Source organism: Ralstonia sp. SA306, assembly GCF_054792405.1.
Genome location: NZ_CP096452.1, coordinates 1,148,630 through 1,206,300, shown reverse-complemented (window position 1 = coordinate 1,206,300; position 57,671 = coordinate 1,148,630). Strand labels below are relative to the sequence as shown.

Here is a 57,671-nt window from a genome sequence, read left to right as displayed (position 1 = left end):
GCACCACGCCGGAAAACTGCGTCGACAACTGTGTGAGTTCGGCGCGTAACTCGCGCTCCAGCCGGGCGAGCGCGTCGGCGTCGGTGTTCAGGCGGACGAAGCCGCCGTCTGCATAGCGGCGTTCGGCGCCGTGCACACCGGCGATGACGAGCCCTGGCAGAGACAGGCGCGACTCCACGTCGTGCACCGTGCGCCCACTGATGATCGCCAATGCGCCCCCGCTTGCGGCGTGCAGCGCAGCCAGCGTTTCACGCAGCGGCGCAGAGACATGCACAGCATCGGGCTGCGGCGCGATGTCGACGAGCGTGCCGTCAAAGTCGAGCAGGAAGGCGGTTCGCCCCAAGTCGAGCGAGGGCAGGGGCGCCGCGTTGGCAGAAGACTGAGGAGAGACGTTTTTGGACAAACCGGTTCTTGGAAATGTGCGTGATGCGCCTTTTCACGCAAGAACCGGGCCGACCGGAGGGCGGCGGCACCACACGTTGTCATTTCGCCATTCTTCGCGCGCGTGGCGGGGGCGGTGTGTGTAAAAACGGAAGCGGGATGCAAATCCTTCACGGGCCTTCCGCCGTAGCGGCCTCAACTGTGGAACCACCCGTTGACCGTGAAGCGGCCATCCTCCATGCGCCCCGATGGCACGCTCACGGGCCGCAGTTCGTGCATGAGGAAGCTGGGGAACACGATCAGCCGATTCTGCACGGGCGCGATGTCGACGAAATCTGCGGTTTCGCGCCAGCGCCGGCCATCGGTGCGCGATGCATAGAGCCGCAGGTCGCCGCCTTCAAACGTCTTCGGCTCGCGGTGGAAGTAGTAGATGAACGTGACGCGGCGCGTGCGCAACTGCGCATGAGTGTTGTCGTTGTGAACCTTGAAGAATTCGCCATGGCCAGTCACGGTGAGCTGCACTTCCAGGCGCTGAACCGGAAACGGCGCGATGCGCAAGCGCTCGAAGATGTTGTCGGCACAGGCGAGCAGGCGCTCCTCGAACAACGCCACGATGGTCGGCTCGTCGTAGCGCACGCGCGATCTGCGGATGTCGAGTTCGACGCCGCCGCCGGCCGTGTTGAGCACGGCTGAAGGTCGGTATGCGGCCGGGTCCGCCAGCGCCGCTTCGCGCACGAGTTCGAGTTCGTTGGGCGGCAGGAATTCGTCGCATGACGCCCACCAAGGCGGGTGGACGAGCTCCACCGGTAAGAGGTCGGGCCAGGATGCCGTCGGCAAGTGCTGTGGTTCGAATTTCAATTGAGCGACCCACGAAAGTTGAGGTTGACGTAGTGCAGCAGCAGCGAGGTCGAGATGTGTCCTTCGGGCAAGGCCTCACGAAAATGGACCACGCGCGGGCCGGCATAGACGAGCGCATCGCCCAGGCTTTGATAGACCAGCACTTCGGCATCGGGCAGGCCCAGACGGATGGGCCACGAGGCTTCGAGCGTCGGTTCGGGCGTGTAGTCCACGGCGATCGTCAGGCTGTATTCACACTGCGGCCGGTCGACATGCCGGTGCAGGACCGCGCCCTGCGTATAGGCCGCAAGGTAGGCGTACGACGGTTTGACCGGAACGCCCACCACGTGCGAGATCAATGGCGTGAGGCGCGCCTGCAGCGTTCGCAGCATCGGATCATTGTGGGCTCGGTATCGGCGCGGCACCTGCGGGTCGCCAAACCGGATGGCGCCCGTGCGTACGCCATGACGGAGGTAGCGCCGCACGACTGCCACCTCGTAAGGGTGCAGGGCGTCGGTCACCACGCCATAGCTTTCCCGGGCGAACGACGCCCGCGCGGCTTCGAGCGCCGGCACCTGCGCGGTATCGATTTGGGCGGCCGATACCAGCACGCCAGCGTCAACGAGCACGTTATGCATGAACGGGTCCATTGACGGGGCGACGTCTCCGGGCCGCATCCGGCGCAGGCTGCTCCAGACATTCGGGCTGACGGCGAAGGTGCGCCCGATGCGACGGTCAGGGTCTTCAACATGCAGCAGCCAGCCTTGCTCCGATTGCCCAAAGCGCAGCCGCGGATTGATACGCAGCGGCTGATCCGACATCGCGCGGGCGCGGATGCGCTGCACCGCTGCACGCGGTGCGAGAACGTCCGGCTGATAGTCGAGCATGGGGGCAATCACGCAGGCCTCCGTTTTACTTGACCGAAAGCTCGGCCAGCACGACAGCGACCAGCAGCGGCTTGGCGTTGGGTCCGACAGGGGCGACGATCTCCGCAGGCCGCAAAGCGGGCACGACCACGGCGCGCCCCGTAGAGAGCGGTACCACGATCTGTCCACGGCGAGGGTCGACACCCGCCAAGCGCAGCGGTCCGCGCAGCATGCGCAGCGATGCATTGGCCGTGCCCGTGCCGCCGAGCGTTGCCACCAGCACCACGTCGTTGGCGTGCGCAGGCTGGTTGGCCAGATCGACGCGCGTGCTGGTACCGGGCTGCAGCGCGAGCACGGACACACGAATCCGGCCCACTTGCCGGGCACGCGGCGCAAGCCGGCGGGCGGCGCCCGGCAAGGCCTGCTCCACGGGGCCGACGAGCAGCTTGTCGATCTGCGGAGCGTCGCGCAGCACCTGGATGCGCACCGGCGCAGGAGCCAGGGTTTCGCTGGCTTCGATCGACCGCGTGTAGACGACCTGGGTTTCAAAGCGCGCGCCCGCCGCAGCCACTGCACCGGCCACCTGCTGCAACACCGCCATGCTGGCGAACTGGTCGACGATGGATTCGAGCGCGCCAGGATCCAGCACGCCGTTCCACCGGCCCTCCGGGTCGGATGGCCCAGGTTCTGGCGAACCGGGGTCTGACGGGCCTGGATCGACGGGGCCCGGGTCTCCAGGGCTCCCAGGGTCCACAGGTCCGGGGCCACCCGGATCTACCGGCCCAGGATTGATGGGGCCAGTCGGTTCGCCCGGCCCAACAGGGCCTGGGCCGCCGGGGTCCCCAGGGTCGCCGGGGCCGACAGGACCGACCGGGCCGGGCTCGCCAGGATCGACGGGTTCCGGATTTCCCGGCTCGCCAGGTTGGGGGTCGCCCGGCCAGCCTGGGTCGATCGGTTGCGGATCGCCCGGATCAATCGGTTCCGGAGGCGGCGGAACACCCGGATCGCCGAGCGGGATCGGTGGAAAGATGGGTTGGGGACCGTGCGGGAAGAACGGGTCGTCCGGCGGCAGCGAAGGCGGCACGGGAATTGGGAACCACGGCGGTACGCCGGGAACCGGTACGGGTTGTGGATCGACGGGAATGGGGATGGGAACGGGCACCGGGCCCGGCCCCGGGTTCGGCGGGACAGGCGGAATGGATGGCGGAAAAAGCGGCGGCGGGTTCAACGGCGGCCACACCCATGGCCCGCCGCTCGGGTCATTCGCGACGGGGCCGATGGGCGATGGGGCAATTGGGCCAAAGATGCCTGGCTCAGACACCACGGGCGCCACCGGATGCGCCACCACCGGCCCTACCGCCGGATTGACCTGTACCGGCACGCGGCTGCCGGCGCCCAGAAGATGCGAGGCAATGGCCGCACCGAGGACATCGCTGGCGCGCTTGCCGAGCGTGTTGGACAGCGCGGTATGAATCGCGTTGCCTACGTTCGGATCGGTGGTCTGCGTCTTGAGCTGTGCGACGAGACTGGCGAGCAATTCGCGCTCGCGCTCGGAGAGCACGCTCGGATGGGTCGACAGGTCTGCGCCAAGAGCACGCAGCAGATCGGATGATCCGGGATTGGAAGGCTGGTCGGGCATGGCGCGATCCTCCGGCGATGGCCGTGGTCGTGCCCATGCACCATCCCACCCCACCGCAAGGCGTGCCGCTTCCTCTTGCGTGCTACTGCGGCCCGATGGCCGGTTGAGCGGCTTGCGCAATGGCATCTAAGGTCACGGCGCGCACTTCAGCAAGCGCAGGAAAGCCCTTTCATGCGTCTATTTTTTTAACTCTCATTGAAAGCGCGAAACATGAAGCGAACGCTGAGTTCTTCATGCGATGCGCTATCCAGTCGGCCCCGCGCTACAGCGATGCAGCCAGCCGCGTGCCTTGGTCGATCGCACGTTTGGCATCGAGCTCACGCGCTTCATCTGCGCCGCCGATGATGTGCACCTTGGCGCCGCCCGCCTGCAGCGGCTCGACCAATTCACGCAGCGGCTCCTGCCCCGCGCACAGCACGATGGAATCGACCGGCAGCCATTCGGCGGCTTCGCGTTTTTCACCGTAGCTCACGAGCAGCCCTTCGTCGCCGATGCGCTCGTAGTTGACGCCACCCACCATGCGCACGCCCAGGTTCTTCAGGCTTGTGCGATGAATCCAACCGGTGGTCTTGCCCAGCCCGCCGCCGAGTTTGCCGGCACGCCGCTGCAGCAGGACGATCTCGCGCGCGGGTGTTTGGGGTTCAGGGCGTATGCCATCCACACCGCCACGCACTTCGGTCGGATCACCGACGCCCCATTCGGCGCGCCACGTTTGCAGATCCAGCGTGGGAGAGTGGCCGTCAAGCGCGAGGAATTCCGCCACGTCGAAGCCGATGCCACCGGCACCGACAATCGCCACGCGCTTGCCCACCGGCTTGCGATGGCGCAGCACATCGATGTACGACAGAACGCTCGGATGGTCCTGCCCCGGAATCTTCGGATTGCGCGGCGACACGCCTGTCGCGATGATGATCTCGTCGTACTTGCCTGCCAGTAGTTGCTGCGCATCCACGCGCGCACCCAGGCGGGGCGTCACGCCGGTGGCCTCAACCCGGCGCTTGAAGTAACGCAGCATCTCGTGAAACTCTTCCTTGCCGGGGATCGTCTTGGCCATGTTCAACTGACCGCCGAGTTCCGGCGCCGCGTCAAACAGGTCTACGGCGTGCCCGCGCTCGGCCAGCGTGATGGCTGCCGACAAGCCCGCAGGCCCCGCGCCCACCACCGCAAATCGGCGCTTGGCGGGCGTCGGGCGGATGATGAGTTCGGTCTCATGGCAAGCGCGCGGGTTGACGAGGCAGCTCGCAATCTTGGCCTTGAACGCGTGGTCCAGGCATGCCTGATTGCAGGCGATGCAGGTGTTGATGTCCTGCGCGCGGTTCGTTGCGGCCTTGCGTACGAAGTCGGCATCGGCCAGCAGGGGGCGCGCCATCGACACCATGTCGGCGCAGCCATCGGCCAGCACGGTTTCGGCCACCTCCGGCGTGTTGATGCGGTTGGACGTCACCAGCGGGATGCCGACTTCGCCCTTCATCTTCTTCGTCACCCATGCAAACGCGGCGCGCGGCACGCTCGTCGCAATGGTGGGGATGCGTGCCTCGTGCCAGCCGATGCCCGTGTTGATGATGGTGGCGCCCGCGCGCTCCACGGCCTTGGCCAGTTGCACGACTTCTTCCCACGAGCTGCCGTCCGGGATCAGGTCGATCATCGACAAGCGATAGATGATGATGAAATCCTTGCCGACAGCCTCGCGCGTGCGCTGGACGATTTCCACGGGCAGGCGCATGCGGTTCGCATAGCTGCCGCCCCAGTCGTCCGTGCGCTTGTTGGTGTGCGTGACGAGAAACTGGTTGATGAAGTAACCCTCGGAACCCATGATCTCGACGCCGTCGTAGCCGGCTTCGCGGGCCAGTTGGGCGCAGCGCACGAAGGCGCGGATCTGCCGTTCGATACCGCGCGCCGACAGCTCGCGTGGCGTGAACGGGCTGATGGGCGAGCGCAACGCGGTGGGAGCCACCGCAAACGGGTGATAGCCGTAGCGGCCGGTATGCAGGATCTGCAGGGCGATCTTGCCGCCTTCGTCGTGCACGGCGTTGGTGACCGTGCGGTGGCGGCGTGCGGCGCCATGCGTGGCCAGGCGCCCGGCAAAGGGCTTTGTCCACCCGGCAATGTTGGGTGCGAATCCGCCCGTGACCATCAGGCCGACATCGCCGCGTGCGCGCTCGGCAAAGTAGGCGGCCAGCCGGTCGAAGTGGTTGCCATCTTCCAGGCCGGTGTGCATCGAGCCCATCAGCACGCGGTTCTTGAGCGTGGTGAAGCCGAGGTCGAGGGGCTGGAGCAGGTGGGGGTAAGGCGAGGCGGGCGTGGAGGAGGGCATGTCCGGCGCAGGGCACAGGCGCTGCGATGATGTGGAAACGCGCCGGACGGTAGCACCCAAGCGCCCGTTGGAACAACAGGGCGGGGCTCTAGATGTGTGGAAGGCGCGTCAGGATTTTCCCGACTTCTTCGCGTCGTCTTCAGCGGGCTTGCCGAGCAGCGCTTTCAGCAGTTTGTTCTGGGGAATCGCCTTGCCGGTGCCCTGGTCGGGCTTGCCGGTGCGCTGGCTGCCGCGCTTGATGTTGTTGGCAATCTTGAGGCCCTTGAGTTTTTCGAGGTCTGTTTTCTTCACGATGGGGTCCGCAATGGGATACATGGGCTGCGTGTTACGCTCGGCAGGATACGCGAATTGCCAAACCCCCGGTCCGCCCGCGCCCGTTTTTCTGCATTTCCGCTACCGCATTGACCTCGTTCACGCCGCCCGCCACGCCCGTTCCGGATCTGTTTCAGCCCAGCCTGCAAGACTGGGCTGAGCGGCCCGCGCAAGCCTTCGAACACTGGCTGGCCGCACGCGGCTATCGCGAATCGTCGGCGACGGTGTACCGCGCGATGTGGCGCAAATGGCTGCGCTGGGCGGAGTCGCACCAGCGCGCATTGGCCGATTGGAGCGCCGGCGACATTGCCGCCTTTCTCGACGAGTCGGGCCTGACCAAGCTGCATCGCTACCGCTACGCGCGCCTGATCGAGCGCGTCTTCCATCAGATCGAGCAACAACGGACCGGCACGCACAACCCTGCAAGCTCTGCGGTGCAGCAGAAGTTGGCCGAAGGTGAGAACGATCCGACCACGTTCCTTTCATCGGCTGAACGTGCGGCAATCGAGGCGTCGCTGGAGGTGGGCGCGCAGGCCAGCGAAGCCGCCGCCAACGCCAGCGCGTTCAAACTGGCGCGCGACCGCGCACTCGTAGCCGTGTGCCATGGCGCGGGGCTGAAGGTCGCGCAGGTGCAATCGCTGCTGCTCCGCCAAGTAGACGAGGCGCTGGAGGCGATCACCGTCGAGCGGCCGCGCGGTCCGTCGTACAAGGCGCCCATGCTCGAAGCTGCGCGCCCCGCGCTGGCCGCCTGGCTGGCGGTGCGCGCACACGCAGAGGTGCCGGGCGAGCGCGTGTTCGTTGCCGATTCCGGCGGGCGCGTCATGCACGCGGCGTCGGTATACCGGCGCGTGGAGGCATGGCTGGCCGCGCTGCCGGCGTTGTTGCGCCGCAGCGAGCGGCTGTCACCGCAGACGCTGCGTAACGGCTACACCGCCGCGCTGTTCGACGCAGGCGCAGACCCTGCTGAGGTGGGGTACGCACTGGGCTTGCGCGATGCGACTTCGGCGTGGCGTCTGCGCGCGGCCTATGCTGAGTGGCAGGCGGCTGCCCATCCAGACGGCCGGCCGTAGTGCCGTTTTGGGCAACCAGAGCTTCAAACTGCCCGCGAGCCGTTGGCGGGCTTTGCTATGATCGCGCTGTTTTGCGCGCTGCGGAGCAGGTCGACGCAGCGTAGAACGACGATGCCGGGTTCAAACCGGCACGCTAGCTCTCTCCTTCCTCGATACCTCGCACCCCATGACAGAAACCATTCTGCTGACCGGCGCTACCGGCTACATCGCCTCGCACACCTGGGTTGAACTGCTGGATGCGGGCTACCAGGTGATCGGCCTCGACAACCTCTGCAACAGCAGTTCGACTGTGCTGTCCCGCATCGAGCAGATCACTGCCAAGACGCCCAAGTTCGTGCAGGGCGACGTGCGTGACCGCCGCCTGCTCGACGACCTGTTTGCCAGTTCGCGTATCTCAGCTGTCATCCACTTTGCGGCGCTCAAGTCGGTGGGCGAATCGGTGCAGAAGCCGCTGGCTTACTACGACAACAATATGGGCGGGCTGGTCACGCTGTGCGCAGCCATGGCGCATGCGAACGTGCGGCAGCTCGTGTTCAGTTCGTCGGCAACGGTGTATGGCAATCCGCATACCGTGCCGATTACCGAATCGTTTCCGCTGTCCGCCACCAACCCGTATGGGCAGACCAAGGTGATGGGCGAGCAGGTGCTGCGGGATCTGGAGATTTCCAATACCGCCTGGAAAATCGCCTATCTGCGCTATTTCAACCCGGTGGGGGCGCACCACAGCGGCCTGATCGGTGAAGACCCGCGCGGCATCCCCAACAACTTGATGCCGTATGTGGCACAGGTGGCGGTCGGCAAGCGCGAGAAGCTCTCGATTTACGGCGGCGACTGGCCCACGCCCGACGGTACCGGCGTGCGCGATTACATCCACGTGGTGGATCTGGCGCGCGGTCACTTGTCGGCGCTCGACACGCTGCGCCGCGATGGCCGCGGCTTTACCGTCAACCTCGGCACGGGCCGTGGGTATTCGGTTCTGGAAGTCGTTGAGGCTTACAAGCGCGCCAGCGGCAAGCCTGTGCCGTATGAGATTGTGGATCGTCGCCCCGGCGATATTGCAGCGTGCTATGCCGATCCGGCACTCGCGGCTTCGCTCTTGGGGTGGCGCGCGCAATACGGCATCGAGCGCATGTGTGAAGACTCGTGGCGTTGGCAGAGCATGAATCCGGACGGCTTTCAGACCCGTGGCTGATTCATTGAACGGCTCGAACCAACAGGAGACGTCACCTCGTGGATGAGGCGTTCATCGCTCACCTGATCAGTACGCTGGCGCGTGCATTGTCGCCGGCGCTGCTGCCCTTTGTCGTGGCCTGCGGCGCGGGCAGCTTGCTGTTGCGGTTGCTCGATGACTTGCGCAGTGCGATGGCCCCGCGCACGCGCGTGCCACTGGTCATGACAGCGTTGTTCTCGGCGGTTGGGCTATGGGCGGTGCCGCTGCTACCGCTGCTTGCGCATTGGCCGCTGCACAAAGACACCGCGGTGCTTGTAATGACGCTGGCTTCGTTCTGCTGGAGTCTGGCCGTTGCGGCGCTGTGGTGCGTGCTGGGCGGCCGCGCAGGCGTGGTGCGTGCCATGTTGCTCGGCGTGTTGCTGAGCGTGAGTGGCCCGGTGGCGGTGCTACTGTTGGCGGGCGTGACGAGCTTCAGCACCACCGCCTGGGAAGACGCTGGGCTGCTCGGCATCGTCATGGTGCTGTCGGCAGTGGCGTGTGCGGCGGCGCTGCAGGTTGCGCTCTCTGCACGATCGGGCGCGACGGGGGTGGCGGTACGCCGCCCCGGCGTGAGTCTGTTTGTGAGCGTGCTGTTTGGCGCCGCCTTGACGGTGGATGCGATGTACACGGCGTCGCTCGCAGGCTCGTTTTCGACGCTTTCCGCCATGCCGGGCGATGCGCCGGCAGGGTTGCGGTTGCTGCTTGTGATGGGCGCAGTTGCAACGGTGCTCGCTGCTTTGCTGCTGGGCTATCGGGACCGCGCTACGGGTGACACTGCCGCCGCCATCGCAGCGCGCGAAATTCGTCTGCGCAAGGAAACCGTGCAGGCGCTCAACGACCTGGAGCAGAGTTACCGCCGCCGCGAAGCAGAACTCGTTGCACGCCACCAACTGTTGCTCGACGGCGCAGATTTCGGCCTTTGGGAGTTCGATCTGGTCACGCGCGCCGCGCAGTTTTCCACGCGCTTTGCCGCCATGCTCGGCTACACGCTCAAGGAGATCGGCCCAAGCACGAGCGAATATCTCCGCCTGGTGTATCCGGATGATTTGCCCATGGTGCTTAACCGCATCCAGGCGCACGTTGACGGCAACACGCCCGCATACGTGGCGGAATTCCGCATGCGGCACAAGGATGGCAGCTATCGCCAGATTGCCGCGCACGGCGTGGCAGTGCGTGACGCCGGTGGCCATGCCGTGCGCATGGCTGGGTCGCATATCGAGGTAGCAGCAAAGGTGGCCTCGGCAGAAGTTGCCGTGGCGTCTTCTTCAGCCTCCGTCGACGCACCCGAAACGCTGCGTCGCCATGGCTTGTGGGAGTCGTGGACGCCTGTCGATCATCCCGCCGCAGAAGCTGTCGCACCGCAAAAAGAATCGACATCAACGCCCGTGCCCGCCACGACGTCCACGGGCGGCACGCTTCCGAGCATCAATCCTGACGCCTTGCGCTGAGGCGTTTGCTTTCTTTCCCTTTCTCGCTGGCGAACGGGCACTTGAGTGCATGTCCTACTCAAGTTTTTCGTGTTTGTGTTCGATAGCTCAAGCAGAGCGCGTGTAATCGCGCCAGGGGAGCGCCGCGAACGGCATTCGTGCCATGCGCGGGCAAAAGAAACGCTTGGAGGGAAGGAAGATGAATCGACTCACGCTTCGTCAGAAGCTGTGGCTGCCGCTCGTCCTGAGTTGGCTTTGTCTGTTGTTGATCACATTGTGGAGCGCCTGGGAAACCCGCACCCTGCGTCTGGAAGAACGCGAGCGCGACTTGCAGAACATCAGTGAATCCGTATTCAGCATCATCAAGGACTACGGGCAGATGGCGCAAGACGGCAAGCTCACCGCCGACGACGCACGCGCCCAGGCCCTCGCGCGCATCAAGGTGATCCGCTACGGTAAGGACGGCTACTTCAGCATCAACCAGACCAACTCGGTGATGGTGATGCACCCGATCAAAGCCGAAATGAACGGCAAGGACATGTCGGGTTTTACCGATCCGGCGGGGAATCATCTGTTCCAGGAAATCTCTCGCGCGGGCAAGAGCGGCGGCGGTTTTGTCGACTATCTATGGCCGAAGCCCGGCGCGGAGGCGCCGCAGCCGAAGAAGAGCTACGTGCTGTATTACCAGCCGTGGGATTGGTGCCTCGTCACGGGCACCTACATGGACGACATCGCGACCGCATTCCACGCCTCGCTCCTCAAGGCACTGGGGCTGCTGTTTGGCGTCGGCTTGCTGATGACGGTGGTGGTCGTGGCCGTTACGCGCAGCCTACAGCGCCAGTTGGGGGGCGAGCCGGCCTATGCCGCACACATTGCCGGCCGCATTGCCGCGGGTGATCTGGCTGTGCAAGTTGAAACCCGCCCGGGCGATCGTGACAGCATGCTTTTCGCCATGTCGCAGATGCAGCAGCAACTGACCGGCACGATTGGCGACATCAAGAACTCGGCGGATTCCATTGCCAGCGCCACCAAGCAGATCGCCGCCGGCAATGCCGACCTGTCGCAGCGCACGGAGCAGCAGGCGTCGTCGCTGGAGGAAACCGCGTCGAGCATGGAAGAGCTGACGAGCATCGTGAAGCAGAATGCCGACAACGCGCGGCAGGCGAGCACGCTGGCCGTCAACGCGTCGGATATTGCGGTCAAGGGCGGCGAGGTGGTCGGGCGTGTGGTCGAGACCATGTCCGGCATCAACGAAAGCAGCAAGAAGATTGCCGACATCATCGGCGTGATCGAAGGCATCGCCTTCCAGACCAACATCCTGGCGCTGAACGCTGCTGTGGAGGCCGCACGCGCCGGCGAGCAAGGCCGTGGCTTTGCCGTGGTGGCGGGCGAGGTGCGCAGCCTGGCGCAACGCTCAGCAAGCGCTGCCAAGGAGATCAAGGAACTGATCGGCGATTCGGTGGGCCGCGTGCGGAACGGCTCGGCGCTGGTGGAAGAGGCCGGTGTGGTGATCCAGGATGTGGTAACTGCCGTGAAGCGCGTGACCGACATCATGGGCGAGATTTCTGCGGCGTCTGACGAGCAGAGTTCCGGCATCGAGCAGGTCAATCAGGCCGTGAATCAGATGGACGAAGTGACGCAGCAGAACGCCGCGCTCGTGGAGCAGGCGGCGGCCGCCGCGCTGTCGCTGGAAGAGCAGGCGCAATTGCTGCGCACGGCAGTGGGGCGCTTCCAGGTATAACGGCGCCTGACCTCTGTCGAGCAGAAATGCAAAAGGCCGGCATATTCGCCGGCCTTTCTCTTTTGTGGTTTCCGGCGCGCCTCTTCGTGCGGGCTCGGAATGCTGCGCTGAAAGCGCTGCTCAGGCGACCAGAAAATCCTCCATCTTCCGGCCCGACGACAGCTCCTTTACCAGCCAGCCCGGGCGCTTGCCACGGCCGGTCCAGGTGTTGCCGTTGTTGTCGCGGTAACGCACCGGCACCTTGCGGCCAGCCTTCTTCGAGGCCACGGCCCCCTTGGCGCCAAAACCGAGGTCTTCGGCGGTCAGGCCGTATTCCACGATCTTGTGCTTGATTTCAGCGATCACCGTCGCTTGCTCATTTGCCCGGAGTTCATCGGCTTGGCGCTGCAGTTCAGAGATCTTCTGAACGATTTCCTTGTAAGTCGGCATTATGGATTCCTCAACTTTGCAATTGAAACATGGGCACGCTCCCCGTAGCCCAGCGCATTATAACGACTTTGCACGTGAGAATTGAATTTCGTTAAGACCTCATGTCAACGGCGTGGATTTTCTGCTGCACTGCGCTTGCAGAAACCTGCATGGGGCCGGCATTTGCGCGATATGTCGAATTCGTAAACATATGAACCATTGCAAAAACCATTGGGCAGTATTGCAATCGATGCAGTGCACTATCTACGCAATCCCGACACAATTCCTTTCTTATGTGACTGCTTCATTGCTTCGGCAATCGCATCTCTTCTTCGTCCAATATTTCCGAATATGAAGATGAAAGGTTGCTGAAAGGCTGTATCGCCTGCATCAGAACGGCGCATTTTCAGTGCCGCCTATTCGAGGTCGTCTGTTCAGGCGTACTCGATTCCAAGTAACCCCTGAAAATCCTTGGCAGGCATCGGGCGGGCCAGCAGATAGCCCTGCACCTGATCGCATTGCAGATTCACCAGAGCCAGCATTTGCGCTTCGGTTTCCACGCCTTCCGCCACCACGGTCATGTCCAGCGAGTGGGCCATCGCGCAAATGGCGCGAATGATGGCAGCTGCCTCGGGCGGATTGTCGTCGAGCGCAGAGACGAACGCGCGATCGATCTTGATTTGCTGGGCCCGAAAGCGTTGGAGATAACTGAGGCTGGAATAACCGGTGCCGAAATCGTCGATGGCTACCTCAAAGCCCAGCGACTGGATTTGACGGATGACCGCGATGCTCTGGCCGGCATCGCGCATGGCCGCCGTCTCGGTAATCTCGAACATCAACCGATGCGCGGCCACCTGATAGCGATGCAGGATCTGCGACAGACGCTGCACGAGATCGGGCTGCTGGAATTGCCGTGGCGAGAGGTTGACGGCAATGCGTTGCGGCGACATGCCGATGGCATCCCAATGCATGATCTGGCGGCAGACTTCTTCGACCACCCAATCGCCCAGTTCGACGATCGTGCCGGTGCGTTCGGCCAGCGGGATGAACTCCGCAGGCGACACCGGGCCCAGCTCCGGATGATTCCAGCGCAGCAGCGCTTCAGCGCCGGTCATGGCCTGCGTGCGTGCATCGTACTTCGGCTGGTAGTACACCGAGAGTTGCCCGTTGAGCGCTGCATGCGAGAGCGCACGTTGAATCTGCAACACGCGGTGCGCGGTGGTGTTCAGGCGTGGCTCGAAGAAGCGGTAGGCGTTGCCGGTGGACTGCTTGCAATCGAACATGGCGGTGTCGGCATGTTCAAGAAGCGTGTCCGCCGTCGCGCCGTTGTGCGGATGGACGACCACGCCAATGCTGGCGGTCGCGCGCAGTCGCCGACCATCCACTTCCACCGATTCCCGCAGGCGGAACAGCAGCTTGTCGCCGATGGTGGCGGCAGCTTCGGGCAGTGCCAGACCTTCAACGAGAATGCCGAATTCGTCGCCGCCCAGGCGTGCCACGGTGTCTTCGCCGCGAATGGCTTGGCGAAGGCGCTCCGCAATGATCTGCAGCACGCGGTCGCCCGCGTTGCGGCCGTATTGGTCGTTGATCTGACCGAAGTTGTCGAGATCCAGATAGAAGAGGGCGAACGGACGCCCGCGCCGCGTGGACGACAAAATTGCCGCCTCTAGTGCTTCGCGCAGATGCAGGCGGTTCGGCAGACCTGTCAGCGTGTCGTGGAGTTGGGGCCGAGGCGTGTGGTTTGCCACGCGCGCCAGTGATGCTTCCAGGTGCGCCTGCGCCGAGTCGACACGTGTTTCAAGCATCATCAGCACCGCATGCAAACCCAGTGCAATCAGCACGCCGCCGGCACTGAGCATGATGACGGGCACGATGTGCATCGTTGATTCGTCCGCAGGCCATGCGGTAGCGCCCGGCCACAACACAAGTGACAGCACAGCCGTTGTGGCCAGCACCGCCGCAGCACGTGCACGCAAACCCACGGCTGCGCGGCGCTGCCCAGGCGGCATATGAAACGCCATACACATTGCCAGGCACACGCCTGCGCCAAGCACCAGCGTGCCGCCGCCCCAGCCAAGCAGGGCGCGGCGCAGCGGCAAGGCCTCGTCATGCGCCCAGGGGCGTGTCAAGTACAACTCCATCGTCAACAGCCCGATGCCAAGCGCCATGGCTCCCATGACAATGCTGCGTCGTCGCGGAGCCTGTGCGCCATTGGAGGACGACGTGTCTGGCAACACGATGGAGAAAGCCGCCAGCGATGCTGCCAGCGCCGTCATGAGCGTCGCCGCAATCGGCGCGGATATGGGTGTGCCGACCTGCCGATGCAGGCCAAGCTGGCCGAGCCAAAGCCCCGACCACAACCCAATGCCAAGAATGGCCGCGCAGGCGATGCGCCAGTTGCGGCGTTTTGCGATCGTCGAGCCCCCCGGCAGACGTGTCGCAGCGTCCAGTGCGGCAAACGTGGTCAGCCCAGTGCAGACCCACGCAAACAGCAGCAGCGCAATATGGAAATCGTTATGCATGCGAGCGCATCCGGCGCGGCCCCCCGATCTACGACCAGCGCCTAGTCTGTGTTTTGCGGCGAGGATAGCGCAAAAACCTGTCGTTTCAGGCCGCGAAAAAGCGCGTTTGTTGCGCGCTATTCACAGAATGCGTCGGGATCATTCGCGGATACCGCCTCGCATCAAGCAAGCATGACGGCGCCACGCCTGTCTTAGAGGATCGGCAGAAACTGCCGAAACGTGAGCCGGGTATACGCGGATGGCTCGACGCCCGTGGTTGGGCGTCGGAGTCAGGCTAAGTGGAGAGGAAAATGGGGCGCGAACTCAGGCATTGAGGCGGCCGCGCCGGCGTGAAGCCGGAGTGGCGGCGCCTGCACGCTCCAGATCGACGCTGGGCAACAAATGCAACAGGCGCACCAGTTCAGACTGCCGATGCGTGCCGGTCTTGCGCAGGATGTCGCGGATATGCACGCGGACCGTGTGCAGCGAGAGGAATTCGCGCTCGGCAATTTCCTGCAAGGTTTCGCCTGCGGCCAGCCGCGCAGCGACGATGCACTCCTTGTTGGTCAGCCCAAAGAGTGAGGCGAGCACGCCGGCGTCCATGACCGAGCGGGCCTCGGAGTTGCCGACGAGTACCAGCGCCAGCGGCGAAGCCCAGGTCGAACGCATTGCATCGGAGGGCGCGAGGGGCGTAGCAATGAAGGGTACCGGGCGGCCATCGCGCGCCAGGTACATCCACGAACCGGCCGCGCCTTGTACGCCGAGAGAGCCGGCGGCATGTTCGATAAGGTTGCGCAGTGCAGCGTCGTGTGTGTGATCTGCCGAGTGCAGCAGGCCGCCATCTAGCGACAGACGGTCGTCGCCCGTCGTCATCGTGCGCGCCCAGGCATTGGCGTATTTCACGCGCATGGTGCGCTCGATGACCATCACACCGAAGTCCAGCGTATCCAGCCCGGCCATGCCGAGCGCGGCGAGTTCGTTCAGCTCCAGATTGCGCTGCTGCATGCGCGCAGCCCGCTGCAGGTGCGGCAGCACGCGCTGCAGGCGGGTCTCGCGGTCGATGGCGCTGACTTCCGACAGGTCGTCGTCGCGCGTGCGCAGGCGCATCGTGACGCGCATGTCGGGCGTATCGATCAGGGTCATCGATGCCGACGGCGCCTCTTCAGGCTGCCCAGGGCCGAGCAGTTGCGGATCTTGGCAGAAGGCGTTGCAGTGGCCCGGCTGCGGGCAGTGCTGGCACCAGCCCGACGAAACGCCGTGACGCGGCGTGTCGGTGTGCTTGTCCCAGACGAAATAGTGTGCGCTTTCGGCGCCGGCGTAGACAGAGAGCAGGGCCAGGGCGATCGGCATCTGCGCAGGCTCAAGTACCGCCTCGTAGATGGTATCGACGAGTCGATGGAACTCTGCGTCATCCGATAGACGTTGCAGCATGATGGCCCCCGGTGCGTATTGCGACAGCTCTGAATGCAATCCCTTGCTGTCGGCGTGTTGCGGCGTGATGCCGCCGTCGCTGTAATGATTATTGTTGTTCTGCGCGACTTCTGTGGTAATCGGCAACTCTTTGGAAAAACTTAACATTCCGCTTTCGATGCTCCCAAATTCCGGCGGCGATGTATCCCCCCCTTCAGAGGGGAGTATGGGTGACTTTCAGCGCTGAAAATATAAAAAATATAAAAAAATTAGTTCACATGTTCACGATATTGGCGCGTCAGTTGAACTGGTAGGTATAGGCCGCGTTGAACCGCAGGCTGCGCGAGCTTGAGTTGATCGGTTTGTCGCCGACGGGGCGCGCGACGGCGAGGTCCAGCGTGTAGTACTTCCGATCGGAGAAGCGCACGCCCAGCGCGATCGATCCAAGCTGATCATGCACGAGCGTGCCTGCGTTTGAATAGACCTTTGCGGTGTCGTACAGCACGTAGGGCTGCACGGTTTTCAGGTAATCCATCGATACCTGGAAGGCGCGGTTGAGTTCAACCGACGCGCCCCAGCCCCGATCACCCGCCACCTCACCAGCCGGATAGGCGAGGCCGAAGAAGCGCCCGCCAAAGCTGATCTGCTCCGATGACGGCAGCACCGCGCCGCTGTACTGCGCGGCTCCCGATACCACCACGCCAAAGCCCATAGGCAGGTCATGGGCTTCGCTGGCGGTGATGCGCGTGCGCAGGAAGCTCAGGTCGACGTTGTTGTTGGCGTTGACGGAGGCGGCCTTGCCCGCGCCGAGACTATTGATACCCTGGTACAAGCCCAATGATGCGCGTCGGGTCTCACCGGGCTTGACCTCAGTGTAGAGAACCTCGGCACCGGCCACGCGGACTCTGGTATCCAGCTCAGTTTGCGCCAGCGTAGTGTCTTGCGGGTTATAGCGCTGCTTGTCGTCGTTGCCGTAGACGGTGCCCGTCACCGTCAGATTGCGCGAGTTCGACAGCAGCACCGGATAGCTCAATGACAACCCAAGCCGCTGCGTGTCGGTCAGGTAGCGCGATTGATAGCCCAGTTGCTCCAGCGGCAGATTTTCTGGCATGCCGCGATAGTGCGACCACGTGAGCTTGGCAAGCAGCCCGTCGGTGCCGATCGGCTGCGCCCAAGTGGCGGAGTAGAACGTCTCGTGATCCGACCCGCGTGGTTGCAGCGTCGAGACGGTGATCTGCTCGCCCAGCGGCGTCACGCTGTTGAGCGTGCCTGTGATGATCGCCCGCACACCCGGCGAACGGTATTCGATGCCCGTGCCGATGGTGTACGGCTGGCGCTTGACGTTCAACACGAGTTCGCTCGCGCCATCCGTGGTGGTGGGCGGCTGCACGGTCGCGGTGATCTGCACGCCCGGTTGCTGCGCGAGCACACCGGTCACGCGCTCGAATGTTTCGCGGCGCAGGGGTTTTTCGTTCATCAGGCGCTTCGAGATTTCGCGCAGGCGGCCTTCCAGTGGCCCGGGTGTGCCCTCGATGCGCATGCGTGCCACATAGCCTTCGACCACGGTGACGCGCACGACGCCGCCTTCAAAGGTTTGTGCCGGCACAAAAGCAAACGAGAGCGGGAAACCGCGGTCGGCATACAGCTTGGTGACATCGTTCGCGGCCTGCAGCAGTTGCGCGACGGTGACGTCGTGCCCGGCCAACGGTGCGAAATGCGCGGCGACCTCGGGGAACGGCAGCGTCTTGACGCCTTCGATCTGGAACTTGGTCGGTGTGAGATGCGAGGCGAGCAGATTCTCCAGCGCCGGATTCGGCCGCTGCACTTCCACCTGGATCTTCTGCTGGGGCGGGCGGGAGGTATCGACCTTGGGAAGCGTGTCGATCGGGTTGCCTTGGGTGGGGCTGCTCTGGGCCCAGCTGAGCGCCGGGCCGGTCAGTGCTATGCCTGTGGCCAGGGCCAACCGCATGGTGGTGGTCCGCACGCCTGTCTCCTCCGTGATTTTCGTTTGTAGTGTCGCGAAGCCGTGCAGCCGCGCGTTGCATCAAACGATAACCGCGAGACATGGTGCTTTACAACAAGACACATAGAGGGAGCGTTCACGCAACGCAACGGCCCAGGTAAATACTGGGATGCGTCGATGCGTGGCAGCCAGCCCAGTGACGATGCCGCATTGCGCGGCATCGATGCGTTTGAAACGCGACAGCGGCGGACTGGCGTGATAGCCGGTCCGCCGAAGCCTCGATCGTGGATCAGCGGGGCGTGCCGCCCAGTGCGGTGCCCACCGTGCCCAGCAGACCGCCCACCGCGCCGGTAACTGGTGCCAGCGGAGTGGCCGCACCGGCCGACGTCAGGCCCGAACCCACCGTAGTGACCACGTTGCCGGCCGGGGCCGTGATCGTGCTGACGGGACCCAGCGGGTTGCTGGCACCGCCTGCTGCGCCGCCCAGGCCACCTAGTGCGCTCGTGATCGGGGCCAGCGGGTTGGAGCCGCCAGCGCCGCCGAGACCACCCAGTGCGCCGGTGATCGGAGCCAGCGGGTTGCTGCCGCCCGCAGCACCACCCAGGCCGCCCACCAAGCCCGTAATCGGAGCCAGCGGGTTGGAGCCACCAGCGCCGCCAAGACCGCCAAGTGCGCCAGTGATGGGAGCGAGCGGGTTGCTACCGCCCGTGCCGCCACCCAGGCCGCCCAGCAAGCCCGTAATCGGAGCGAGCGGATTGCCACCCGATGCCGTCGGCGAATAGACCGCGCCGCCCAGTGCGGCAACCGTGTTGCCCGTGGCCGTCACCACGCCACCGAGACCGCTCACCACCGGAACGTTCGCTGCGGAGAGTGCGGTGCCGCCATTGGCCACCGCGCCGCCAATCGTGCCCAGCAGCGTGTTTGCCGGCGAGCCGAGGCCCGTGGCAGCGCCCAGCGTCTGTGTCCCGCTGGTGATCTGCGAAGTCAGCGGCACGATGGCCGTGCTCAGTTGCTGCGTGAGTTGTTCCACCGGGCCGGTCGACAGGGCCGTGCCCAGCGTGCTGCCGCCGTTGGCAACCGCCTGGCCGACTTGCGTGACCACGCCTGCCAGCGGTGTCGTCACCGGAGCCAGCGGCGCCAGCGGTCCAGTGCCAAGGTTATTGACCAGCGTGCCGGCGCTCGTGACCGTGTTGCCTGCGCCGGTCACCACATTCCCGAGGCTGGAAACCGTGGTGCCCACCGGATTGGCGTTGCGGCCGATGCTACCCAACCCGTCTTGAATGCCAGTGCCCAGTGCCGAGACTGTCGCGCCGGCATTTTCGACCACGCCGCCCAGGCCACTTTGCACGCCGCTCAGTTGCGAGGGCAGCGGTGCGGTGGCGATGGTATTGCCCAGGCCGCTCACGGTCGAGCCGGCTGCCGTGACGATGCCGCCTGCATTGTTGAGGACAGCGCCGGCCGGGGTCAGCGGCGCAGGTGCCGGAGTCGGACTGGGGGACGGCGAAGGCGAGGGCGAAGGCGAAGGCGACGGGGAGGGGGACGGCGAAGGCGTTGGTGTTGAACCGCTGCCGTTGTTATTCGAGCCGCCGCCGTTCGACCCACCGAGCGAGCTGCCCAAGTCGCCTGAACCGGAGCTGGCGCAACCACCCAAAACCAACAGGCTTGCCATGGTGGCGGCCAGGCACTTGATGTTCTTATTCATGATGGATCTCCCGTTTTAAAAAGTCCGCTTAAGTCAGCTGGAAAAGGTCTCACTGTCGATGTGAGGTGGCCGGACTCTGCAAACGGTGTGCCATGTCATGGTTATTACGCAATGCGTAATGAGGTGTGTGAACTTGCCGCGTTTAGCTCAATAAAAATGGAGGAATTGTGAAAACTAATCAGAATATGGGATTACATACCCCACCAAAGTAGGGGTTAAACGTTTGTTTCGGGGGTTATGTCTGAGGGAAATGTGTTCCCGTGTCACGTTACGTCGTAACGCTCGGAACACGGATTTGGGTGGGGAACAGTCCGCGTTCAGGGCGGGGTAGCACCTGGCGCGGTGCCCACAAAACCAATAACCACGCCGTCCTTTGAAAACTGAATCGGGCTTCTACCGCGCCTGGCATGCCATTTGCAGAATGTGGCCCGCAGTCCGCAATACCGAGCTCAGACATCAAGACACATCATTCCAAGAAGGGGACGGACCATGACTCACATTCGACACTCCATTCGCATTGCGCCATTGGCCTGCGCTGTCGCCGCTCTGATGCTGGCGGCTTGTTCTTCGGGAGGCTCCGGCTCGGGCAGTTCGCCGAATCCGAGCCCAAGCGACACGACGGGCGTGACGCCCGTCGGCAAGGTCGCAAATGGCACCGGCAACACCGTTGTGGCGACCGGCCAGGCAGTCAGCAGCCTCGGCTCGACGCTCCAGAACGCGAACATTCCCGGCCTGTCGGACCAAGCCAAGGCAGGCCTCGGCGGCACCGTGGACAACACTGGCAAAGCGGTCAGCGATCTCGGCCTGGGCATCCAGACCGGGCTAGGCAAGATGGGCCAGAACCCGAACCCGATCGGCACGACGGTGGCCAGCACCGGCAATGTCGTGACGGATCTCGGCCAGGCGACCGTAAGCGCCGGCTCCCTCGTGCAGGGCCTCGGCCAAGGCTCTGGCGCACCGCTCGCCCCGATCACCCAGCCGGTGGGCGGCGGCGTTCAGCAGATCGGCCAGGCGCTGATCGGCGGTGGCACGCTGCTGGGCAGCGCGCTGTCTTCCGGCGCGGTTCAGCAGGTGACGCAGCAACTGAGCACGGCGATCGTGCCGGTTACCACGCAGGTCAGCGGCGCCACCCAGATGATTGGCGATTCGACGGGCCTGGGCGGCGCCTTGAACAACCTGCTGGGGACCGTTGGCGGCGGCGTGGCCGGCGCCGGCAACACCATCACCGGAACGGGCGTGCCGGTGGTCTCGAACCTGGGCCCGGTGGTGACTTCACTCGGCACCACGGTCGCGGCAATCGGCGGCGTTGCCACGACCGGCGGCTCGGCGGGCAGCAATCCGCTGGGTGGCCTGCTCGGCGGCGTGGGCGGCGGCACTGGCGGCACGAACCCGCTGGCGCCGTTGACTGGCCTGCTGGGCGGCGCATCTGGCGGCTCCAACCCCCTGGCTCCTGTCACGGGTCTGCTGGGCGGCGCTGCCGGTGGCAGCAATCCGCTCGCCCCCGTCACCAACCTGCTGAGCGGCGCGACCAGCGCGGCCGGCGGCGCATCGGGCAGCAATCCGCTGGCCCCTGTTACCAACTTGCTGGGCGGCGTTGGCAGCCTGGCGCACTGAGCAGTACCTGTCTGTGCTCTTGAAGGTGCGCGGGCGTGTTCCCGTCGCTCGCGCATCCTTTTTTTGCCTGGACAGAAATGGGGAGCGTTCAGACCGGCCCCGAGGATTAATGGGAAACCCATCCAGATAATTGATCTAGTCTTAGGATCATTAGGGGATTTCCATTAGTTTTCAGAGGGTTGGCACGTCTTTAACGAAATTAAATAGAGACTTCACTCTAATTTGGGGCAAGTACCTCAATTGAGTTATTTTGTTTGCGGCACCGCACGCCTATAAAGTTGTTACGGGGTGTTACGTGACATACGTGACATGACCGAAAAAAAATGAATGCCCATGGGGGGCGTGTGGTGATCATCGGGCGTGTTCGGGACGCTTCGTTCGGTGATATTTGAATTCCGTTCCATTAGTGGAACGGCGCGAACAGCGATTTTTTTTTGCTGGTCGTGTCATCGCAGTAAATCCCCATGCGTTTAATTCGCTATTAGTCAATATGAACTGGCTACGGTTGGAGCGCCGAAAGCTGGTCGGGATCAACACATCCGCGGGCGAGTGCACAAACAGGAGAGAGATCATGAAGAACGCCATTCTGAAGTTCATCCGTGACGAACAAGGTGCCACCGCCGTCGAGTACGGCATGATCGCTGGCCTCATCGCAGCAGCGATCGTGACAATCGTGTCCACGCTCGGTACCAAGCTTGAGAGCGTGTTCGCGTCCATCTGCCAAGCCGTCAACAAGAACGTGGCTTGCTAGCAACCTGGTACGGCCACGTCGATACGCCAGGCTGGGCAGCGGTCGTAGTTCTTTCATTGGTTGCAATTGCGCAGGATTTCCGTGCAAGACGTGTGCCGAACTGGCTCGTCGCTGCGGGAGTTGTGCTGTCTGTCACCCTGATCAAGTTCGGCGGGGTACAGGCGCTTGCCTATGACTGGCAGGACTTCTGGCTCGGCGGAGCGATCGCGTTTGCCTGCTTTCTGCCGCTGTACGCCCTCGGCTGGATGGGTGCCGGCGACGTGAAGTTCTTCACTGTCGTCGGCCTGCTGGCAGGCTGGCATGGCCTTGTGGCCGTATGGCTTGTCTCGAGCATGATTTCCGGCCTGCATGCGCTCGCCATCATGGTGTTACGCCAGTTCGACGCGTCGTCGCCACCTGCATGGATCGTGATGCGCGTGTGCCCAGCGATCGTGCGTTGGGACATCGCTCAGGCAGGGCGCCGCGGCATCCCGTACGCCGCCTATATGGCAATCGGGTTGCTGAGCCTGCCATGGGTGCCCCCGGCGATGCGCATGCCATGGCTGCCGGGCATGTAGTTCAGACAGTTGAAGCGTTGAACAAGAGCCGCCAAGCGGCCAGCCTATAAGAAAGGAGTCGGCCATGCCGACATTGCAACGGGAACGGGAGGGTGCTCGCATGCACCCGAAAGTCCGCACGCATGCTGGCCGCTGCCCCCGGCGGCAAGGCAGTCGTGGCGCGGCTTCAGTCGAATTTGCCATCGTCGTGCCGGTGCTGCTGGTGCTCATGCTTGGCATCGTGTACTACGGCATGATCCTCGCCATGCAGCAGGCGCTGACCCTGGCGGCGGAAGAGGGCGCACGCGCCGCGCTCCGCTATCAGCCTTCCAACACGCAGCGCGTGGCGGCTGCCTATGCGGCCGTGACGTCGGTACTCCCCACCTTCCTTACCGGGCGGGTCCAGACCAATCAGAACAGCACCCCGCTCGTGAACTGCCAGAACGTGGCGGGCATGCAATGCCTGAGCGTGGTCCTGACGTTGCCCGTGACCTCCGGCAATAGTCCGTTGCTGCCTTCGATACCCCTGTTGCCCGCACCGGACACATTGACGGGCTCTGCCGTCGTGCAGCTGGTGCCTGGCTCCTGACACGTTTCAGTTCGCTGACCCTCTCGATCGACCGCTCGGACACGCCGCCCAGATGACCAGCAAACACCTCCAGATCTTCGCCGCCGCGCTGTTGCTGCTGGCTGCCATTCTTGGCGCCGTGGCATGGAAGACGGCGCATCGCCCGCCGGCGCCCGTGGCCGAGCAGAAAGATGGCAAAACCGTCTATCCCGTGGTCGTGACCATGAAACCGCTGGAGGCGGGCAAGCCCATCACCGCAGACCAGGTGGCCATTGAGCAACTGCCTATCAATCCGGCAGAGGCGTTTTCGGACGTGACGAAAGTGGTCGGGCGTGAACCCATTCTGCCGGTCGGCGTCGGTGTCCCGTTGATTGCCTCGCAGCTGTCGTCGGGCCTTGCGCAGCAGGTGGAGGCCGGGCAGCGCGCGGTCGCCATCAATGTGGACGAGGTGATTGGCGTGGGCAACCGCGTCATGCCGGGCGACTACGTGGACGTGTTTCTCGTGATGCGCAAGGACGGCCAGGAGGTTGAAGCCAGCCAGGCGCGCCTGCTGTTGCCGCACCTGCGCGTGCTGGCGTTTGGCCCGCTGGCCGTTAATGAAGGGGCGCAGAAGCAGCCCGAGAACAGTGGGGTGACGCGCAAGGTCGATCAGGCCAAGACGGCCGTGCTGGCCGTGCCGGTGGAGGCTGTCAGCCAACTGGCGATGGCACATCAGAGCGGTCGTCTGCTGCTGGCGCTGCGCAACCCGGGGGACGACGCCGAGCCGACCGTGAAGCCGCAGGACGCCGCCCTGCTGGCGGCCGCCAACCGCAATCCGATGGATGTGGCACAGGCCGGCGTGTCGATGGCCAGCCTGACTGGCTCGACGCGCCGCTCGCCGGTGCTCCAAGTGCCGCCGCTGCCCGTGGTGGCATCAACGCGCGAGACCGCACGCGCCAGTACAGTCGCCACCGGCGGCGTAGAGATCATCCGCGCAGGAAAACGTGAGGAGCAACATGACTGATGCCGCCATGGTTCGCGGTTGGATGGGCGTACTCGCGTTGGGCTGCGCCGCCTTCGTGTCGAGCGCATTTGCTGAGACGGCACCGACCGGCCAGACGCTTCATCTCCTGACGGGCAGCCAGCGCGAAATCCGCCTGGGCAAACCGCTCGAGCGCATTGCCATCGGTAACCCTGAGATTGCCGATGCGCTGTTGCTCAAGGGGCGCGGTACGGCCACGAGCGTTTTGATCATCGCCAAGAAGCCGGGTGCGGCCAACGTCATGGTCTGGACGCAAGGCGGCGTTGCGACGACTTACAACGTCCAAGTGGACGCCGCGGCGCCGCTGCCGGGCGATCCGGCCGTGGTTGCGCAGGGCGATACCGCCGTCGTTTCAGGTCAGCCCAAGGATGTTTACGCACTGGCTCGTGCGCGCCGCTCGGCCGCCGCAGCCAGCGGCGGGGAAAAGCCCAAAGACGGCAACGTCATCGACACCACTTCGATGAACGTGCCGGGCACGGTGCAAGTCGACGTGCGTGTGGTGGAGTTCAGCAAGACGGTGCTCAAGGAAGCGGGCTTCTCCTTCACCCGCACGCGCGGCGGTTTCAGCTTCAACACGTTCTCGCCGTCATCGTTGACCAAGTACACGTTCGGCTCGACGGGGTTGTCGACCGAGTCGACCATGCCGATCGGCTCCGCGTTCAACCTGCTGATCGGGTCGGTCAGCAAGGGGCTCTTTGGCAACCTGAGTTTGATGGAATCGAACGGCATGGCGCGCGTGCTGGCCGAGCCAAGCCTGGTTGCCCTGTCAGGCCAGAGCGCCAACTTCCTGGCCGGCGGCGAGATTCCGATTCCCGTGCCGCAAGCGCTGGGTACCACCACCATCGAGTACAAGCCGTTCGGTATCGGGCTGACGGTCTCACCGACGATCCTGTCGGAAAACCGCATCGCCCTGAAAGTGGCGCCCGAAGCGAGCGACCTGGATTTCAGCCGAGGCATCACGCTCAATGGCGCAACGGTGCCGGCCATCGTTACGCGCCGCGCCGATACGACCGTTGAACTCGGCGATGGCGAAAGCTTTGTCATCGGTGGGCTGGTCAGCCGATCGACGCTGTCCAACGTCGACAAGGTGCCGTTCCTGGGCGACGTGCCGATCATCGGGACGTTCTTCAAGCGCCTGAACTACAACCAGGAAGAGCGCGAACTGGTGATCATCGTCACGCCGCATCTGGTCAAGCCGATGGCACGCAATGCGCCGATCGACAAGATGCTGCCGGGACAGAACGGCGGGCAGGATCGCGATACCGCAGGCGACCCCGTGTGGCGGCCGTTTGCTCTGGGGGTGGCAGATCGGGCCACCATGCCCGGGTTCTCGAACTAAGGGGCCGGCATGGATTACTTCCTTCTGCACGGCGGCGCGCGTGGCGGTATGCAGGGCGACGCCCAGGTGGCAGGTGTGCACCGCTGGCTGGCTGGGGCGATTCGTGAACTGGGCGTGCTGGTGGCCGAAACGACTGGCCACGACGCATTCATCGAGCAGATTGGCGCAGTGAACCCGGAAGTGGTGTTCGTGCGCTTTGCCTCATCGCCCACGCTGATTGACGTGCCAGACCACGACCAGAAGCTGGGCGAGGGGGCCGACGCGATCAACGAGGCGACGCAACTGGTCGCACAACTCACGCGCCTGTTTCCGGGCTTGCCGCTGGTGGCCGTGGGTTCCGCTGCCGATGGCCGCGCGATGCTGGCTGCCTTGCGCGCAGGGGTGAAGGATTTCGTCGATGTGGACGGCGCGCCGGCCGAGGCCGTGCGCGTGGTGCGTCGCCTGCTGGCGGAGCGCGCATCGGCGGAGCCGACCCGCCGTGGCCGCGTGCTGGCCGTGTTGGGCGCACGCCCTGGCGTGGGCGCCACCACGTTGGCCACCAATTTGGCCACGCTCGTGCGCCGCACGTCGGCCAGTGATGTGATGCTGCTCGATCTGGGCCAGCCGCTGCGCGATGGCGCGCTGTACCTGAACGTGCAGGCCAATTTCCATTTCGTTGAAGCCGTGCGCAACTTGCGCCGCTTCGACCAGGTGTTTGTGCAGACCGCGCTGTCGCGTCATCCGAACGGGCTTGCCATCCTGCCGCTGCCGATCTCGCTGGCCGAGATGCGTGACATTTCGTTCTCCGAAGCGCTCGGCCTGCTCAATCGGCTGCGTACGTTCTTCGACCTGCAGGTCGTTGACCTGGGCGGCTTCGGCAACATCGACTTCATCGCACAGATCATCAAGGCCGCCGACGACGTGATGCTGGTGACCGAGCAGAGCGTGGGCGCCATCGTGTCGGCGGCCGAGCTGATGCAGGAACTCAAGAAGCGCGAAATTGACCGCGACCACCTGCACCTGGCCATTTCGAAGTTCGACACGCGCCTGTCGTTGGACGCGGCGCAGATTGCCGAGCGGCTGGAAATTCCTTCGGTGCTGACTGTGCCGAACCGCCGCGAAGCGCTGGTGATCGCCTCCAACCAGGGAGCGATGCTGGCCGAGACCCACCCCACCGATGCATATGTGCGTGCGCTAGCCCAGATTGCGCAGACGCTCGGCTATGCCCAGCAGAGCGAGCGTGCGTCGGGTGTGTCGAGCTGGGTCTCAGGCGTGAGTGCGCGGCTGGGCGGGCGCTTTGGCGGGCGCTCCAAACGCAAGTCGGCAGACGCCACTGAACTGGATATCGGTACCACCGAACGGAACGCGACATGACCCAACCCATCGAGTTCTCCAACCAGGCGGACGCCGGCCACGGCGTGTTTGCCGTTTCGCAGGCCTTCCAGGACATCAAGGAAGCCGCGCACGAACACCTGCTGACGCGCATCGAAGAACTTGGCGCCGAGTTCGGCCGTTGGTCGCGCACGGCCATCCAGCGTTTTGTCGATCTGGAAGTGGAAGGCTTCACGCGCATGCGCCGTATCCCCGTCAACGAGACGGAGGTGCGGCAGATTGCCGAGGCGCTGACGAAGGAGTTGGCCGGCTTTGGCCCCATCGAAGACCTGCTGGCCGATCCGGCGGTGGAAGACATTCTCGTCAACGGACATCTGGACGTGTACGTGTCGCGCCACGGCATTCTGGAGCGCATTCCGGTGCGCTTTGCCGATAACAACCACCTGCTGCGCATCGTGCGCCGCATCCTCGCGCCGATCGGGCGCCGGTTGGATGAATCGAATCCGATGGTCGACGCGCGCCTGCCCGATGGTGGGCGGATCAACGTGGTCATTCCGCCGCTCGCCCTGGAAGGGCCAGTGGTGTCGATCCGCAAGTTCCGGAAAGACCCGCTCAAGCCGGAAGACCTGCTCGGCCTTGGCACGATGAGTGAAGAGATCGGGGCGCTGATCGAATCCGCTGTGCGCGCCCGATGCAACATCCTGGTGAGCGGTGGCACCAGCTCAGGCAAGACGTCGCTCCTTAACGCGATGGCGTATCACATTCCCGAGGCCGAGCGCGTGATCACCATTGAAGACACGGCCGAACTGTCGCTCAACCACCCGCACGTGGTGCGCCTGGAAAGCCGGCCGGGCGGCTTCGAGGGCACGGGCGTCGTCACGATTCGAGAACTGCTGCGCAACAGCCTGCGCATGCGGCCCGACCGCATCATCGTGGGCGAAGTGCGTGGCGGTGAAGTGCTGGAGATGCTGCAAGCCATGAGCACCGGCCACGATGGCTCGATGGGCACCATTCACGCCAGCAGCCCGCGCGAATGCCTCTACCGGTTGGAGATGCTGGCGGGCTTTGCCGGCTTCCAAGGCAGTGAGGTGAGCTTGCGCCGGCAGATCACCAACGCCATTGATTTCATCGTGCAGATCGGGCGGTTGTCCAACGGCAAGCGCCGCATCCTGTCGATCACGGAAGTGACGGGGCTCGGGGACAACATCATCTCCACGCAGGAGCTGTACCGCTACGAGCCCTACATCGGCCCGGACGGCGAAGAGGTCGACCGCTGGACGGCGCTCGGCCTGCAGCCGCATTCGCCCAAGCTGGCCCGCATGCGCAACAGCGAAGGCGGCGGGATGGACGGTGGCATGACCGGATTCGGCGGCGGAGGCCGTTTCCATGTCTAGCATGACGCTCTGGTTTGGTTGCCTCGCGCTGCTGCTGATGGGCGCATCGCTCATGCTGTGGGCGGAGGCCGTGCGCCGTCGCGAGCGCGAGGCATCGCGCAGCTTCGTGCGTGCACAGACCGAGCAGATCAATGCGCGTTATCAACCGAATGTGGAGCCCGTGCCGGCAAGCGTGCCCGATTCGCTGAATCGGGCCTGGCAGGATGCACTGCGCCGCGCCGATATCGAGCCGAGCCGGCGGTTTTACGTGGTGCTGATTGGCCCCGCGCTGATGATTGCGCTCGCCGCCTGGGCCGTGTCGAGCCTGCTTTCGGCCCTGACAGTGCTCGCGCTGTATGTCGTGATCGTTGCGTTCCTGTTTTGGAACCGCACCCGGAAGATGAACGAGCGCCTGCTGGCGCAATTGCCGGGCTTTCTCGATGGCGTGGTGCGGCTGATGAGCATCGGCAGCGCGGTGCCCGCGGCGTTTCAGGCGGCGAGTGCGAATACCGAGCAGCCGTTGCGCAACTGCCTGATCGCCATCACCCAGATGCAGCGCGCCGGCAAAGACCTCGACGCAGCGGTGCTGACAGTCGGCCAGCAGTACCGTGTGAACGAACTGGTCCTGCTGTCGTCGGTGCTGCGCTTGGCGTTGCGCTACGGCGGTCGGGCAGACATTGTGATGGAGCGCACGGCCGCATTCATGCGCGACCGCCAGCAAGCTCAGCGCGAGCTGTTTGCGCTGTCGGCGGAGACGCGGTTGTCCGCATGGATCATCGGGCTGCTGCCGATCGTGGTCGGCGGTGTCATCGTCATGTTCAATGCGGCGTACATCATGTCGATGTGGCGCGACCCGTTCGGCAAGACGTTGATTCTCACTGCCTTCGGCCTGGAAGTGCTGGGTGCGGTCATGCTGGCCAAGCTGGCGAAATCGGTCTGAGGAGGGCGCATGGACGACACCCTGATCACCCTCAGCCTGACCGCAGCGGCGGCGGGCGTGCTGGTATTCGGTGGGCTCGCGCTGCGTGCGACGCTCACGCGGCATCGGAGCGCGCGCAAGCTCGATACGGCGCTGTCAGACCTGCGTGCGACGGCGGCAAAGGCCCCCGCGGCCGCTGGGGCGCCAGTCGTGCCGCCCGCCACCAAGCCGCGCCCGCATGGCCCGCGTGAAGCCCAGCAGCTCCAGCAGCAGATTGCCAAGGTGGGGCAGCGTTGGATCGACACGGACCTGGGCCGCCGCATCGTGACTGAGGAAGACCGCAAGCTGCTCGAAGAATGCGGCTACTACGGCGAACACGCCCGCACCGTCTTTGGTGGCACCCGTATCTTGCTGCCGCCGCTGCTTGGCGTGTTCGGCGCATTGCATGCGTCATCGCTCCTGTTCGTGTTCGTGTTTGGCTTTGTTGGCATTGCACTGGGCTACCTTGCGCCGAAGTGGTTGCTCGGGCGTCGCAAGGAAAATCGTCGGCGCCGTATGGATGATGAGCTGCCGGTCATGGTCGACATGCTGCGGCTGCTGCAGGGTGTGGGCTTGTCGATTGACCAGAGCCTGCAGGTGATTGCGAACGAATTCCACAGCATGCTGCCCGTGCTGGCGGGTGAATTTGGGCGCGCCAACCAGCAGTTCGCCTCGGGCCGTCCCCGCGAGCAGACGCTGCTGCGCATTGCGCGCCTGTTCGATAACGAAGACCTGAAGGGCCTGATTACGCTACTCACGCAGGTGGATCGCTTCGGCGGCGCAGTGCAGGAGCCGCTGCGGCAGTTCGGCGGGCGTCTGCAGGAGAACCGCCGCGCTCGCCTGAAGGAGCGCGTGGGCAAGCTGACCGTGCAGATGACGATGATCATGGTCTTGACGCTGTTGCCCGCGTTGCTGATCGTCACTGCGGGGCCGGGCTTCATGGGCGTCATGCGCAGCCTGCAACATACCGGGGGACATTGAGATGACACGCTTCCCAAACACCGCGCGCGCCAGCTGGGTCGGCGTGGCCATGTTGACCATCCTCCTGGCTGGCTGTGGCTCGATGGCGACGTCCGACATGAGCCTGCGCGCCGATGCCGACATTGAAATGGCACGTCAGCGTCAGAGCCAGGAGAAGTCCGAGATCACCAGTCCGGCGACGTATCTTTCGTTGATCCGCAAGATGCAGGAGCAGGGCCTGTACTACGCATCGCTAGCGCATATCGATGCCTACCAGCAACGCTATGGCCGCGCGCCCGAGATCATGCTGCTGCGCGCGGATGCGCTGCGCGAAACCGACCAACTTGCTGCTGCTAATGCCGAGTACCGGGCGGTGGTGGGTGCCACCTCCGCCATGGGCGCAGGCACGCAAGGCGGATTGCTCAATGCCGCGGCCTGGCGCGGACTGGGCATCGTTGCGGGGCGCCAAGGCAACTTTGCCGAAGCGGCTCGCCGGCTGCAGGTGGCGGCCCAGGCCAACCCGACCGACGCCAGCACGGCCAGCGATCTTGGCTACGCGCTCATGCGCGCCGGCGAGGTTGAGCAAGCCCGCGTGCCGTTGATGCAGGCGCAGCAGATGGCCGCCTCCAGCCCGAAGATCGCCGGCAACCTGGTGATCTGGCTGGCCGTGAACGATCGCAAGGACGATGCTGCATCCCTCGCGTCGCACGCACAACTGACGGCATCTGCCCGCAAAGCAGTCGATGACGACGTTGCTCGCGTGCGCGCTGCCTGGCGAGATCGCCGTATCGCCCGGGAAACCACAACGATGGTGCCGCGCGGCGTGGCAACCGGGCCTTCTGCGGCAGCGTCTGCGGGCGTCTCGGTCGCCGCCGCGGCGACCGCCACCCCCACATCGGCCCGCCCGCTGGCATTGCAGCGCGGTCGCCTGCTTGACACCTTGGAGGTTTCGCAATGACTTTTCGCATCCTGATGGCCGCCGGTGTGGCGGCATGGCTGACGTGCAGCGTTGCCGGCGCCCAGGGGTTCTCGGGCAGCGACTCGCAGGGCGCCGCGGCGGCACCCAAGGTCGGCACCCACGTGAATGATGCGACGCGAGCGCTGTTCAAGGCGCAAGCCGAGGGCACCTACGCGGGCGAGTTCGTACCGTTGCGAGGCGAGCAGGCGGCGCTGGCCTATCAGCGCTACCTCAATTCGTTCAATCAGGCCATGCCCGGCCTGGCACAGCAGAGCTCCGGAACGCGGGCGTCGACGGTCAACCTTGTCCAGCAGTCGGGGCGCTGATCCCTGCAGAATGCGCCCCACGCTGTGACACGAGCCGCCGCCCCCCGTCTTCGCCGAGCCGTCATGCTCCACCGCCGCCTGCGCGGCGCGGTGAGCGTGATGACGGCTACCTTTATCGCCACGGTCGGGCTGGCGGTGTTGGTGTCGATCGACATCGGCAACCTGTTCTATCAGCAGCGCGCGCTGCAACGCTCGGCCGATCTGGCGGCGATGGCCGCCGTGCAGCGGCTTGACCTGCCGACCGCCGCACAACAGGCGGTGGTGCAGAACGGACTGACAGTGGATGGCACCAATGTCACGCTGGCGGTCGTGCCGGGCGTTTGGGATGCCAGCGCGGGCACTGCGCCCACGTACTTCACCGCGCAGGCGGCCGTTGACGGCAACACCAACGCAGCGCAGGTGACGGTCACACAGAACGTGCCGTATTTCTTCATGGTGGGCCAGCGGCAACTGACAGCGACGGCGATTGCGAAGAACACGCCGATTGCATCGTTTTCGTTAGGTTCCGGTCTGGCAGCCGTCGACGGAGGGCTACTTAATCAGCTACTAGGAAGCCTTCTTGGTAACGCCAATCCTTTGAGCCTTAGTTTGGTCTCGTACCAAGGGCTGGCGAACACGAACATTCGTGTTTCTGACCTGATGGCGGCTGTCGGTGTGGGTACGGTGCAGCAACTCTTGTCAGCGCAGTTGACCTTGACGCAGTTTTTCAACGCGGTCATCGCGGCGGGTGCACAGAACGGATTGGTCGGTGTCTCGGCTGGTACTGTAGCCGCGCCGGATACGCTGGTGCTTGGCCCACTGTTGAGCGGCACAACCATCAATATGGGAAACAGTGCAGGCACGCCTGGTGTCCTTCAACTGCTAGCGGATGTGGGGAACGATCAGTCGGCGGCCGATGCGACATTGAACGTGCTCGATCTGCTGATGACGGCTGCACAGATTGCCAATTCGCAGAATGGTGTAGCGGTTTCCACGAACCTGGGATTGCCTGGTGTCGCCGGCCTCCCGGGCCTCGTGAATGTCGGTTTGTCGCTCAAAATCATTCAGCCGCCTGTGATCGCGATCGGCCCTCCCGGAACCGATGGATCTGGAAACTGGCGTACGGTGGCGCGCACGGGGCAGGTGAGTCTGGGCTTGAATGTTTCGGCTTCAGTGCTTGGAATTGTCAACATCAATGTCCCTATCGGGCTCATTGCTGCCGGTGCAAATGCGCACTTTGAAGCTGCGCATTGTCCTGTGCCCCGCAGCGGCATTTCCGCCGATTTTGGTGGGCAGATAGCCCCCGTATCGCTTTGCATTGCCAACGGATCCGCCACGGCTGCCAGTAGTGTCAGCAGCTATTCGTGCTCTTCCACGCCAGCGGTTGTGTTGCAAGCCTTGGGCGTTGACGTGATATCGCTACAAGCCAACATCGCGCCCGCAGCCAGTGCTGGTTGGACACCTGACCCCACCACCTTGACCGTTGGACAGACTACTCGCGTCTCAGGCACTGGAACTTTCTTTGCCTCGATTCTGAACGATACGAATCAAGTGAAACTTCAAGTTCTCGGCTCGGGCGTTCTAAACCTGTTGGGACTTTCAGATTTGATCGTTCGAGCGACGCTTGGCCTTGTCGGCCAGACACTCGACGCTGTGTTGTCACCTCTACTCGAAGTCCTCGGCATCCAACTCGGCTACGCCGACATCAAACTTCTCTCGCTCGACTGCGACGCCGTCGAGTTGGTTTACTGACATGGAAGCGACGACATGAAAACCGATCGCTGGACGTACGAAACGCTTGAGATTTTTGTCTGGGAAGGCCGCCACGACATTGCCGATCGTGTGGCACGGTTCATGGCGCCGTTTGGGGCGGAGGTGATCCGCGCGGGCGGCATCGACTTCCAGCCGGCCGAGCCTCGGCTGAAGCCGGCGGTGGCGGTGATCAGCGCGTCGGTGGTGGAAAGCGGAGGCTTTACGGTGCTCGACTGGCAGGCCGCGCAAGGCATGCCGGTGATCTGGGTGGCGGCGGATACGCAGCATGATTCGAGCCGCTTCCCCCCCGAATACACGCACGTGCTTGGGCCCGACTTTGGCGCGACCGAGCTCCGTGCGCAGATCAGCAAGGTGTTGCCGTCGATGTCGTCTGCGCAGGCTCAGGCGCACGATCAGAGCGACCTCGTGGCTGCATCGCCGGCCATGCACGGGTTGCTGGAGCACGTCGATACCTTTGCCGATTGCGACAGCAACGTCATGCTTTACGGCGAAACCGGCGCCGGCAAGGAACGCATTGCGCGCCTGCTGCACGACAAGAACAGCGTCTACGGCAAAGGGCCGTTCGTGGCAGTCAACTGCGGCGCGATTCCCGACGGGCTGTTCGAATCGCAGTTCTTCGGCCATGCCAAGGGCGCGTTCACGGGCGCCATGTATGCGCACCGCGGCTACTTCGAACAGGCCAACGGCGGCACGCTGTTCCTCGATGAGCTGGGCGATCTGCCGCTGTATCAGCAGGTGAAGCTGTTGCGTGTGCTGGAAGACAGCGAATGCACGCGGCTGGGCTCGACGGTGCCTGTCAAACTGGATTTCCGGCTGGTGGCCGCCACCAACAAGAACCTGCGCGAGATGGTCGCCACGGGCAAATTCCGCGCAGATCTGTACTTCCGCCTGGCTGTGATCGAGTTGCGCATCCCCAGCCTGGAGCAGCGCGGGGCGGATGACAAGATCGCGCTGCTGCTTTCCTTCCTGCGGCACTTGCTCGGCGACAAAACCTTTGATGCCATGCCGCCGGTGCCGGAATGGGTGCGGGCGTCGGTCAGTCGGGCTTACTTTGCCGGCAATGTGCGTGAGCTGCGCAATCTGGCCGAGCGCATCGGCATCACCCTGCGCCAGTTCGGCCGCTGGGACGAAGCCCGCATCCTGCCGCTATTCGCCGGCTTGCAGCGCGATGCTTTCGAGCGCGAAGGCGGCAATGGCGAGCGCGGTAGCGGTGGAAATGGCAGCAGTGGTGGCGAGGAAGAGCGTCGACGTATCTTGGCCGCGCTGGACTCCAACAACTGGCGCCGCCAGGACACCGCCGCCACGCTGGGCATCAGTCGCAAGGTGCTGTGGGAAAAGATGCGCAAATACCAGATTGCCGACGGCGAAGCCGAGCTGCGCGAGCTGGAGTGATGCCATACAACACCCTACTGCGCGGCGGGTGCCCGGCGCGCCACTCCGGCGGCGGATCGCGTATAGTTTTCGGCTGCAACACCTGCGCAGAATCCACAGGGTCGAGATGAGAACAAAACAACAATCAGGGAAAGCGTCGCACCAGACGTTTCAGAGGGGATTGGCCATCGCGGCCGCAGTCGCAGTGATGGCCGGTACGGCCGCCTGCACATCGGCCGTAGCGCAGAGCCCAGCCGCACCGCCCACAGGCATTGCACCCATTGCTGCCGCCGCGCCCGTGCCGGCGTTGACCGCCACGGTTGGCCAGCCGGCGGCAGCTGCACCCGCCGCCAGCGCGCCAGCCACGCCCGGCAGCGCGGCTCGCACCGGAGGTCCTGCTCCCACCAGCGCGGTATTCGAGCTGCAACAGCGCATGCAGGCGCACGAGCTGTCGGAGCTGCGTACTACATACAACGGGGCCTACGGCGCCAGCCTGCTGTTTGCCCAGAGTGACCTGACGTACTACGTCACGCTGTTCCAGCAGAAAGACCTCTGGCGCGTCATCAAGACCACCAACGAAGCCTTTGCCGAACGCCTGTACAACGACTTCGCCAAGCAGACCCGCACGATGGCCGATCTGGAGCTGCAGCGCATCCGCCTGGAAGCCCAGAAAGAGCGTTCCGAGCGCCAGATTGCTGCCCAGCAGGAAAGGCTCCGTGGTCTGAAGACCGACCTGGACATTCAGCGTCAGCAGCAGGCCCAGGCACAGGAACGGCAGAAGACTGCTCGCACGGAAGCCGAAGCGCTGGATATCGAACGCCGTGCCGCCCGCGCCCGCGTAGACGAATTGCAGCGTCAGATCCGCGAACTCGAAGCGCAGGTCAACGCGCCGTTCAGTCCACAGCCGCGCCGTCGCTGATTCAACGCTTCACCTCATCCCCAGATCGGGCGGCCCACGGGTCGCCCGATTCACTTTTAGGCGCCGGCATTCAAACATGGCGACTTTGTTTGATACCGGGCGGGGCGGCGCGTACATTGGCGGACAATCCATTTTCGCAGTCGACCGCGCATGCGTTCCGCCTCCGAGTTACCCGCCAATGCTTCACCCGCAGCGGCGGAGCCCATCCCGCAGCCCAAGGGCTTGCCGTGGCTGGGCAACCTGCTTCAACTTCCCAAAGACCGTCTGGCCCAGACGCTCCTGGAAACCAGCCGGCAGTTTCCCCAAGGCCTCTACCAGCTCGACTTTGCCGGGCGGCGCGTGCCGTTTGTCTATTCCGCCGATCTGGTGGCCGAACTATGCGATGAAACGCGCTTTCGCAAGCTGATCGGCCCGCCGCTGTCGTTTCTGCGGGCGGGGGCGGGCGATGGCCTCTTCACCGCGCATCAGGACGAGCCGAACTGGGGAAAGGCGCATCGCATTCTGCTGCCGGCCTTCAGCCAGCGCGCGATGAAGGGTTACTTCGACGTCATGCTCGAAGTGGCCAATGCGCTGGCCGACAAATGGGCGCGCCAGGGGCCCGACGCCGATATCCCCGTGGCCGACGACATGACGCGGCTCACGCTCGACACCATCTCGCTGGCGGGCTTCGGATACCGCTTTGATTCGTTCAACACGCCGGAGCTGCATCCGTTCCTGGCGGCCATGGTGGGCGTGCTGTCCGAAGCCATGGGCAAGCTCACACGCCTGCCGCTCAAAGACCGCTTCATGCGCGAGCACCATCGCCGGTTCGCGCACGACGTGGCCGCCATGCACCAATTGGTGGACGAGGTGATCCGCGCCCGCCGTCAGGCAAAAGATGGCGGCCTCGGCGCGAGTGACTTGCTTGGGTTGATGCTCAACGCCCGCGATCCGGTGTCGGACGAGCCTTTGGATGACACGAACATCCGCTTCCAGGTCATCACCTTCCTGATTGCCGGGCATGAAACCACGAGCGGCCTGCTGACCTTCGCGCTCTACATGCTGCTGCGCCATCCTGCGGTGCTCGCGCAGGCGTACGCCGAGGTCGATCGCGTGCTGCCGGGCGATACCGTGCCGCAATATGCGCACCTCGCGCAGCTCGACGTGATCGAGCGTGTGTTGAAGGAAACGCTGCGCCTGTGGCCGACCGCCCCGAGCTTTGGCGTGGCGCCCTACGAAGACACGCGCATTGGCGGTCGCTACGCCATCCGCAAGGACCAGCGCGTGGTGACCGTGCTGCTGGCCCTGCACCGCGACCCGGCGGTGTGGGACCGCCCAGAAGTCTTCGATATCGACCGTTTCCTGCCTGAGAACGAAGCCAAGCTTCACCCACACGCCTACAAGCCCTTCGGCAACGGTGAGCGCGCCTGCATCGGCCGCCAGTTTGCGCTGACCGAAGCCAAGCTGGCGCTGGCGGTGATCCTGCAGCGCTTTGCATTGTCCGACCCGTACGACTACGGCTTCCACATCAAGGAAACGCTGACGCTCAAACCCGACGGTTTCCGCCTGCGCGCGCGGCTGCGCAATGCGCGGGAGCGGTTGTCGATCGCCATGCCTTCGCGCACCGAGGTGGCCACACAAGACGACGCCGAAGCCGCACTCGCCGGCGGCGGCGAACCGATGCATGTGTTGTACGGCGGCAGCCTTGGCACCTGCCAGGACATCGCCGAGCAGCTTGCCGCCACCGCATCGCGCGCCGGCTTCGACGCCAAGGTGGCGCCGCTGGACACGATTGCCGACGCGCTGCCGCAGCAGGGCGTGCTGATCGTGGTGGCCGCTACGTATAACGGCCGTGCGCCGGACAGCGCCCGCACGCTGGAAGCTCGGCTCGATGCTGCCGATGCGCTCGCCCGGCAGGCAACAGGATTGCGCTACGCCGTGCTTGGCTGCGGCAACTCGCAATGGCCCGCGTTCCAGGCGTTTCCAAAGCGGGTGGAGGCGATGCTCGCGGCAGCCGGCGCACAAGCCATCGTGCCGCGCGGAGAGGCTGACGGCAACGCCGGTTTCGATGCCGCCGTCGATGCCTGGACGCGCGGCCTGTGGAGCGCCCTGGGCGCCCGCCAGTCACAAGCCGATGGCCCCTCCGTCCACGTCGACTATCTCGCTCCCGATGCCGTGCGCGCCGCCACACTGCCGCCCGCCGCCCGCGCGATGCAGGTGCTCGCCAACGAAGAACTCGTCAGCGACCCCACCGGCCTCTGGGACTTCGCACAGGAAGCGCCACGCGGCCCCACGCGCCACCTCACCGTGCGGTTGCCTGACGGTATGACCTACGCCACTGGAGACCACCTCGCCGTCTATCCGCGCAATGCGGCCGACCGTGTCGACACAGCCATCGCGCGGCTTGCGCTCGAGGGCGACGCGCTCGTCACGCTGACCGCGCGCCATGCACACGTGCGGCACTTGCCGCTCAACCAGGCGGTGTCCGTGCGCCAGTTGCTGCGCGATTTCGTCGAGCTGCAAGACACCGCCACCGTGCGCGACATCACCGCGCTGCACGCTGCTACGCGCTGTCCGTTCACGCGAGGTCAGCTTGCCGTCTGGCTGGAAGGCGATGATGCAGCTCAACGCTTCGACCAGGACATCCAAACCGCACACGTGAGCGTGCTCGATCTGCTGATGCGCTTCCCGGCGATTGAACTGACGCTGGAGGCGTTTCTCGCGCGGCTTGGCGCGATGCGGCCGCGCTTCTATTCCATTGCGTCGTCGGCGCATGTGTCGCCGGGTGTGGCAGCGCTGACGGTGGGCATGGTGTCGGGGCCGGCATGGTCTGGGGTAGGCACATATCGCGGGACGGCATCGAACTATCTGATGACGCTGCGTGCAGGCGCAGAGATCGCTGCTGCCGTGCGCACGCCCAACCCGCCGTTTGCACCGGACGCGGATACCGGTAAGCCGATGGTGCTGATCGGCGCCGGAACGGGCATCGCGCCGTTCCGTGGCTTCCTGGAAGAGCGCGCCGCGCGGCAGGCGGCCGGCGAGGCGGTGGCAACGTCGTTGCTGTGCTTCGGCTGCCGCCACCCCGAGCACGACTTCCTCTACCGCGACACCTTGCGCGCGTGGGAAAACGCAGGCGTGGTGCGCGTCTTCCCGGCGTATTCATGCGTGGCAGATCATCCGCATCGCTTCGTGCAGCATGCGCTGTGGGATGCGCGCGAAGCCGTGTGGGCGGCGTTCGATGCCGGCGCCACGTTGTACGTGTGCGGCGACGGCCGTGCGATGGCGCCGGCGGTGCGCGACACGCTGATCCGCATGCACCAGGCGCGCTACGGTAGCGACCTGGCGACCGCGTCGGACTGGTTGACGGCGCAGATGCAATCCGGCCGCTACCGCCAGGACGTCTTCAACTGAGGCCGCCGATAAGGCGCTGATAGGGCGCCGATAGCGGGCGTGGGTGTTGCGGCACTGCCGCATTGACGGCCCCGCTTGAGCAGCGACGCGGGTGCCCCATGTTACGATTTGCCCCTCGGAGCACCGCGCTTTTGGCCCAGCGACGCCCTGTCAGGCGCGTCCGGCGCAGCGGCTCCACGAGGAGAAATGAAAATGTGGCGCCGAATCAAAGCGTCCTGGATGGCGATCTTTCTGGTCACCCTGCTGGGTGTCGGGTACTTGTGGATGTACCGTTTTGAGCCGCTGCTCTCTGGCGAGGCCGGCAGCGATGTGTTCGTGTGGGACCGCTGGACCCACCGTGTCTGTGCGCTGACCGACAACGGCGAAGCCACCGAGTGGCGGTGCGATAACGCCATGGAAACCGACGGCTCCAGCAGCAACACCAACTCGGATGTCTCGATACGGAAACGCATGCGCGACGCCGTCCAGCGCATCAAGCTGTAAATCCCACGCCCGCCGTTCGTTGCGGGCGTTTTTCTTTCCCTGATTGCTATCCCCTGCTGGGTTTAGCCGCGTCCACCAGTTCTGGCGAGGGCACGGGCGGCAGCTTGCGCACCTGCGCAGTTTCCATGCGGCCCTGACGCTGGAACGGCCCAAGGTTTTGGGGCTGGCCGGATTCCAGCGCGCGCTCAATGGCGGCCAGTACGCGCACGTCGGCCAGGCCTTCTTCGCCGTTGGGTTCGGGCTCGCGGTTGCGGAGGATGCAATCGGAAAAGTACTGCAGCTCGCCGCCAAACTGATCCGTCGCGTCAAACGCTTGTTCGTGCGTCTTGCCGTCGATTGTGGCGCGGTATTTCAGCCCCACGCCAAACATGAAGCCGGGTGAGACTTCCAGGTCTCCCTTGGTGCCGAGGATGCGGTACTGATCGATGCTCGCACCGCTGTAGCTGACCACGAACTGTGCGACGCGGTGGTCGGCAAAGCGCAGCGTTACGCTGACGGTGTCATCGAAGTTGAAGGGCAGATCGGGGTCGCGAACCCCGCAGGCTGAAACCTCCACCGGCTCTTCGCCAAACAGATTGCGCACCGCGTTGATGGGGTACACGCCCATGTCCGACACAGGCCCGGCCCAATAGCCATGGCTGGCGCGGTGGTTGGACGGCGCCACCGATTGGCTGAACATGGCCGAGAACGCCCGGATGCGCCCGAGCTTGCCTGCGCGCACCAGCTCAATGGCGGCCAGCGTGGCGGGCTCGAAATGCAGCCGGTAGGCAATCATCAATTTTGCGTTGCCGTTGCGGGCTGCTTCGATCATCGCTTCGCAATCGGCTTCGCTGGTGGCCATGGGCTTTTCAAGCAGGACGTGGATGCCACGCTGCAGGGCGGGCAGGGCGTACTGCCGGTGCATGTCGTTGGGCAGCGCGAGGTAGATCGCGTCGATATCTCCGGAGGTGAGCAACTGGTCGTAGTCGGCATAACCGTGCACGTGCTCGATGCCGTAGCGGTCGGCCAGTGCCGTGGCTTTGACCTCATCGCCGGTAACTAGCGCGGTGACGACGGAGTTGCCGCTCTGTGCCACGCCCGGCAGAAACGCGGCCTGTGAAATCCAACCGGCGCCGACCACGGCATAACGTACAGGACTCTGGACGGTACGTGCAGGAGCGGCTTGCGGCTCACGTTCGGCCTCATGAAAAGCGGTAGACATGACAATTCCTTTGCAATCGTTGCGCACGGGGGCATGCCGATGCCGTGGTGCGGCGCGCTCGGCCGTGCGGGTTCTAACTGACTAAGCAAAGGCGGTGCCCGGTGAGCGCAAAAGGCGTCACACCGGGCCCTATTGGGGCGCCGTACGGGGCGCTCAGGCGTGCTCGGCGCGGCTGTCGGCCGGGGCTTCGGCGCGCTCGGTCATGCCGTAGTCGCGCATCACATGGGCGATGCGCAGCCGATAGTCGGCAAATGCGTGGTCGCGGCCGGCGTGCTGGGCGCCGCGGTGCTGCTCCATGTTGCGCCAGGCCTTGACGGCCTCTTCATCACGAAAGAACGACAGCGACAGCATCTTGTCGGGGTTGGTGATGCTCTGGAAGCGCTCCACCGAGATAAAGCCGTCGACCTGCTCAAGCAGCGGCTTCAACCGCGCGGCGAGGTTGAGGTAGGTGTCGCGCTGGCCCGGTGCGGGCTCGACTTCGAAGATGACGGCGATCATGGCAAGGCTCCAGTGAGGTGTGGGGTGTTTTTGCAGCGGTTTCGTTCTCGGCAATTTCAAGCGTGAAAGCTGGGGATACGCGCGTTGGGCGACGGGCGATACGCCACCTCACCAAGGCTGGCAAGCCACCGGTCGATATCTGACAGGCTCAGCAGATGCAGCACCGTTTCGCGCGCGATGGTGGTTGCCAATGCGTCGGCGGGGCAGCGGTGCGCGCCGCGGCCGAACGTCCACAGATGCGGCTTTGCACGGTCGATGTCGAAGCGTAGTGGGTCCGGGTTGGCCGTGCCGTCCACGTTGGCGGCGGCCAGTAGCACCAGGATCTTGTCACCCGCACGCAGCGACTGGCCGACCAGCACAACATCGTGCGCGACAAAGCGGCGCGTGTTCTGCACGGGCGCATCGCGGCGCAGGACCTCGCGCACGAAGGGCTCGATGGCATGCGGTTGCGCGCGCAGCCGTGTTGCCAATCCCGAGTGCCGCGACAGCGCGACGATGCAGTTGCCGAGCAGTCCGGCGCAGGCGTCGTAGGTTTGCGCAAGCAGGGCGGCGAGGTTGGTGATTTCCGCGTCGCCGTCATCAGCAACGCTAGCGAGCGGTGAGTCGGTAAAGCGGCGCTGCAGGCGGTCGACTGCGGCATCAGCTTGTGCAATGGCTGCTGCGCTGGCACCGGGGCCGAGCGCGGCGAGGTACGCGGCAATGTCAGCCTGGCAGGCAGGCGCATCGGCGTGATCGCCCAGCAGCGTCTGCGCGATCGTGGCGAGTGGCACGGCGAAGTGAGCATCGGTCTCCAGCGCCGCGTGCAGATGCGTTGCATCGGGCAGCGCAGTGCGAGCATGCCGCTGCGCGCGGCTGGCCAGCGCCAACACATCCAACTGGCCCAGCGCGGCCATCACCTTGGCCTTGCGCGCGCTGTGGTCCGGCCCGTCGATCTGACGCACGAGGCGCCCGAAGAATGCGCCCGTGGGCGTCGCGGCCACGGCCCTGGGCACGGGTTCATCGGCCGGCCGTACGCGGCAGGCAGCGCTGCCGAGTACAGCGTCCACGGCTTCGGCACTGGCTGCGACCCACCACCCGAGGGCGGCATCGAAGAAGAACGGGCGGTTGGCCGCAAGTTCGGCGTAATAGGGGGCCGGGTCGGCATGCGCGATAGCTTGCAGCGCATCGGCGGGCGGGGCGATGTCCAGGGCAGTCATCAGCGTGGGGCGCGGGAGTAAGATGGCTCCCATTGTCTGGACTGCCCGCCCGCCTGTCACGCGCCAACAGTTTGGTCTCCATCGAACCATGACCGCATCTTCCTCAGCCACCGAATCGACAACTCAGCCTGACATCGGCCGCGTGGCCGCCACCATTGGTGATCCAACCCGCATCCGCATGCTGCTGCTGTTGATGGAAGGCCGCTCGCTTACCGCCAAGGAGCTCGCTTACGGCGCGGGCGTGGAGCCAGCGACGGCCAGCGCGCACTTGCGCCGGCTTGAGGCAGATGCGCTCATCACCTCGCTATCCAGCGGGCGCTACAAATACTTCGGGCTGCGCTCGCCGGCGGTGGCGGAGATGATCGAATCGTTGCTGGTGGTCGCACCTGAAAAGCCGGCCGACCCACGACGCTCGACCGTGCCTGAAAACTTGCGTGCGGCGCGCCTGTGTTATGACCACCTGGCCGGTCAGCTTGGCACGGAGGTCTCGGAGAAACTACTGTCGCGCGGCTGGCTGACGCAGCTCGATGACACGCACGGCGCCTATGAGGTTACGCCCGAGGGTGAGCAGGCGCTGGCCGCCATCGGCGTCGATGTGAACGCGTTGCGCAACGGCCGACGCCGCTTTGCTTACGGTTGCATGGATTGGAGCGAGCGGCGCCCGCATCTGGCCGGCGCGCTCGGAGCCGCCGTGGCAGAACGCTGCATCGCACTGGGGTGGCTGGCGCGGCAGAAGCATTCGCGCGCACTGAGCATGACCGAAGCCGGGCAGCGCGAATTGCATGCGTGGCTGCACACGGCGTAGGTGCGTGCAGCCCGAGTTAGCTGGCGTTGCGGATCGCTTTTACGTAGTCCCGCTGGAACACGCACATGCGCAAGGCGTTGTGGTACGCACCGTTGCTGAAGAACTCCTCGATCAGTTCGCCTTCGCGCTGGAAGCCGCATTTTTCGTACACGTGGATCGCGCGTTCGTTCACCACGTCTACAACGAGATACAGCTTGTGCAAATTCAGCACCATGAATGCATAGTCGATGGCCAGTCGCGTTGCTGTTGACGCATAGCCGTGACCTTGCCAGCTGGGCGCGATGATGATCTGGAATTCGCCGCGGCGGTGGATGTAGTTCAGCTCCATCAACTCGACCAGACCCACGGCTTCGCCGGCATCGTTCTCGCAGATGAAGCGGCGCTCGCGCTGGTCGTGCACGTGGCGGTCGTAGAGTTGTGAGAGTTCAGTGAAGGTTTCGTACGGTTCTTCGAACCAGTAACGCATGATCTTCGCGTCGTTGTTCAGCTCGTGCACGAAGCGCAGGTCATTGCGCTCCAGCGGGCGCAGGGAAAGGTCGTGGGATTTTTCGATGACCATGGTGTTGTCCTTGTTGTGTTGAGGCGCCCGACATCGCGTCGACGTCCCTACAGTGTCAGCAAGGACGTGTCGCCGCGGATGCCTGTTTGCGCTGCGGTTGCGCGCGTCGGCGCCGATCCAGATAAAGCCACCACCCCGTTGCTGCAAACACCGGCAGCATCAACGCTCCGACCAACACTAGCACGATGCCGATCGGCCCGAAATAGCGTCCATTGTGAAGCGGCAACATGCCTGCCAGCAGGCGTTGCATTGGCGGCTTTGCTGCGAAGGATTCGTTGCGGAGGACGGCTCCGGTGCTGGCGTCCAGCGTCAATCGATTGAAGGCGCGGTCGTGCGGTGCATTGACCGGCAGCCAGTTGATATCGACCTTGCCCGTGCGGGCATCGTCGATGCGGAGGGTGGCCGTTTCATAGTTCGACGCGTTGATGAGGAAAGCGTTCCACGTGCGCTCAATTGCCGCATCTTCGAGTGGTTGTCGCAGGCCCTCCACCGGTTTTGCCTTGGCTACAAGCGGCATGCCGGCCAGGCGCTGCAGGCCGTCGCGGTACCAGTCATACGCCCAATACAGGCCGCTGAAGGCGGCCAGCACATACAGCGGCAGCACCAGCGTTCCGATGACGGTATGTACATCCCACCAGCGGATGCGGCCTGCGCGGCTCCAGCGGATGACGAGCCAGCTTCGCCAATTCGTTACGCGGCGCGGCCAACGCAGATACAAGCCGGAAAGGGCCATGACGGCGAGCCCAATCGTGCTCGCTCCTACGATCTGCTTGCCGATCTCATCGGCAAGCAAGGTGCGGTGCAGCAGCTTGACGGTGGCGAAGAAGCGCTGCCCGCGCGCTTCGGGCAATAACGTGCCGGTTGCGGCATCGATGTAGCGCAACTCCCCACGGCTGCTGCCGCCGTGTTTGCCGGGCGGCCACGCATACCAGACGCGCCACGGCTCTGTTGGGTCGGATGCGGCGGTGATGAAAGTGACAGGACGCTCGGGCATGGCGGCGCGCGCCTGCGCAGCCACCTGCGGCAGAGTTGGCGCAGGGCCGGTGCGCGCGGGCAGGCTGAGCACGCCGGGGTTGAGCGCCCGCAGCAGTTCGTCTTCGTAGGCCATCAGCGCGCCAGTGACGCCAACGACGGCCAGCACCATACTGGCTGACAACCCGATCAGCCAGTGCAGGCGGAAGAGTATCCGTCGCAGCATCGCGTTTGCCACTTACAGCCGCTTACATCTTGTAGCGCACGCCGAGCAGCGCCATGCGCGGGGCACCCGGCATGTTGTAGTTCTCGGCGCCGCCGTGAGCCGACACGTAGTACGCGCGGTTGAACAGGTTCTGCAGATTCAGCGTGACATCAACGTGCTTGCTGCGATAACCGGCGCCCAGGTCGACGGTCATGTAGCCGGGCAGCGTCGTCAGGTTGTACTGCGATGCGTAACGCGCAGCTTCCGCACGCACGCCGCCGGCCACGTAGAAGCCGTTCGGCAGATCGTGCTTCAGCCATACCGAGCCGCTATGCCGCGGCGTGAGGGACGGCTGGTTGCCGTTGACCGCCACGCTGCCACTGCGGTCGTTCGGGTTCTCCAGGCGGCCGTTCAGGTAGGCATAGCTCGCCATCAGCGACCAGGTTTTCACAATCTCGCCCGTGAACGACAGCTCCAGGCCGCGCGTGCGCTGCGTGCCGATGGGCACACCCAGCAGCGTGACGGGATCCGCCGCCGTCAGGTTCGTCTGCTTCATGTCGAACAGTGCGGCCGTGACGCTTGCACCGGCCGAGAGGTCGTACTTGGCGCCGATCTCGTAGTTCGTGGTCGATTGCGGGGCCAGCGCGCCGCTGTTCGGGAAGAACGTGAAGCTATCCGCCAGCGGCTGGAACGAGCGGCTGTACGACGCGTACAGCGAAAGCGGCTCGATCGGGTGATACACAACGCCCAGGCGCGGGCTGACCGGCTTGTCGGTGCGAGACAGATCCACATTGCGCGCGGTCAGGTCGTCGCGGCTTTGCTTGAGGATTTCATAGCGCAGGCCGGCGAGCACCGTCCATTGCGGCGAGAACTTGATCAAGTCCTGCACGTACGCCGCATACGTCTCGTTGTGCGAGAGGCCGTAGTTGGTCGGCACGGCGTTGCCGGGTACGGTCGGCAACACCTGCAGCGTCGGGTTGAAGAGGTTGTAGGTCGTGCTGCCCGGCGCAGCGGCCACGCGGTCGCTCTTGTCCTGGTAACCCAGCTCGATGCCGTACAGCAGCGTGTGCTGGATGCCCCAGGTCTCGGCCTTCTGCGTCAGCTCGTTCTGCCACAGCGTGCCGCGGTCGCTGCGGTTGCGCTGGTTGACGGTGAGGGTGACAGTCGGGATCGGCCCATCGGTGACGCGGCTGACGGTCGTATAGTTGTTGCGGCCGAGCGAGTATTCGTAGTTGCGCACCACGCTGTGGAACGACCATTTGTCGTTGAAGCGGTGGTCTAGCGTGCCGGTCACGCTCTTGACAGTGGACTCCACGTTGCCGGCAGCGGCATTGGCGGAGCCATAGCGCGTTTCGATCGGCACGTCGACCGGGCGGCCGTGGTACGACGGTACGCCCTGATCGGCAATGCGCTTGTCGTGCAGGTAGTCGAACTGCACCGTCAGCTTGGTATCTGGCGCGAGATTGAACAGGAACGACGGCGAAATCGCTTGGCGGCGCAGGAAGTAGTCGTTGCGGAAACCGCCCGAATCCTCCACCGCGCCGGTGATGCGCGCGCGGATGGCGTCGTCGTTGATGGACGTGTTCAGGTCGAACTCCGCACGCTTCTGGCGCTCGGTGCCCACCACCACGCCCACCTCGGCCAACGGCGTCGCCAGCGGTTTCTTGGTCACGCGATTGATGATGCCGCCCGACGAGCCACGCCCATACAGCACGGCCGCCGGGCCCTTCAGCACTTCAATGCGATCGACGTTGGAGAGATCGCGGAAGTAAAGCGAGTCATCGCGCAGACCGTCGACGTACTGGTCATTGATCGACGAGAAACCGCGAATGGTCACCTGGTCACGCTGCGCGTCGCCCAGCGAGGCCGACACACCCGGCACGTTGCGCAGGGTGTCGTTGATCGACAGCGCGCCCTGGTCCTGGATCACTGCGCGCGGCACGACGTTCACCGACTGCGGAATCTCGCGCAACGGCACGGGAATCTTCGTGGCGGTGTTCGCGATGGGCGTGTCGTAGCTCGTGCTGGTGCGCGTACCCTTGACCGTGGACGTCGGCAACGTGCCGGCGTCGGCTGCGGCAACGGTATCGGCGGCAGTTGCCACCTGGGCAAACGGCAGCGTTCCAAGGACGGCCAGAGACAGGCACAAACGTTTCGGCGGCATTGCAGTTCCCGTAAAGTGAAAAGTAGGGCGCGACTCCCTCCCCCGAGGTTGGCGCCTTCAGAATGTGAAGACGCAGATAATAATGAGAACAATTCCTATTTACAAGAGAGTTAAGGCGAGCTTTTGACGAGGGGCAACGTTTGCCGATCTTGTGCGCCGCAATTTTTCATGGCATACCGCGATGTTTCAGGCACCAAGTTGCGCCATAACCGTCTCATTTGCCGGATTTCTGCCATCTTTCTGATATGTCGCATTCATCACACCAGATGCCGTTGAGAGCCGCCTTGGTGGGCTACGGCTACGCCGGCAAGCTGTTTCACGCCGCGTTGATCGACGCCACGCCCGGGCTGCATTTGCAGGTCATCGGCTCCAACCGGCCAGACGCCGTGCATGCGGATCGGCCTAATGCCGTGGTCTGCACGCCCGAGGCGGCGGCAACGCATGCGGAAGCCGACCTCGTTGTCATTGCCGCGCCCAACGACCGTCACGCACTGCTGGCCGAAGCTGCGTTGCGCGCAGGCAAACATGTCGTGGTGGATAAGCCGTTTACCGTCACGCTGGCAGAGGCGCGGCATCTGGCTCGGGCGGCGCGTGAAACGGGGCGCGTGCTGTCGGTCTTTCAGAACCGCCGCTGGGACAGCGATTTCCTGGCCGTGCAAGCCGCGATTGCCGGTGGCGCCATCGGCAAAGCCATGCACGTCGAGGCGCATTTCGACCGCTATCGTCCGCAGGTACGTGCGCGCTGGCGCGAGCAGGCGGGGCATGGCACGGGCATCTGGTTCGATCTTGGCCCGCACCTGATCGACCAGGCGCTGCAACTGCTCGGCCTGCCGGATGCGGTGAGTGCCTCGTTTGCACGCCAGCGGCCGGGCGCCGAAACGCCGGACTGGGCGCACGTCGTGCTGGAAGTGGGCGAGCGCCGAGCAGTCCTTCACGCGAGCATGTTGGTGGCGGGCGGCTCGCCGCGCTGGGTCGTCCATGGCACGCGCGGTTCGTTCATCAAGCGCCGGATGGACCAGCAGGAAGCGCAACTGCTAGCCGGCATGCAGCCCGGCGCGCAAGGCTGGGGTGTGGACGATGACGCGGGCCTGCTGATCGACGGCGCAACCTCGACCGAAACCCGCATTGCAACGCCCGCAGGCGACCAGCGCGCCTACTATGCCGCTGTGCGCGACGCCATCCTCGGCCTGCGCGCGAACCCTGTCCCGCCCGTGCAGGCTGTGGCTGTCATGGCCGTGCTCGAAGCCGCCGTGGCCGCTGCCGAAACCGGCACGGCTGTCGTGCCGGACCTGACCGATGCTGAACGTGCGGATTGGCTGGCCTCGCGGGAGACCGCCTCGTGAACGGCGTCGTCATCCTGTTGCTGGTGGCGGGCGGTTTGCTCGCTGTGGTGGCGCTGGTGCAGATGCTGGCCTCGCGGCTGACGTTGCCGGAATCGACATTGCTGGCGCTGGCAGGCATTGGCATCGGCGGCGCCTATGTGATCGTGCAGAACAGCGCGCCGGCCTCCGCGGCCACGTTCTTCGCGCCGCTCGTCGATCCGAGTTGGCCGGCAGAGGCGTATCTGTGGCTGTTCCTGCCGCCGCTGCTGTTTCAGGCAGCGCTGTCGGTTGATGTGCGGAGCATGGCGCCGGATGCCGCACCGATCCTGATGCTGGCCATCGTGGCCGTGGTGGTCGCCACGGGCGTGATCGGGCTCGCGGCGGCCGCTGTCACGCCGTTCGGCATCGTCACGTGCCTGCTGCTCGGCGCGATGATTGCCACGACCGATCCATCCGCTGTGATTGCGGTATTTCGCGACGTGGGTGCGCCGGCACGGTTGATCCGCCTGGTGGAGGGCGAGGCACTGCTCAACGACGCCGCGGCCATTGCCATCATGGGCGTGCTGCTCGCAATGCTGACGGGGCACGGCGGTGATGCCTCCGTCGGCACCGGCCTGCGTGAACTGGCCAAGGCGTTCGGGGGCGGCGTGGTGTTCGGATTGATTGCCGGGCGCATCGCCGCATTCCTGCTGCCGGCGTTGCGTGGCATTGCTCAGGCCGAAGCCGCCTGGACGCTGGCGCTGCCGTACCCGCTGTATCTCGTGGCCGAAAACATGCTGGGCGCGTCGGGCGTGGTGTCGGTGGTGTGCGCGGGGCTGGTGATTGGCGCGCTGGGGCGCACGCGCTTGACGCCGCGCAACTGGTCGCACCTGCAACTGATCTGGGAGCAGATTGCTGCGCTGGCCGGGGCGGTGGTCTTCTTGCTGGCTGCGGTGCGGGTGCCGGAGTTGTTGCACGGCGTGGTGTGGAAAGACGCGCTATGGCTGGCGGTGATCGTGCTGGCTGCACTTGCTGCGCGCCTTGCGGTGCTGTTCGGTCTGTTGCCCGCGCTTGCGTGGCTCAAGCTCTCCGCGCCGGTCAGTCATGCCTATAAGCTGGCGATTGCATGGGGCGGCCTGCGTGGTGCTGTCACGTTGGTGCTGGCGCTAGGTGTGGCGGAGAACCAGGCAGTGCGCGAGGCGGATCGCCATTTCGTCACCATCCTCGCCACCGGCTTTGTGCTGGTGAGCGTGCTCTTCAATGGCGCCACGCTGCGCTGGGTGATGCGCCAGTTGGGGCTGGATCAGTTGTCGCCGCAAGAGCAGGCCCTGCAAGGCCAGGCGCTGAACATGTCGACAGAGGAAGTGGAATCGACCATGCGCCGCATCGGCGGGCATTTCCATTTCACTTCGGGTGCGACGGATCAGGCAGCGGAGGTGTATCGGCGGGAGGTCGCGGCCGGCGCGGTCGAGCTGAACCTTGAGGAAGCGCTGTCCGAACGCGAGCGCCTGACCATCGGCCTTGTTTCGCTCGCCACGCGTGAGCGCGAGTTGATTCCCGAGTACGGCAACGGCCTCGTCTCCATCCGCAACCTTGACGCGATGATGCGCAACACCGCGGACATGATCGACGCGGCGCGCACGGAGGGGCGTCTTGGCTACAAGCGTGCATCGCGGCGCATCCTGGCCAAGCACGCCGGCTACCGGTTCGCGGTCTGGCTGCACCGCGTGGTGCATATCGACCGCCCGCTGGCCAACGCGCTGGCCGATCGCTTTGAATTGCTTATTTGCCGCCAGACGGTGTTGGAGCGCTTGCGCGCGTACAACCGTGCATCGCTGCAACCTGTGCTCGGCGAGCGCATGGCAGACCTGCTCGACGGTGTGTTGATTGCTCGGATCGAGGCGGCGGAAGAGGGCTTGGCCGAGCTGCGCGAGAAGTTTGGCGACTACAGCGCCGCTCTGGAAAAGCGTCTGCTCGTGCTGTTCGCGCTCTACATCGGCCAGAGCAAGATCGACACGATGCTGGCCGAAACGGTGATCTCGAAAGAGGTCTACAAGCAGATCAGCGCGGTGATCCGCCGTGCATGGACGGCCGCGCTGCCGCGGCCGCCGCTGTCGACTGCATTGCACATGCCGGCCGCACGGAAGTAGTGCGACTCGGAGAATTCAGCGGCGAACAGCTCAGAGCCGCTTGTCTTCCCGCTCCACGCCCGGATGGCGGTGGATGTCATGCGTGACGAAGCCCGTGTCGTTATCGGGCATCTCCAGCCACTCCGGGTGCGAGAGCGATTCGCGAATATCCGCCAGGCCCGAAGCCCAGTGGTCGCGCATGGTCGACGGCCCGAACTGGATGTCCTTGCCCGGCCCTTCGTGTTCCTTGGCAGCGTAGATGAGGTGGAAGACGTTGTAGCGCTTGGTACAGGCCATCTCCTGCGCGTGCTTGTACCACTGCGTGCGCTCGAACTCCTTGGGCGGCAGGTGATCGAGCAGCTTGCGCATGAGCCGGCGCGTGGATTGCGAACGCTCCATCCAGTCGGTAGTAAGCCGCGTGCGGCTGGAGTACTGCAAGTCCTTCTGTCGGCTGGCCACGCCGATCATCGTGTTGGGCACCGGCCCCAGCGCGCTCCAGAGGTCTACCTGAAACACCAGCGTGTCGCGGCGCGGCTTGGTGCCCAGCACATACGACAGCGGCGTGTTGGAGACCACACCGCCGTCCCAGTAATACTCGCCGTCGATCAGCACGGGCGGAAAGCCCGGCGGCAGCGCGCCCGATGCCATGAAGTGCTCTGCGCGCAGACGGCGCTCGGTGTTGTCGAAGGCTTCCAGGTTGCCCGTGCGGACGTTCACGGCGCCCACTGACACGCGGATGCCGCCATCGTTGATGCGGTCGAAATCGCACAGGCGTTCCAGCGTTGCCTTGAGCGGCGTGGTGTCGTAATAGCTGGCTTCGAGCGGGTCGACTTCGTTGGCTGGCAGTGGAGCGGGAAAGCGCGGTGTAAAAAAGCCGCGCTGGCCCTCAAGCAGCGTATCGGCGGCTTGCATGGCGGTCAGCCATTTCCGCAGATGCGCATTGCCGTCAAACCAGGCGTTTTCCAGGATGTCAGGCAGCGGCGGCGAGAACGTCGGCTGCGTGATGATCTGCCAGAACTCACGCAGCTTCGCTTGCCGATGCTCGGGCGCATTGCCGGCAATGATGGCCGTATTCAGCGCCCCGATGGAGATGCCCGCAATCCAGTTCGGCACGATGCCGGCTTCGTCCAGCCCTTCGAACACGCCGGCCTGGTACGAGCCAAGCGCGCCGCCGCCTTGCAGCACCAGCGCGATGTTCTCGTACGCCGGCAGCACGATGCGCTGTGCCGTGGTGAGCGGTGCATCTGCCGGGCGCGATGATTCTGCCGGTGTGGGCCGCTTGCTTGCGGCCACGCGTAGTTTGGGTGCGGGCATATCTCCTCCAACCTCCTTGCGTGTGCAGAGACTTATTGCATGAACCAGCCGTGGCTCACCACGAACGATTGGCCGGTCAGCGCAGCGCTCGGGAACGTGGCCAGGAAGCGCACCGTCTCGGCCACGTCTTCCACCGTGGTGAACACGCCGTCCACGGTATCACCCAGCATGACCTTTTTCACGACCTCGTCTTCGCTGATGCCGAGTTCCTTGGCCTGCTCGGGAATCTGCTTTTCGACCAGCGGCGTGCGCACAAAACCGGGGCACACCACATGCGAACGCACGTTATGCGCCGCGCCTTCCTTGGCCAGCACCTTGTTCAGGCCGAGCAGCGCGTGCTTGGCCGCCACGTAGGCTGATTTGAGCGGCGAGCCCTCGTGCGAGTGCACCGAGCCCATGTAGATCACCACGCCGCCACGGTTGTCCTTGTACATGTGGCGCAGCGCGGCACGCGTGGTCAGAAACGCGCCGTCGACGTGGATGGCCTGCATCTTCTTCCAGTCGGCAAACGAGTAGCTCACGAACGGGTTGACGATCTGGATGCCGGCGTTCGACACGAGGATGTCGACCGAGCCGAGCTCTTCAGCCACGCGGTCGATGCCGCTGTCCACGGCTTGTTCGTCGGTCACGTCCATGCGCAGGCCGATCGCCTTGCCGCCTGCATCGCTGATCTCTTTGGCGACGGCCTTGGCGCCGTCTTCGTTCAGGTCAACGATGGCGATGGCCGCACCCGAACCGGCGAGCGTGAGGGCGATCTGCTTGCCGATGCCGCTGGCGGCACCCGTGACGACTGCGACTTTGCCTTTCAAATCAGACATGTGTGTACTCCGAGGGTTGACGGAAAAAAAAGAGGGCGTTCGGGCGGGCGTTACTGCGCGAGGTAATCGAACACGACCTCGCCCATGCCAAGGGTCAGGTCTGCAATGATGTGTCGGGCTTCGACAATCTCCAGCACGGGCAGTTCGGCCACGGGTGCCAGCGCGTGGTGGGCCAGCTCCAGCGACGCCGGACCCGTCCAGGCGCCTTTCATGTCGACGTCGATCAGGTAATTGCGTGATAGTTCGCAGATGCGCGCGGTCTTGCCGTCCACATGCGGAATGATCTTGAGCAGAAAGTTAGGGCGCTCCAGGCGACGTTTCTGCTCGGCCAGGTCCAGCTCACGGTGTTTGTAGCCCATGGTGCCGGTTGCCACGCGCACGGGGCCGTAGTCGAGCGTGCCGATCAGCGTGTCCTTGTCCGTCACGAGCCTGGGCGTGGCGAGCTTCTTGGGAAAGCCCCACATTTCACGTCCGCCGGCCAGGGGCGGATGGTCGTCCAGATACATCGCGAGCGTGTACGTGCCGGGCTTGCCTTCATAGGTGACGGGAATCACCTGGCCGCTTTCGGTGTAATCGCCAAAGCCGGTGGAGTCGGCCATGCGGATGAACTCGTAGGCAACCAGCGGTTCGGGCACCTCCAGGGGTTCCGGCACCATGGCGCGCAGCTTGGCCGGGTCGGTGCGGTACGTGATGATGAAGAATTCTCGGTGGATGAAGCGGTACGGGCCGGGCGGGTAAGCGGGGCTCGTGAGCGGCATCGCGAAGGCGGTTTCTCGGACGGTCTTGATGTCCATGGCACTCCTTGTGCATGAGGGCGTTAGGGATCGGCTACGACGCAAGAGAACGGTAGGCGATGGCGCATCCTGTCGGTCATTTGTGACGGTATGCACCTCGCTGCATATTGACTTGATTGCGTAGGCAATTATCGTAACGAGAGGCCGCTCACTATGGACAAATCCGCAATGCTAGTTGACGCCAACAATGCATTGTTGTGCCGCTCGGCAGGGTGGCCCGTTCAGGCGTGCGAGAGAAATTCCCAGAGCGCCGGTTCGGCGGAGTACGCCACGTTGAAACGCAACCACGCGCTGGGCTCGTCATGCGGCCTGAAATACTGCCCCGGCGCGAGCCAGATGTTGTGGTCGATGGCCCGATTGGCCAGCGCGGAGGCATCTGCGTGGCCCGGCAGCCGCGCCCACAGGAAGAGGCCGCGCCCCGGTGTATCGAACAGTTCGGCACCATGTTGGCGCATGAGGGCTTCGACGTGCGTGTGGGCCTCTCCAAGCCGCGCAATCAGCCGCGCCACGTGTTCGGCATAAACGGGGCGGGTGACGAACGCATGCACGATGCGCTCGGTGATCTCCGATGAGGTGAGCGCCACAGCCATCTTGGTACGTGCCAGCTCACGCGCGATAGCGGCATCGGCCACCACGTAGCCCGCGCGCAATGAGGGCGAGATCGTCTTGGAGAAGCCGCTCACGTACAGCGTGCGGCGCAGGCCGTCGAGCGCAGCCAGCATCGGCGCGGCAGGGTCGGCCAATTCGCGGTGCAGATCGTCTTCAACGATCCAGAGGCCGTGCTGTTCGGCCAGTTGCAGCGCGCGGTAGGCGTTCTGAGCGGTCATCGACGAGCCGGTGGGGTTCTGCAGCACGGAACTGGTGAAAAGGGCGCGCGGCCGGTCGGCATCGTCCGCGCGGAGGATGGTCTCCAGTGCCGTTGTGTCGAGCCCATCCGGTGTGCGCGGCACCCCGACCACGCGCAGGCCGGCCAGCTTGAGCACCTGGAGCACGTTGCAGTAGCCCGGATCATCCACGGCCACGACGTCGCCGGCTTTGAATAATGTGCGGACGATCAGATCGAGCGCCTGCGTGGCGCCGCTGGTCAGCAGCACTTGCGAGCGTTCCACCGGCAGCCCCCGCAGCGCAAGCGACTGCGCCACGTATTCGCCCAGCGGGGCGTAACCCCACGGGTGTCCGTAGCCCGCCACCCGCAGTGCGGAAACACGGCTCACCGCGCGCATGGCTTCCTGCACGCCGCGCTCGTCCAGCCAGTCGTTCGGCAGCCAGCCGCAGCCTGGTTTGATAGCGATGGAGCGATCGGCAAACACATCCGAGAGCAACCACGCCGCGTTGAGCGTGGGCGGCTCCCAGCGCGGGGCCACGGGCGCCGGTTGGGTGGGTGCGCGCGCCGCCACCAGATAGCCCGAGCGTGGCCGCGCCACGATGGCGCCCAGTGCCGCCAGCCGTGTATAGGCCTCCGCCACCGTAAAGGTGCTCACATCGTGGGCCTGGGCCAACTTGCGCACGGAGGGCAGCCGCGTGCCGGGCAGCAGGGTATGGTTGTCGACCGCCGCACGAATGCCTTGGACGATCTGGTCGACCAACGTACGCTGGGGATGAGAAGGATCGAGTTCGAGTTGCATGTTGCGATGCGGTATGGGAGCGGTGGTCGGCGCCTATACAGTTTCTTATAGAACCGCCATCTGTGCATGTCCGTGTCACGCCCGACTCTGTACAGTTTGCTCCAACGGCTGGCTCGCCAGTCCATTCCCTTTCCGCTGTTTTTTCGGAGTGACCGATGAAACCCGCACCGCACCCGCTGGAAACCACCGATCTGTCCTACTTCTGGATGCCGTTCACGGCCAACCGCCAGTACAAGGCCGCACCGCGCTTGCTGACGTCGGCCCAGGGCATGTACTACCGAGACGGCGACGGCCGCGAAGTGCTGGACGGCACGGCGGGCCTCTGGTGCGTCAACGCCGGTCACTGCCGCAAGGAAATCGTCGACGCCATCGCCATGCAGGCGGCCACGCTGGATTTCGCGCCCACCTTCCAGATGGGCCACCCGCTGGCGTTCCGTGCGGCAGAAAAAGTCGCCGAGATCATGCCGGAAGGTCTGAACCGCATCTTCTTCGTCAACTCGGGTTCGGAAGCGGTGGATACGGCGCTCAAGATTGCGCTGGCGTACCACCGAGCACGGGGCGAAGGGCAGCGCACACGCCTGATCGGCCGCGAGCGCGGCTATCACGGGGTGGGTTTTGGCGGCATCTCGGTGGGCGGTATCTCGCCGAACCGCAAGGCGTTCTCGGCAAACCTGCTACCCAGCGTCGACCACCTGCCGCACACGCATGCGCCTGAGCACAATGCATTTTCCAAAGGCCAGCCGGCCTGGGGCGAACACCTTGCCGACGAGCTCGAGCGCCTTGTGACGCTGCATGACGCGTCGACCATCGCCGCCGTCATCGTCGAGCCGCTGGCAGGTTCCACGGGCGTGCTGGTGCCGCCCAAGGGCTATCTGCAGCGTCTGCGCGCGCTGTGCGACAAGCACGGCATCCTGCTGATCTTCGATGAGGTCATTACCGGTTTTGGCCGCCTGGGCGCGGCAACGGCGGCCGAGTTCTTTGGCGTGACGCCCGATCTGCTGACGATGGCCAAGGGCATCAACAACGCTGCCGTGCCGATGGGCGCTGTGGCCGTGCGTCAGTTGGTGCACGACACCGTGGTCGACGCCGGCGCGCCAGGCGCGATCGAGCTGTTCCACGGCTACACGTATTCTGCGCACCCGCTGGCTGCGGCCGCGGCGGTGGCCGCACTGGATCTCTATCGCAGCGAAGGATTGTTCGAGCGCGCTCGTGCGATGTCGCCGGTGTTCGAAGCAGCAGCGCATTCGGTCAAGGGTGCGCCGCATGTGAAGGACATCCGCAACCTCGGCCTCGTGGCCGGCATCGAGCTGGAATCGCGGCCGGGCGCGGTGGGTGCGCGCGCTTACGAAGTCTTCCTGAAATGCCTGGAGCGTGGCGTGCTGGTGCGCTACACCGGCGACATCCTGGCGTTCTCCCCGCCGCTGATCATCGAAGAGGCGCAAATCGCGCGCATCTTCGACACCGTTCGTACCGTTCTGCAAGAGGTAGCCTGAAATGAACCGACCGATTGATCCCGCCGTGACGGAATCCGTTATCAGCCATTACATCGGCGGGCAACGCCATGCCGGTAGCGGCACGCGCAGCGCCGATGTGTTCAACCCCGCCACGGGCGCTGTGAGCGCGCAGGTGCTGCTGGGCGGTAAGTCCGAAGTGGACGCCGCCGTGGCCGCGGCGCACGCGGCCGCAGCCGACTGGGCCGAGACCTCGCCGCTCAAGCGCTCGCGCGTTCTGTTCAAGTTTAAGGAGCTGCTCGACCAGAACCAGGATGCCCTGGCCGCAGCCATCACGCGGGAGCACGGCAAGGTGTTCTCCGATGCCAAGGGCGAAGTCACGCGCGGCATTGAAGTGGTCGAGTTCGCGTGCGGCATTCCGAATCTGCTCAAGACCGATTTCACCGACAACATTGGCGGCGGCATCGACAACTGGAACCTGCGCCAACCGCTGGGCGTGGTGGCCGGCATCACGCCGTTCAACTTCCCGTTCATGGTGCCGATGTGGATGGCGCCGGTGGCACTGGCGTGCGGCAACACGTTCATCCTCAAGCCGAGCGAGCGCGATCCGACCCCCAGTCTGATGATTGCCGACCTGCTCAAGCGGGCTGGCCTGCCCGATGGCGTGTTCAACGTCGTGCAGGGTGGCAAGGATGCCGTCGATGCGCTGCTCGAGCATCCGGATGTGCAGGCCGTCTCGTTCGTCGGCAGCACGCCCATCGCCGAATACATCTACGCCGAGGGCACCAAGCGCGGCAAGCGCGTGCAAGCCCTGGGCGGTGCAAAGAACCATCTCGTGGTCATGCCCGATGCCGACCTCGACCAGGCGGTGGATGCGCTAATCGGTGCAGGCTACGGTTCTGCCGGCGAGCGTTGCATGGCGATCTCCGTGGCCGTGGCAGTGGGTGACGTGGCTGACAAGCTCGTCCCGCGCCTTGCCGAGCGCGCCAAGGCACTCAAGATCGGCAACGGCATGCAAGCCGACAGCGAAATGGGCCCGTTGGTGACGGCCGCGCACAAGGCCAAGGTTGAAGGCTATATCGCCAAGGGCGTGGAAGAGGGCGCCAAGCTGGTGGTGGACGGCCGCGGCCACACGGTCGAGGGTCATGCCGAAGGCTTCTTCACGGGCGGCACGCTGTTCGACCACGTCAAGCCTGGCATGACGATCTACAAGGAAGAGATCTTCGGT

Annotated in this window: 47 protein-coding genes (2 of these 47 running past the window's edge); 26 read left to right on the top strand and 21 right to left on the bottom strand. The window is 64.6% G+C overall.

Annotation, left to right across the window (positions count from 1 at the left end; all coding sequences use genetic code 11):
- The 6 genes from otsB to M1D44_RS21955 form a co-directional block, all read right to left on the bottom strand.
- Positions 1–403, bottom strand: partial view of a trehalose-phosphatase gene (gene otsB, locus M1D44_RS21980; RefSeq protein WP_024978668.1) — the 5' portion only. The gene continues 398 nt to the left of window position 1, outside the view; the window shows 403 of its 801 coding nt (coding positions 1–403); its start codon is at positions 401–403; its stop codon lies off the left edge, out of view.
- A 173-nt stretch (positions 404–576) separates the two neighbouring features.
- Positions 577–1,239, bottom strand: a complete 663-nt coding sequence (locus tag M1D44_RS21975) for a 2OG-Fe(II) oxygenase (RefSeq protein ID WP_024978669.1) — start codon at positions 1,237–1,239, stop codon at positions 577–579.
- Complete coding sequence (locus M1D44_RS21970) at positions 1,236–2,117, bottom strand: hypothetical protein (RefSeq protein WP_162634435.1); 882 nt, start codon at positions 2,115–2,117, stop codon at positions 1,236–1,238. Before M1D44_RS21970 ends, M1D44_RS21975 begins: the two co-directional genes overlap by 4 nt.
- A 13-nt stretch (positions 2,118–2,130) precedes the next feature.
- Complete coding sequence (locus tag M1D44_RS21965; protein WP_316852438.1) at positions 2,131–3,723, bottom strand: hypothetical protein; 1,593 nt, start codon at positions 3,721–3,723, stop codon at positions 2,131–2,133.
- Between the two features lie 262 nt (positions 3,724–3,985).
- A complete protein-coding gene (locus M1D44_RS21960) occupies positions 3,986–6,037 on the bottom strand; it encodes an NADPH-dependent 2,4-dienoyl-CoA reductase (RefSeq protein ID WP_316683125.1) in 2,052 nt (683 codons plus the stop codon).
- A gap of 108 nt (positions 6,038–6,145) precedes the next feature.
- A complete protein-coding gene (locus M1D44_RS21955) occupies positions 6,146–6,352 on the bottom strand; it encodes a hypothetical protein (RefSeq protein WP_080693713.1) in 207 nt (68 codons plus the stop codon).
- Between the two features lie 86 nt (positions 6,353–6,438).
- On the opposite strand from M1D44_RS21955, the gene M1D44_RS21950 reads away from it, so the two are divergent.
- The 4 genes from M1D44_RS21950 to M1D44_RS21935 all read left to right on the top strand — a co-directional run bounded on the left by M1D44_RS21950 (position 6,439) and on the right by M1D44_RS21935 (position 11,797).
- Complete coding sequence (locus M1D44_RS21950; RefSeq protein WP_316852437.1) at positions 6,439–7,419, top strand: tyrosine-type recombinase/integrase; 981 nt, start codon at positions 6,439–6,441, stop codon at positions 7,417–7,419.
- 166 nt (positions 7,420–7,585) lie between these two features.
- Complete coding sequence (galE, locus tag M1D44_RS21945; RefSeq protein WP_024978675.1) at positions 7,586–8,611, top strand: UDP-glucose 4-epimerase GalE; 1,026 nt, start codon at positions 7,586–7,588, stop codon at positions 8,609–8,611.
- 38 nt (positions 8,612–8,649) lie between these two features.
- Positions 8,650–10,077 carry a PAS domain-containing protein gene (locus M1D44_RS21940; RefSeq protein WP_316852436.1) on the top strand — a complete coding sequence of 476 codons (1,428 nt, stop codon included), beginning with the start codon at positions 8,650–8,652 and terminating at the stop codon, positions 10,075–10,077.
- A gap of 178 nt (positions 10,078–10,255) precedes the next feature.
- Positions 10,256–11,797, top strand: coding sequence for a methyl-accepting chemotaxis protein (locus M1D44_RS21935; protein ID WP_024978677.1), 1,542 nt, complete (start codon positions 10,256–10,258; stop codon positions 11,795–11,797).
- Between the two features lie 120 nt (positions 11,798–11,917).
- Here the strand turns inward: M1D44_RS21935 and M1D44_RS21930 are convergent, their stop codons facing one another.
- From M1D44_RS21930 to M1D44_RS21910, 5 genes are all read right to left on the bottom strand, one after another.
- The gene (locus M1D44_RS21930; protein ID WP_004627393.1) at positions 11,918–12,226 is read right to left on the bottom strand and encodes an H-NS histone family protein; all 309 of its coding nucleotides are present in this window, start codon (positions 12,224–12,226) and stop codon (positions 11,918–11,920) included.
- 413 nt (positions 12,227–12,639) lie between these two features.
- Positions 12,640–14,727: a putative bifunctional diguanylate cyclase/phosphodiesterase gene (locus M1D44_RS21925; protein WP_316852435.1), complete on the bottom strand. Its 2,088-nt coding sequence runs from the start codon at positions 14,725–14,727 to the stop codon at positions 12,640–12,642.
- A gap of 303 nt (positions 14,728–15,030) precedes the next feature.
- Positions 15,031–16,284, bottom strand: a complete 1,254-nt coding sequence (locus M1D44_RS21920; RefSeq protein ID WP_024978679.1) for a helix-turn-helix transcriptional regulator — start codon at positions 16,282–16,284, stop codon at positions 15,031–15,033.
- A 130-nt stretch (positions 16,285–16,414) separates the two neighbouring features.
- Positions 16,415–18,100, bottom strand: a complete 1,686-nt coding sequence (locus M1D44_RS21915; RefSeq protein ID WP_316852434.1) for a ShlB/FhaC/HecB family hemolysin secretion/activation protein — start codon at positions 18,098–18,100, stop codon at positions 16,415–16,417.
- A 268-nt stretch (positions 18,101–18,368) separates the two neighbouring features.
- On the bottom strand, positions 18,369–19,781 hold the full coding sequence (locus tag M1D44_RS21910) for a collagen-like triple helix repeat-containing protein (RefSeq protein WP_316852433.1): 1,413 nt from the start codon (positions 19,779–19,781) through the stop codon (positions 18,369–18,371).
- Between the two features lie 489 nt (positions 19,782–20,270).
- Here M1D44_RS21910 and M1D44_RS21905 point away from each other — a divergent pair, with 489 nt between their 5' ends.
- From M1D44_RS21905 to M1D44_RS21825, 17 genes are all read left to right on the top strand, one after another.
- Entirely contained in the window at positions 20,271–21,395 is a 1,125-nt protein-coding gene (locus M1D44_RS21905) for a collagen-like triple helix repeat-containing protein (RefSeq protein WP_316683118.1), read from the top strand.
- Between the two features lie 571 nt (positions 21,396–21,966).
- Positions 21,967–22,146, top strand: a complete 180-nt coding sequence (locus tag M1D44_RS21900) for a Flp family type IVb pilin (RefSeq protein WP_024978683.1) — start codon at positions 21,967–21,969, stop codon at positions 22,144–22,146.
- A gap of 92 nt (positions 22,147–22,238) precedes the next feature.
- Positions 22,239–22,703, top strand: a complete 465-nt coding sequence (locus M1D44_RS21895; protein ID WP_024978684.1) for an A24 family peptidase — start codon at positions 22,239–22,241, stop codon at positions 22,701–22,703.
- Between the two features lie 64 nt (positions 22,704–22,767).
- Positions 22,768–23,271 carry a TadE/TadG family type IV pilus assembly protein gene (locus M1D44_RS21890; RefSeq protein WP_428984223.1) on the top strand — a complete coding sequence of 168 codons (504 nt, stop codon included), beginning with the start codon at positions 22,768–22,770 and terminating at the stop codon, positions 23,269–23,271.
- 52 nt (positions 23,272–23,323) lie between these two features.
- Complete coding sequence (cpaB, locus tag M1D44_RS21885) at positions 23,324–24,253, top strand: Flp pilus assembly protein CpaB (RefSeq protein WP_316852432.1); 930 nt, start codon at positions 23,324–23,326, stop codon at positions 24,251–24,253.
- Complete coding sequence (locus M1D44_RS21880) at positions 24,246–25,610, top strand: type II and III secretion system protein family protein (RefSeq protein WP_024978687.1); 1,365 nt, start codon at positions 24,246–24,248, stop codon at positions 25,608–25,610. Before cpaB ends, M1D44_RS21880 begins: the two co-directional genes overlap by 8 nt.
- 9 nt (positions 25,611–25,619) lie before the next feature.
- The gene (locus M1D44_RS21875; RefSeq protein ID WP_316852431.1) at positions 25,620–26,963 is read left to right on the top strand and encodes an AAA family ATPase; all 1,344 of its coding nucleotides are present in this window, start codon (positions 25,620–25,622) and stop codon (positions 26,961–26,963) included.
- Positions 26,960–28,315 carry a CpaF family protein gene (locus M1D44_RS21870; protein ID WP_112188098.1) on the top strand — a complete coding sequence of 452 codons (1,356 nt, stop codon included), beginning with the start codon at positions 26,960–26,962 and terminating at the stop codon, positions 28,313–28,315. Before M1D44_RS21875 ends, M1D44_RS21870 begins: the two co-directional genes overlap by 4 nt.
- Positions 28,308–29,234 carry a type II secretion system F family protein gene (locus M1D44_RS21865; protein WP_024978690.1) on the top strand — a complete coding sequence of 309 codons (927 nt, stop codon included), beginning with the start codon at positions 28,308–28,310 and terminating at the stop codon, positions 29,232–29,234. The genes M1D44_RS21870 and M1D44_RS21865 overlap by 8 nt, the downstream gene beginning before the upstream one ends.
- Before the next feature lie 9 nt (positions 29,235–29,243).
- Positions 29,244–30,233, top strand: a complete 990-nt coding sequence (locus tag M1D44_RS21860; RefSeq protein ID WP_024978691.1) for a type II secretion system F family protein — start codon at positions 29,244–29,246, stop codon at positions 30,231–30,233.
- Position 30,234: 1 nt separating this feature from the next.
- A complete protein-coding gene (locus M1D44_RS21855) occupies positions 30,235–31,170 on the top strand; it encodes a tetratricopeptide repeat protein (RefSeq protein WP_316852430.1) in 936 nt (311 codons plus the stop codon).
- A complete protein-coding gene (locus M1D44_RS21850) occupies positions 31,167–31,496 on the top strand; it encodes a DUF3613 domain-containing protein (protein WP_112188092.1) in 330 nt (109 codons plus the stop codon). Before M1D44_RS21855 ends, M1D44_RS21850 begins: the two co-directional genes overlap by 4 nt.
- A gap of 63 nt (positions 31,497–31,559) precedes the next feature.
- Positions 31,560–33,227, top strand: coding sequence for a TadG family pilus assembly protein (locus tag M1D44_RS21845; protein ID WP_316852429.1), 1,668 nt, complete (start codon positions 31,560–31,562; stop codon positions 33,225–33,227).
- Between the two features lie 15 nt (positions 33,228–33,242).
- Positions 33,243–34,640: a sigma-54-dependent Fis family transcriptional regulator gene (locus M1D44_RS21840; protein ID WP_024978695.1), complete on the top strand. Its 1,398-nt coding sequence runs from the start codon at positions 33,243–33,245 to the stop codon at positions 34,638–34,640.
- Between the two features lie 106 nt (positions 34,641–34,746).
- On the top strand, positions 34,747–35,538 hold the full coding sequence (locus M1D44_RS21835; RefSeq protein ID WP_316852428.1) for a DUF2968 domain-containing protein: 792 nt from the start codon (positions 34,747–34,749) through the stop codon (positions 35,536–35,538).
- A 150-nt stretch (positions 35,539–35,688) separates the two neighbouring features.
- Positions 35,689–38,928, top strand: coding sequence for a bifunctional cytochrome P450/NADPH--P450 reductase (locus tag M1D44_RS21830; RefSeq protein ID WP_316852427.1), 3,240 nt, complete (start codon positions 35,689–35,691; stop codon positions 38,926–38,928).
- Between the two features lie 192 nt (positions 38,929–39,120).
- Positions 39,121–39,411 (top strand): hypothetical protein, encoded by a 291-nt coding sequence (locus M1D44_RS21825; protein ID WP_004627354.1) that lies wholly within the window; start codon positions 39,121–39,123, stop codon positions 39,409–39,411.
- A gap of 46 nt (positions 39,412–39,457) precedes the next feature.
- Here the strand turns inward: M1D44_RS21825 and M1D44_RS21820 are convergent, their stop codons facing one another.
- The 3 genes from M1D44_RS21820 to M1D44_RS21810 form a co-directional block, all read right to left on the bottom strand.
- Positions 39,458–40,612 (bottom strand): Gfo/Idh/MocA family protein, encoded by a 1,155-nt coding sequence (locus tag M1D44_RS21820; RefSeq protein WP_316852426.1) that lies wholly within the window; start codon positions 40,610–40,612, stop codon positions 39,458–39,460.
- A 153-nt stretch (positions 40,613–40,765) separates the two neighbouring features.
- Positions 40,766–41,110 (bottom strand): antibiotic biosynthesis monooxygenase family protein, encoded by a 345-nt coding sequence (locus tag M1D44_RS21815; RefSeq protein WP_024978700.1) that lies wholly within the window; start codon positions 41,108–41,110, stop codon positions 40,766–40,768.
- A gap of 56 nt (positions 41,111–41,166) precedes the next feature.
- Positions 41,167–42,306, bottom strand: a complete 1,140-nt coding sequence (locus M1D44_RS21810) for a cytochrome P450 (RefSeq protein ID WP_316852425.1) — start codon at positions 42,304–42,306, stop codon at positions 41,167–41,169.
- Positions 42,307–42,394: 88 nt separating this feature from the next.
- Here M1D44_RS21810 and M1D44_RS21805 point away from each other — a divergent pair, with 88 nt between their 5' ends.
- The gene (locus M1D44_RS21805) at positions 42,395–43,111 is read left to right on the top strand and encodes an ArsR/SmtB family transcription factor (protein WP_024978702.1); all 717 of its coding nucleotides are present in this window, start codon (positions 42,395–42,397) and stop codon (positions 43,109–43,111) included.
- 16 nt (positions 43,112–43,127) lie between these two features.
- On the opposite strand, the gene speG is transcribed toward M1D44_RS21805, so the two are convergent.
- From speG to M1D44_RS21790, 3 genes are read right to left on the bottom strand one after another with little or no spacing between them, the layout of a single operon-like run.
- On the bottom strand, positions 43,128–43,670 hold the full coding sequence (gene speG / locus M1D44_RS21800) for a spermidine N1-acetyltransferase (RefSeq protein ID WP_112188080.1): 543 nt from the start codon (positions 43,668–43,670) through the stop codon (positions 43,128–43,130).
- Between the two features lie 55 nt (positions 43,671–43,725).
- A complete protein-coding gene (locus M1D44_RS21795) occupies positions 43,726–44,868 on the bottom strand; it encodes a PepSY-associated TM helix domain-containing protein (protein ID WP_316852424.1) in 1,143 nt (380 codons plus the stop codon).
- Between the two features lie 22 nt (positions 44,869–44,890).
- Positions 44,891–47,011: a TonB-dependent receptor gene (locus tag M1D44_RS21790; RefSeq protein WP_316683108.1), complete on the bottom strand. Its 2,121-nt coding sequence runs from the start codon at positions 47,009–47,011 to the stop codon at positions 44,891–44,893.
- Between the two features lie 266 nt (positions 47,012–47,277).
- On the opposite strand from M1D44_RS21790, the gene M1D44_RS21785 reads away from it, so the two are divergent.
- Positions 47,278–48,354 (top strand): oxidoreductase, encoded by a 1,077-nt coding sequence (locus M1D44_RS21785; RefSeq protein ID WP_316852423.1) that lies wholly within the window; start codon positions 47,278–47,280, stop codon positions 48,352–48,354.
- Positions 48,351–50,462 (top strand): cation:proton antiporter, encoded by a 2,112-nt coding sequence (locus M1D44_RS21780; protein WP_112188072.1) that lies wholly within the window; start codon positions 48,351–48,353, stop codon positions 50,460–50,462. The genes M1D44_RS21785 and M1D44_RS21780 overlap by 4 nt, the downstream gene beginning before the upstream one ends.
- A gap of 30 nt (positions 50,463–50,492) precedes the next feature.
- Here the strand turns inward: M1D44_RS21780 and M1D44_RS21775 are convergent, their stop codons facing one another.
- From M1D44_RS21775 to M1D44_RS21760, 4 genes are all read right to left on the bottom strand, one after another.
- Complete coding sequence (locus M1D44_RS21775) at positions 50,493–51,755, bottom strand: DUF3734 domain-containing protein (protein WP_024978708.1); 1,263 nt, start codon at positions 51,753–51,755, stop codon at positions 50,493–50,495.
- 32 nt (positions 51,756–51,787) lie between these two features.
- Positions 51,788–52,573, bottom strand: coding sequence for a 3-hydroxybutyrate dehydrogenase (locus tag M1D44_RS21770; protein WP_024978709.1), 786 nt, complete (start codon positions 52,571–52,573; stop codon positions 51,788–51,790).
- Between the two features lie 50 nt (positions 52,574–52,623).
- On the bottom strand, positions 52,624–53,367 hold the full coding sequence (locus M1D44_RS21765; protein WP_112188070.1) for an acetoacetate decarboxylase: 744 nt from the start codon (positions 53,365–53,367) through the stop codon (positions 52,624–52,626).
- 221 nt (positions 53,368–53,588) lie between these two features.
- Positions 53,589–54,992 carry an aminotransferase-like domain-containing protein gene (locus M1D44_RS21760; RefSeq protein WP_024978711.1) on the bottom strand — a complete coding sequence of 468 codons (1,404 nt, stop codon included), beginning with the start codon at positions 54,990–54,992 and terminating at the stop codon, positions 53,589–53,591.
- Between the two features lie 155 nt (positions 54,993–55,147).
- Here M1D44_RS21760 and aptA point away from each other — a divergent pair, with 155 nt between their 5' ends.
- A complete protein-coding gene (gene aptA, locus M1D44_RS21755; RefSeq protein ID WP_024978712.1) occupies positions 55,148–56,485 on the top strand; it encodes an omega-aminotransferase AptA in 1,338 nt (445 codons plus the stop codon).
- A 1-nt stretch (position 56,486) separates the two neighbouring features.
- A protein-coding gene (locus M1D44_RS21750; RefSeq protein ID WP_024978713.1) for a CoA-acylating methylmalonate-semialdehyde dehydrogenase crosses the window boundary here: on the top strand, positions 56,487–57,671 show its 5' portion. The gene runs 339 nt beyond the window's last position; the window shows 1,185 of its 1,524 coding nt (coding positions 1–1,185); it begins with the start codon at positions 56,487–56,489; its stop codon lies beyond the right edge, outside the window.

What these genes read in the sequence shown, in the direction of transcription:
- M1D44_RS21860 (WP_024978691.1), top strand. Translation starts at nt 29,244, where the DNA reads ATGGACGACACCCTGATCACCCTCAGCCTGACCGCAGCGGCGGCGGGC.
- galE (WP_024978675.1), top strand. Translation starts at nt 7,586, where the DNA reads ATGACAGAAACCATTCTGCTGACCGGCGCTACCGGCTACATCGCCTCG.
- M1D44_RS21925 (WP_316852435.1), bottom strand. Translation starts at nt 14,727, where the DNA reads ATGCATAACGATTTCCATATTGCGCTGCTGCTGTTTGCGTGGGTCTGC.
- M1D44_RS21955 (WP_080693713.1), bottom strand. Translation starts at nt 6,352, where the DNA reads ATGTATCCCATTGCGGACCCCATCGTGAAGAAAACAGACCTCGAAAAA.
- M1D44_RS21830 (WP_316852427.1), top strand. Translation starts at nt 35,689, where the DNA reads ATGCGTTCCGCCTCCGAGTTACCCGCCAATGCTTCACCCGCAGCGGCG.
- M1D44_RS21890 (WP_428984223.1), top strand. Translation starts at nt 22,768, where the DNA reads ATGCCGACATTGCAACGGGAACGGGAGGGTGCTCGCATGCACCCGAAA.
- M1D44_RS21850 (WP_112188092.1), top strand. Translation starts at nt 31,167, where the DNA reads ATGACTTTTCGCATCCTGATGGCCGCCGGTGTGGCGGCATGGCTGACG.
- M1D44_RS21760 (WP_024978711.1), bottom strand. Translation starts at nt 54,992, where the DNA reads ATGCAACTCGAACTCGATCCTTCTCATCCCCAGCGTACGTTGGTCGAC.
- M1D44_RS21845 (WP_316852429.1), top strand. Translation starts at nt 31,560, where the DNA reads ATGCTCCACCGCCGCCTGCGCGGCGCGGTGAGCGTGATGACGGCTACC.
- M1D44_RS21875 (WP_316852431.1), top strand. Translation starts at nt 25,620, where the DNA reads ATGGATTACTTCCTTCTGCACGGCGGCGCGCGTGGCGGTATGCAGGGC.
- M1D44_RS21935 (WP_024978677.1), top strand. Translation starts at nt 10,256, where the DNA reads ATGAATCGACTCACGCTTCGTCAGAAGCTGTGGCTGCCGCTCGTCCTG.
- M1D44_RS21880 (WP_024978687.1), top strand. Translation starts at nt 24,246, where the DNA reads ATGACTGATGCCGCCATGGTTCGCGGTTGGATGGGCGTACTCGCGTTG.
- M1D44_RS21765 (WP_112188070.1), bottom strand. Translation starts at nt 53,367, where the DNA reads ATGGACATCAAGACCGTCCGAGAAACCGCCTTCGCGATGCCGCTCACG.
- M1D44_RS21865 (WP_024978690.1), top strand. Translation starts at nt 28,308, where the DNA reads ATGTCTAGCATGACGCTCTGGTTTGGTTGCCTCGCGCTGCTGCTGATG.
- M1D44_RS21795 (WP_316852424.1), bottom strand. Translation starts at nt 44,868, where the DNA reads ATGCTGCGACGGATACTCTTCCGCCTGCACTGGCTGATCGGGTTGTCA.
- M1D44_RS21910 (WP_316852433.1), bottom strand. Translation starts at nt 19,781, where the DNA reads ATGAATAAGAACATCAAGTGCCTGGCCGCCACCATGGCAAGCCTGTTG.
- cpaB (WP_316852432.1), top strand. Translation starts at nt 23,324, where the DNA reads ATGACCAGCAAACACCTCCAGATCTTCGCCGCCGCGCTGTTGCTGCTG.
- M1D44_RS21770 (WP_024978709.1), bottom strand. Translation starts at nt 52,573, where the DNA reads ATGTCTGATTTGAAAGGCAAAGTCGCAGTCGTCACGGGTGCCGCCAGC.
- M1D44_RS21790 (WP_316683108.1), bottom strand. Translation starts at nt 47,011, where the DNA reads ATGCCGCCGAAACGTTTGTGCCTGTCTCTGGCCGTCCTTGGAACGCTG.
- M1D44_RS21840 (WP_024978695.1), top strand. Translation starts at nt 33,243, where the DNA reads ATGAAAACCGATCGCTGGACGTACGAAACGCTTGAGATTTTTGTCTGG.
- M1D44_RS21960 (WP_316683125.1), bottom strand. Translation starts at nt 6,037, where the DNA reads ATGCCCTCCTCCACGCCCGCCTCGCCTTACCCCCACCTGCTCCAGCCC.
- speG (WP_112188080.1), bottom strand. Translation starts at nt 43,670, where the DNA reads ATGGTCATCGAAAAATCCCACGACCTTTCCCTGCGCCCGCTGGAGCGC.
- M1D44_RS21905 (WP_316683118.1), top strand. Translation starts at nt 20,271, where the DNA reads ATGACTCACATTCGACACTCCATTCGCATTGCGCCATTGGCCTGCGCT.
- M1D44_RS21805 (WP_024978702.1), top strand. Translation starts at nt 42,395, where the DNA reads ATGACCGCATCTTCCTCAGCCACCGAATCGACAACTCAGCCTGACATC.
- M1D44_RS21835 (WP_316852428.1), top strand. Translation starts at nt 34,747, where the DNA reads ATGAGAACAAAACAACAATCAGGGAAAGCGTCGCACCAGACGTTTCAG.
- M1D44_RS21775 (WP_024978708.1), bottom strand. Translation starts at nt 51,755, where the DNA reads ATGCCCGCACCCAAACTACGCGTGGCCGCAAGCAAGCGGCCCACACCG.
- M1D44_RS21965 (WP_316852438.1), bottom strand. Translation starts at nt 3,723, where the DNA reads ATGCCCGACCAGCCTTCCAATCCCGGATCATCCGATCTGCTGCGTGCT.
- M1D44_RS21900 (WP_024978683.1), top strand. Translation starts at nt 21,967, where the DNA reads ATGAAGAACGCCATTCTGAAGTTCATCCGTGACGAACAAGGTGCCACC.
- M1D44_RS21855 (WP_316852430.1), top strand. Translation starts at nt 30,235, where the DNA reads ATGACACGCTTCCCAAACACCGCGCGCGCCAGCTGGGTCGGCGTGGCC.
- M1D44_RS21810 (WP_316852425.1), bottom strand. Translation starts at nt 42,306, where the DNA reads ATGACTGCCCTGGACATCGCCCCGCCCGCCGATGCGCTGCAAGCTATC.
- aptA (WP_024978712.1), top strand. Translation starts at nt 55,148, where the DNA reads ATGAAACCCGCACCGCACCCGCTGGAAACCACCGATCTGTCCTACTTC.
- M1D44_RS21785 (WP_316852423.1), top strand. Translation starts at nt 47,278, where the DNA reads ATGCCGTTGAGAGCCGCCTTGGTGGGCTACGGCTACGCCGGCAAGCTG.
- M1D44_RS21825 (WP_004627354.1), top strand. Translation starts at nt 39,121, where the DNA reads ATGTGGCGCCGAATCAAAGCGTCCTGGATGGCGATCTTTCTGGTCACC.
- M1D44_RS21920 (WP_024978679.1), bottom strand. Translation starts at nt 16,284, where the DNA reads ATGTTAAGTTTTTCCAAAGAGTTGCCGATTACCACAGAAGTCGCGCAG.
- M1D44_RS21930 (WP_004627393.1), bottom strand. Translation starts at nt 12,226, where the DNA reads ATGCCGACTTACAAGGAAATCGTTCAGAAGATCTCTGAACTGCAGCGC.
- M1D44_RS21820 (WP_316852426.1), bottom strand. Translation starts at nt 40,612, where the DNA reads ATGTCTACCGCTTTTCATGAGGCCGAACGTGAGCCGCAAGCCGCTCCT.
- M1D44_RS21870 (WP_112188098.1), top strand. Translation starts at nt 26,960, where the DNA reads ATGACCCAACCCATCGAGTTCTCCAACCAGGCGGACGCCGGCCACGGC.
- M1D44_RS21815 (WP_024978700.1), bottom strand. Translation starts at nt 41,110, where the DNA reads ATGATCGCCGTCATCTTCGAAGTCGAGCCCGCACCGGGCCAGCGCGAC.